Source organism: Streptomyces sp. NPDC088147 (assembly GCF_044741565.1).
In the GTDB taxonomy this organism is placed as follows: domain Bacteria; phylum Actinomycetota; class Actinomycetes; order Streptomycetales; family Streptomycetaceae; genus Streptomyces.
This window is the reverse complement of the sequence record NZ_JBIUSY010000007.1, coordinates 55,196-112,236: the sequence shown is the minus strand read 5'-3', so window position 1 is coordinate 112,236 and position 57,041 is coordinate 55,196. Positions and strand designations below refer to the sequence as shown.

Below are 57,041 nucleotides of genomic sequence, written 5' to 3'. Positions count from 1 at the left end.
AGAGCGCGGTCACCGCGCTGACCAGCAGGAACAGCACGCCGTAGACCACGGGCGCGCCGTCGAGGAGCAGCCGGTCCAGAAAGGCGAAGGCCAGCATCGTCGCGGTGGCGAACAGTCCCGCGCCGAGCCCGGTGAACCGCGGATTGGGCAGCCTGCGCAGCCGTGCGGCCAGGGGCGACACCCGCGGACGGGGCGTCACCGGTACCCGGTAGCCACCGGTCGTCCCGGGTCTGGTCCCGGCGAAGGTGCTCGGGGGGCGCTGCCGACGCTGCTGCGGTTGACGTGTCCTGTGCTGCTCCACCGGACCAACGTAGGTGGCCCGGGGCGACGAGGCGGGCGTTGGACACGCCCTTTGGTCGAGCTTGGCGTTGAGTTCGACGTTCGGTGGCCGGAACGAGGTGCCCGGCGCGGGCCGGCAACGGCTTCGGCCCGCACCGGCGCGCGTCGGTGACGGCTTCGGCCCGCCCGTAAACTGGGAGATCGGCCCGCCCGGGTCACACAGGCCATCCGCCAGTCCTCACTTCAGGAAGTCGCCAACGTGTCGCTCACGATCGGAATCGTCGGCCTGCCGAATGTCGGCAAGTCGACCCTGTTCAACGCCCTGACCAAGAACGACGTGCTGGCGGCCAACTACCCGTTCGCCACCATCGAGCCCAACGTCGGCGTGGTCGGCGTGCCGGACCCGCGTCTGGACAAGCTCGCGGAGATCTTCGGCTCGCAGAAGATCCTCCCGGCCACGGTCGACTTCGTCGACATCGCCGGCATCGTGCGCGGCGCCTCCGAGGGTGAGGGCCTGGGCAACAAGTTCCTCGCGAACATCCGTGAATCGGACGCGATCTGCCAGGTCATCCGGGCCTTCAAGGACGAGAACGTCGTCCACGTCGACGGCAAGGTCTCGCCCAAGGACGACATCGAGACGATCAACACCGAGCTGATCCTCGCCGACCTCCAGACGATCGAGAAGGTCCTCCCGCGCCTCCAGCGCGAGTCGCGCATCAAGAAGGAGGTCGTGGCCCAGGTCAAGGCCATCGAGGAGGCCCAGGCCATCCTGGAGACCGGCGAGACCCTCTTCTCGGCCGGCATCCTCCAGGGCACGGAGAAGGCCGAGCCCCTGCGTGAGCTGCACCTGCTCACCACGAAGCCCTTCCTCTACGTCTTCAACGTCGACGAGGACGAGTTGACGGACGACACCTTCAAGGACGAACAGCGCGCCCTGGTCGCCCCCGCCGAGGCGATCTTCCTCAACGCCAAGCTGGAGTCCGACCTCGCCGAACTGGACGACGACGAGGCCCTCGAACTCCTCCAGTCGGTGGGCCAGGAAGAACCGGGCCTCGCCACCCTCGCCCACGTCGGCTTCCGCACCCTGGGCCTCCAGACGTACCTCACGGCAGGCCCCAAGGAGTCCCGCGCCTGGACGATCAAGAAGGGCGCGACGGCCCCCGAGGCGGCCGGTGTGATCCACACCGACTTCCAGAAGGGCTTCATCAAGGCCGAGGTCATCTCCTTCGCCGACCTGGTCGAAACGGGCTCGGTGGCGGACGCCCGCGCGGCGGGCAAGGCGCGCATGGAGGGCAAGGAATACGTCATGCAGGACGGCGACGTAGTCGAATTCCGCTTCAACGTGTAGCGGCTGAGTTATCATCACGTCACTGATCTCGCAAACGTGCAGGTCAGAGGGGGTCCGACTCTTCGGGGTCGGGCCCTTTGTGTTTTCCCGTGCTGGGATTGAACCTATGTACAGCTCACCCATTCTGTGTCTACAGCCACCTGGGCGGGGGCCTTCCCGGCAACTGTGGAGTGGTCGTCATCCGGCGCTGAGCACGTGGAATTCTTGCTCATCTGAACAGGAGTGAAGGGGGCCGCACATGCTCGAAGAGACGAACGAGCCGTTGTGCGGAGCGGATGAGGAGATGTGCATCCCCGCACACGCTGAGGAGTACTTACGACGAGGCTGAAGGCGTAGCGTCTGACTTCAAATGGCCACTCAAATGCCGATGGACTCGACCGTGATTCGGTACGGCACCTGTGAGGCGGCGCTTGGCGAACTCACATGGGCAGCGCGTGTATGTCACCTCGGGCGTCAGTCGCGTAAACGACACCATTGAAGATCGCGAGCGATCCTTGACGGTCTGGACTCACGAGGAGGTCATGTGCTCGGACCTTTCGACCTGTCAGCAGATTCCATCTAACAAGTTTCGCGGCGCGGTCGGCCGTGAAGAGAGCGTCACCGGAAATAGATGGTCGAGTGAGAAGGCGGCCTTCGGTCTTCTTTTCTTGATTCCAGCGAAAATTTCCGGTCTTAGCGTCCAGAGCCACAAGCCGGTTGTCTGTGTCGCCGAAGAGCAATGCTTCGTCCGTTGCGACAGGAGCCGCAGTGAGGTGCGCCTTTGTGTCGAATGACCAGAGCATTTGTCCGTTCTCAGGGTTCACTGCCACGATTCGCTGACCTGAGGACGGTTCTTTCGGCTGCAAGGTCATGTAGATGCCGTGATCTGTCACTGCCCAATCGTGAGACAGAGGGGCCTCGGCCTTGTAGGACCAGACCATCTTTGCCTCAGAGATAGCCACGATGTGATCCGCGATGACGGTTTCTGCGTCGCCAGGCATCCGGGATTCTGCAGCTGTGAATAGCGTGTATCCGGCGGCTGCTTGGGGTGCGGAGGCGACAGTGAGTCCGTTTGAGGGAAGTGACCAGAGGAGGTCAAGTGTCGAGGGGGCAAAGGCGTGCAGGGTACCGTCTTGAGTAGTTGCGTACAGTACATCCTTTGAAATACCCAGCAAATCGTCGCGGATTGCCACCGGGTGCGATGCTCGGCGCTTTCCGGTCCGCAGGTCAGTCATTTGCAAGTGGCCGCCCTTACCGGGGAAGTAAGCGGCGCCCCCATGCAGGGCAGGGCTGCTGGGGTACCACATCTTGATCAGGGGAGACCGTTGCCGAGAGTCAAGGTCGATCGCATGCAGCCTGTAAGGCTCATGCACCACAAGCATGCTGTCCGACAGGATGGGCTGTCGAGCAGGGCCGAAGGCTGCGCGGGTTTGCCAGGGCTCAGGCTTGCGTCGTGCCGGGGGCCCCGAAGAACTACGATTCCGTCTTCCCGTACGGTCTGTTCTCGAGGACCGCGGCTTCCGCACCTTGGCGAGCGCAATGTCGTACTGCATCTCGCCACCCATACGAGGTGTTTGTATGACCCCCTCTTGGTGGAGACGCTCGCAGGCAAATCGGTAGAGCTCCTGGAGCGTGACAACACCGTCGCCATTGAGGTCGGCAGCGCCGCTGGATATTCCTTCGATCAGCATCCCTGTGAAGAGGGATGGCGCGGGGGTCTCGGCGTCGAGATGCTGCCCTTCCCAGGCTCTCTGTGATCTTGTACCTGCAGTGATGACAACGCGGCCGTGCCCGGCAAGCGCCTCCTCGAATCTTGCCGATTCGTTGCCCTTGGCCCCTGGAAGGAAGAGGCCGCTGTAGCAGCAGTCGAGGATCACGACGATGCTCCGAGCGCGGCATTCATCCATGACCTCGTGGATGAATGCCGCCGAGATCGTTGTGTAGGCGGGTCGGGCAGGATCCGTCTGACGGATAGCGAAGTGAAGCTTGTCGCCACGACTCACGATCCCGTGACCGGAGAGGTACAGGAGACGTACGTCGTTGCCCCAAGCACCATCGAAGAACTCGCCGATTGCTCGCTCCAGCGTGGCGCGGTCGGCATCGATGAGTGTCTGCACCTCGAAGGCGCCGATCTTTGGATCACGCAGCAGTGCGCCCAGGCGAGTGCAGTCCACCTCGGGTGAACGGAGTTCCGGCAGTTCCGGGTGATCGTATGTCCCTGTACCGATGAGCAGAGCCCCACGGTTTCCGTCACCGAACGGCTGGGCGGTCATACCGTCAGGACCGGTCGGTGGAGCGCTCTTCGGGGTGGTCCTCGGCCGGAACCTCGCGGTGGGCGAGGAACTCGTCGATCAGACGAGCCCGCTCGGTAGTCGTGGCATCACTCAACTCGATCACGCGGTCTTCCATCTCTACCTTGATGCCACGCACGGGTCGGTTCTGCAACCAGGTGTCGGCGAGTAGAAGAACCTGACGCAGAGCAAGAGACGCGGCCGTAACGACAACCGACCCAGTGGCGATCAGCTCGCTGCTCTTTGCTCCCTCCGGGATATGACCTGCTGAACGCCCGGACCGTACGTCTAGTACGTCCAACTCCTGGAGTGAGCGTCGCAGCCGGCCTCCAAGGTGCAGCAACTCGTCATCGTCTGTGTCAGCAAGTCCCAGAAGTGTCAGCCGCACGGTCTGGTGCATAGATCGTTCCACCCCACTGTCTGCGCTCTCTACGCGCGACAGTCTAGAGAGAGGACTGGTTAGGCTGAGGCGAACGCCAGGTACTGGGGCGGTCAGGCTGCGATCTTCCGGGTCCTCATCGCTCACTCCGCTGAGTGAGGACCCGGTGACATGGGTTGCCCCACGATTCCAGGCTGCCGCAGCAACGGATGTGGCCCTTCGGCGCCTCCTGCCCTGTCAGGTAGCCGATGGGGGCCGGCGGGCAACGTCTTCGCTCTGACCTTTACGTACGCCCGCTGCTTCGCGAGGCGGATACAGGACTGTTCTGTCCGGAGCGACTCGGTCCGTACGCCTTCGGGGTCCGACTGGGGCGCTCAAACTGGAAGCTGAAACTCCGGGGTGCTGATCGGTATCCCGCGCTGTGCTCCAGCCCCTGATCTGGGTGCTCTCGGGGCATCCAAGCATGTCGATGTCATTTCTAGCTCAGAATTGATATCATTGTTGGGTCGTTGGGCTGTGGAGGGATGACTGATGGCCAGGACTGTGATCGATCTGGACGAGGAGATCGTCGAGCAGGCGATGCGGGTGTACGGGGTGAAGACGAAGGCCGCCGCAGTGCGGGCGGCCATGGAGGAGGGGGTGAGGCTGCGGCTGCGCCGGGAGCTGTTCGATGCCATTGACGAGGGTGAGTTCGAGGACGCATTCGCGGAAATCCGGGCGCAGACGGGGCCGCGGAATCCGGACGGCTCGTTGAAGCGCGAAGGCGGGGCTTCAGCGGCGTGAAGGGGCGCTACCTCATCGACAAGTCCGCCTTGGCCCGCCGGGGCAAAACGACGGTGCGGGCCCGGCTGGATGCGCTGGACCGTGACGGGCTTCTAGCGGTGTGCGCCCCGACCGAGTACGAGGTTCTGTACTCGGCACGCGGAAAGCCCGAGGCGCTGCGAATGCGCACCCTGCTCCGCGGGTTCGACTACCTGCCTTGCAATGATGACGAGTTCGAACGGGCGCTCGAGATCCAGGCACTGGCCCTGAACGCTGGATTTCACCGGGCGTTGTCGCTTGCTGACGTCCTCATCGCGGCAACAGCCGAGCGGCATCGGGCCACGGTCCTGCACTACGACGGCGACTTCGACATGATTGCCTCGGTGAGCAGGCTGCAAGCCGAGTGGGTCGTGGAGCCCGGCACCGCCGACTGAGCCAGGAGCGAGCATGCCGTGCCAAACCATGCCCCGACTGACGAGGCAGGGCGGCTGCTCGTCGCCAGCCGGATGTTGCGGACCTGCTCAACGGCGTGGTTCGGGGACTGCGGCTGACACTCAGGCCAGGGCTTCGATTATCCGCGCATCGCCACCCGCAGATGGTGGGTAGCGTTCTCGGCGTCGAATCCTCATGTACTTTGCCGAGAATCCCGTGCTGGGACGCGCCTACATGCTCGCAGGTCAACAGGTTGTGTGGAGTTCCGGTTCAGCGATGAGCTGGGTTCCGGTCTAACTTCTAGTGGGAAGAATTTAGGGGGCACCGAATGGCTAATGTCACCTTTCTGAGTCAGGCTGAACCGGTCGATGAGTACGGTCGTGCTCTTTACGCAGTGTCGCGATCGATTCTCAGGGCTCACTTCGATGAGTTGTCGCAAGCGGACCTGGAAGACCTCAATTGCGACCGGGTGGATGTCACGTTTCGGCAGCTCGCCAAGCTCGCTCGCCTCCACCGTGACAAGGGATCGCGCGGAGATGGATTTGAGTGGGCCGTTCACGAGGCGATTGTCGGCGGTGAACCACGCGTTGTCGATCTGGTCAGCGAAGCACTCAGGAAGGTAAGTCCCAGATCATTTGCCGACTTGGATAGGCCGACGTCCTTGATGTTTGGGCACGAGCGTGCACGCCACCTCGGATTCACTGATGCTGTTGTCAACAATGCGAGTGGTGACGCAGTGTTGCTGCCTGATGGCTCAGGTCGGCCATTCGCGTTTGGATCCTGGGTGCCGATCGCTGCTCGCGGCATCGCCGGCGAGTCTCAGCTGCGGGAACGGATCAAGAAGGTGTGGAAGACTGACCTATTCCTGAGTAGTGTCGAGAAGGCTCGGTTTGCCGCCGCGACTATCAAGAGCAATTGGCATCAACTCGAAGACGGCAATGGGCTCCGAGTAGCGATTGTTCCGCAAGCGATAGATCTTCCGGCGGGATATCGGAGGTGGCAGAGTCTCCACCTGGTCGCGCTACCAGACCCGGATGGCTTCATGGGATTGTTCAACGATGCGTATGAGGCGGTTGCCGAAGCGATTCTGACGGTTGGCAGGCACGATCGTGCACCCTATTACTACAAGCCGAGCGCTAAGGCACAGAAAATCCAGTCGCAACTGGAGAAGTACGGGAAGGTGAAGGTGGTCGACATTCTTGACGCCCTAAACGAAGCGGCGCAGCAGAACCTAATTTCTATTGACCGAAAGCTGATGTCGGTGGAAGCGCCCAGTTGGCTGAATATCAACGAAAATCGTACGCCCGTCATTGCACCGAGACCGTCGTTCGAGAAGCTCGACTGATTGGGCAGGTGGCAACATCATCTTCGATTGATGCCCTCTAAGTCGTTTCCGCTTGGCAGCCCCGCGGCACTTATTTTCCGACCGACCTGGCCAACGACGTGCCGATTTGAATGTGTAGCGGCTGACTTGACGAGCTCGCGTCCACACTTCTTCACGGCTCCGCCGGGCTCCTGTGGAAAGCGGCAGTAGCACTCGTGACCGCGAGCGACGCGAGAATGCTCTACTCACGTCCTGGGAAGCGCGTCCCTGATCAACCGGCCGATGGCGTTGCTTCCCGAACCTCCCGCGCGTCATGGGCGTCGATCAAGCCTTGGATGTCGATCTTGGTCATGGTGTGCAGGGCGGTGAGGACGCGTTCGGCGGTCGCCGGGGCGGCATTGCGGAGGAGTTCCCGCAGATTCGTGGGCAAGACCTGCCAGGTCACTCCGAAACGATCGGTCAGCGAGCCGCCCGGCCCTTCCTCGCCGCCATCGGTGAGGCTCGCCCAGAGGGCGTCCAGTGCCGGCTGGGTGTCGCACTCCGCATGCATGGAGATGGCGCGGGTGAAGGGATATCGCGGTGCGCCGTTGAAGGCTATGTATCGCTGTCCGCCCAGAGTGAAGTCGACTGTGGTGACGCGACCGTCCGGGTTCCGGTGGATGTCACCGATCCCGGAATCGGCGAACAGCGCCGTGTAGTGGGTCGCGACTGCTTCCGCCTGGCCGTCGAGCCACAGAAAGGTGCTGACGCGCATGGTGTTGTCTCCTACGGCTCGATTGTTCGGTGAGGTGCCGGGCCGGCGTAGCTGTCGAGCGCGACGGTGTCGGCCACCTTCTCCAGGCCCCGACCGACGATGCGTCGGGGCAGGTACGGCAGGGCCCGCACCGACTGGTTCCGCAGCCACATCCGGGCGGGCGAGTCGGGCATCAGGCCGCCGTCGCCGGATGTGCGGGCGAAGTCCTGGGCGCGGTCGACGAACTCGCGCATCCCCGATCCGTACGCGGCGTGGGCCACACGGTGATCGCCCCCGGCCTTGAAGAGTTCGCCGGCCAGGATGTAGGCGCCGACCAGGGCGAGGCTGGTGCCGATGCCGGACATGGGAGAGGCGCAGAAAGCGGAGTCGCCGACCAGCACGGTCCGGTCGATCGACCAGGTGTCGACGTGCACTTGCTCGACCCGGTCGAAGTAGAAGTCGGGCGCGTCCCAGATCTTCGACAAGAGATCCGGAACCTCCCACCCGGCGTCCTCGAAATGGCGGGCGACGATGCGCTTCTGCGCGGCAACGTCACGCCGGTCGAACTCGAGTCCGGGGGCGCGGAAGAAGAACCCCGCGAGCGCCCTGCCCGGTTCGGCCAACGGGCGCAGACCCGCTGTTCTGCCGGGCCGGCCCGCGCCACCGGGCATGGTGTACATCAACTGCCAGCCGTCCAGGTCGACATCCGTCGCGAGGGAGAAGAGCGCGATGAAGGAGTCGAGGTCACGTATGTAGCGGTCCTCGGGGCCGAACGTCAGCCGGCGCACGGCGGAATGCACGCCATCCGCTCCCACGAGCAGGTCGAACCGTCTGGGCCGGCCCTTCTCGAACGCGACAGTGACGCCGTCCTCGTCCTGCCGCACGGCGGTGATCGCATTGCCGAAGACATACTCGACGTCATCGCGGATCGGGTCGTGGAGGATCCGGGCCAAGTCGGTACGGAGAAGCGCCCACTCGGCAACCGGTCCGCCGGACGGCCCGAACACGTCGGTGCCCAGCCTCGCCATCGGTTTGCCCTGCTCATTGACGAAGGCCATGCCGCGGGCGCCGATCCGGGCGTTCCGGACCTGCGCGACGAGACCCATGCGTTCGATCACCTGTCGCGCGGTGCCGCGGATGTCGACAGCGTGGCCACCCGTGCGAGGGGCCGGGGCACGTTCCACCACGGTCGGCCGGAACCCGTACTGGGTCAGCCAGTACGCCAGGGCCGTCCCGGCGATGCCACCCCCTGACACGAGGATGTCCCGATTCTCCATACGTCCTTCTCCTCCGTCTTTCCCTACGCCGTTCCGCGTGGTGCTGTGCGTACAACGTATTGGCCCTGCTTGGTGAGAAAGAAGGGGCAGAATGTATCTGGTGAACTAGTGCGTCGAAGCAAGCGAACTAGTTCACCATGCTCTGACATCCTGGATGCGGCCCACGTCAGCGGAGGATCACGTGCCGTCAGCGCAGTACAACGAACCGCCCTACCGCGTGATCGCCGCGGAGATTCGCTCACGGATCGTCAGCGGTGATCTCCGTCCCGGTGACCGAGTGCCGTCCATCCGGGCCATCGCGCGGCGCTGGGGCGTCGCGATCGCGACCGCGACCAAGGTGACAGCCGCCCTGCGCGACGAGGGGCTCGTCGAGACGAACGTCGGTTCCGGCACGGTGGTCAGCCCACAGGCCGGCCGTCAACGGGCCCCCTCGGCTCACGGCGCCGCTCCGACCGTACGGGGAGCCGAGACGCCCGATCAGGAGTTGCTGCGGCTGCGCGTTCTCAGGACCGCCATCGAACTCGCCGATGCCGACGGGCTTCCGGCGCTGACCATGCGCCGGCTCGCGGCGGAGCTCGACCTCGGGCCGATGTCCCTGTATCGCCATGTCACAGGCAAGGACGAGCTGCTGACGCAGATGGCCGACCTCGTGTTCGGTGATCTCCGTCTGCCCGAAGACGGTCCGCCGGGGTGGCGCGCCAAACTCGAACTCGTCGCCCGTGAGCAATGGCGGCTGTGCCGACGGCATCTGTGGCTGCCTCATGTCGTCTCGTTCACCCGCCCCGTCCTGGTCCCCCACATGCTGGCCCATACCGAATGGACGCTGCGGGCCCTCGACGGACTCGATCTCCCCATGGACATCCGGCTTCAAGAAGCGCTCACCCTGCACGCGCTCGTCGTGACCATCGGACTGTCCAGGGCCGACGAGGCCCAGGCGGAGAGGAACAGCGGCATGACATTGAATCGCTGGTCCGAAACGCAGCGATCGCACCGCCGTGAACTCCTCACCAGCGGAAGATTTCCCCTCCTGGCAACCATCTCGGACGACACGGCACCCGACCTGGACGTCCTGTTCGAATACGGGCTGGAACGCCATCTCGACGGCTTCGCCGCACTGGTCGGCAGGCGCAGGGGCAGTTCCGCTGCGCCTGCGTAGCCGAACACTGGCCGATGTGACTCCCGTCGAATCCGAGGCAGGGGGCGGAGCCCGGTCCCTACGTTTTGACAGTGGCTCGTACCGGGCGAGAATTGATGTGGTGTGCGACGACGAGGTCCGAGGTCTGGCCCATCGAACAGGTCACGGAATCGCCCGCCGTATGTAAGTGGAGGGCGCGCGCTCAGACCTCGGATGGGACGGGTGAGCGATGGCCAAGGCCAGGACACCACAGGACCTGAACAGGCCTATCCGGCAGGACGCCCCTCTGCTCAGGCGCGGGAAGCTGGTGGAGCCGGGCGAAGGCGTTTCCATTTGGTGGATGGGCGATGATCTGATCACCTTCTCCGCTGTCAGTGAGGACACCGGAAGTGAATACGCTTTCTGGCTCGACTGCCCACCGCCCGGAACCGGCCCGCCCCGGCACGTTCATTCGCGCGAGGAGGAGGGCTTTTTCCTGCTCCGCGGGAAACTTGAGCTGAAGGCGGGGGGAATACACACCACCGTCGAGGACGGTACGTTCTTCGCGGCGCCCCGTGGTATCGCTCATGAATGGCGCAATGTCGGAGAGGACAGCGCGCAACTCCTCACCTTCACCACCCCCGGCGGTAATGAGGGCTTCTTTCTGGAACTGGGCGAACCGGGCGACGGGCCTCCGGGGAAACGCGGGACGATGCCGGTCCAGGAGATCAACGCCCGGACCCCGCGTTATGGCGTCACGTACTTGGAGAACGGCGCCGATGGGTCGGCGAGGCCCCTTCCGATCGGTGAGGGGCGCGGCCCCACGCTGGTGCTCCCGGGCGAAGGCGACCGCCGGTACGCCGCGGGAGCGACGTACACCATCAAAGCGGCGGGGCTCGCGACCGCGGGCGCCTATACGGTCACCGAGATCACGCTTGAGCCGGGCGGCAGCATGCCCGCCCACCGCCATGCCCGCTATGAGGAAGCCTTCTACGTCCTGGAGGGAACCGCCACCGCGCTGGTCGACGGAGAGGAATACGAGGCCTCCGCCGGAGCGGTGGTGCTCGTGCCCTGGGGCGTTCATCATTCGGTGCGCAACCGCACCGACCGGACGGTAAGGCTGTTCGATCTGACGGTGCCCGGTGGAATCGAGGACTACTACCGCGGTGCGTGTCGTCCGGCTCCCGGGCCGGACAGCGATCCGGGAGGAGATCTGGACCGGCTGACGGCGGTCGGGAGGCAGTTCGGTATCGAAGTCGGCACTGGCTGAGGGGCGTCCGACGAGGGCGCCTCGGCAATGCGTGGGAACAGGAGGCGTCATGCCAGACGCGAATTTTCCGACAGGCAGCAAGGGGCTCGTGGCAATCGACAAGGTCGGGAATCATGTTCTCTTCCTCGATCCGGACACCTATGAGGTCGAGTTGACCCTCGAAGGCTTCGCGCCGAGGGTGCACGAGCTGCTGATCTCGCCCGATCACCGCTTCGCCTATGCCCCCATATACGGCGCCGGTATCCACGGGGACAACCCGCATCCGGGCCATTTGGTCGCGAAGTTCGACTTGCGGGAACGGAAGCACGTCGGGGATCTCAGTACGTTTCCGCATCTGGCCCCGCACGGTCTGCGCTGGGGCGCGGACGGAACGTTGTACTGCGTGTGCGAGAACAGCGGTGTGGTGCTCGAAATGGACCCCGAGAACGGTGAGATCGAGACCGTGATCGAGGTGGGTTCCAACAAGGCGCACCGCGTCGAGGTGCTGCCGGACAACAGCAAGCTCTACACCGAGAACGAGGAAGACCCCTTCGCGTCGGTCGTCGATCTCGCCACGAAGAGCGTGATCAAGAAAATTCCCACGCCGAACGGTTCCGCGGGAATCGGCATGTCTCCCGACGGGGAGACGCTCGTCCTGGTCGACGCGGAGCAGCCGCAGCTCTTCATCGTCGACACAGCGTCGGACGAGACCCGCGCGACGGTCACACTCGACGGGCACGAGAAAGCGGCCCAGATCGCTCGCTACAGCCCCGACGGCCGGTATCTCGTGGTCACGAACTTCGAGGAGCCACTGGCCACGGTCTTCTCCGAGGACCTCAAGTCGCAGTCGCTGCTGCACCTCGGCCAGGGCCCCATGAACATGGCCTTCCACGAGGACGGGGAAACGGTGCTCATCGCCAATCACAACGAGGGCTCGCTGGCCGTGTGCAATCTCGAACGCGGTGAGGTCCTGCGTACCGTGCAAGCAGGCGTCGGCATCGAGACCCTCTCGTTCTTCTAGAGAGGCCAAGCCATGACCGACTGGAAAAGCGAAGCCGAGCCGGGCCGGCACACGGTCGGCGACTTCCGCTTCGATGACGGACGCCGGCTCGATGTGACGCTGGCGTACCACACACTCGGGACCCTGGACGCGGACGCGGGCAACGCCGTGATGCTTCTGCACGGCACAACCGGCTCCGGACAGCAGTTCCTGGAGCCGTCGATCGCCGACTTCCTGTTCCGGAGCGGCCGGCCCCTCGATGTGGGCAGATTCTTCGTGATCATGCCGGACGCCATGGGGCACGGGGGATCGAGCCGCCCCCGCGACGGGCTGGGACCTGACTTCCCGCGCTACGGCTACGGCGACATCGTCACGGGGCAACACCGGTTGCTGGTCGAGGGGTTGGGCATCGAGCGGTTGCGGCTGCTGCTCGGCACCTCGATGGGCGGGATGCAGACATGGATGTGGGGTGAGCGGTATCCCGACGTTCCGCGGGCCCTGATGACGATCGCCAGCCTTCCCGAACGCATCACCGGGCGGAACCTGCTCTGGCGACGGATGCTCATCCATCTGATCGAGTCCGATCCCGGATACGCCGAGGGCCGCTACAACAAGCAGCCGGCCGGACTCGGCCACGCGATGGCGCTGTTCCAGCTCATGGCCGGAAGCGCGGGGCGCATGGCCTCCGATCTGCCCTCCATCGACGCCGCCGACACGCAGATCGACCGCACCGAGACGCAGGCGCTGGACGGTGAAGACGCCAACGACGTCATCTGGGAGTTCGACGCGTCCCGTGACTACGATCCGGCGCCGGACCTCGCGGCCATACGGGCGCCGCTGCTGGCTCTCAACTTCGAGGACGACGGGCTCAACCCCGTCGAACTCGGAGGTCTTGAGAGAGCCGTCGCGAAGGTTCCGAACGGACGGGGCATGACGCTTCCGGCCGGCCCGAAATCGCGCGGGCACCAGACGCTCCACGTCGCCGAGATCTGGGGCGACCACCTCGGGGAGCTGCTGGCGCGGACCCAGGGCTGACCAGGAGCTGCCCCAGGGCTGACGGGCTGACCAGGGGCTGCCCCAGGGCCGAAGCGCCTGTCATCAGAGGGTGCTTTCAGGGGCCGCTCGTCGCTTCCGGCTCCCCGTACCGCGGGCTCGCCCGCCACAGCGCACGCCGCGTGGCCAGGCCCCCCAGCACTCCTGCCGCACACCCGACGATGCCCGCGTACGCGGGCCACTTGACGCCCGCCAGCCGGTCGAGCGACCAGTCGCCCGGCCCCGCGAGCCCGGTGACGGCCGCGGTCAGGATCAGGACCAGCGGGTACTCGTATCCGTCGTTCTGGACCCACGGCCCGTGCGGGACCTTCACCGTGACCGCGACGGTCATGACGCCGGCGACGGCCGCCACCCCGAGCGGTGTCAGCAGCCCGGCCCCGAGCAGCACGCCCCCGCCGGTCTGGCCGAGTCCCGCCGCCACCGCGGTGAGCCGCCCGCCGCGGAAGCCGTCGTGCCGGAACTCCTCGGCACCGCCCGCCAGACCTTCTCCGCCGAGCCAGTGCGTCGTCTTCTGGAGTCCGTGGGCGGTCATCAGCCCTCCCACGACGACGCGGAGGGCGAGCAGCCCGGCGTTGGTGCGGGCGGTGCCCGCGTCCGCCGTGCGCCCTGCCGCACGCGGAGAACGCTGTCCGATCGTGGGACGTGGAGGTGGATACCGCATGGTCACTCTTCTTTCTCGCGCCGCGGCAATGACCGGTACCCGGAGAAGTGTGATTTATCGCCTTCAGTACAACGTCCGCATGTCCAGCACGCAAGCTGTGGCGGCGACATGACCGGGAGCGCGACTTCCGCGTGGGCCGGCCTGAGCGACATCCCTGAGCGATGTCACCGTCAGCGCCCTCCGTCACCCGTACGGACCGTGAGTTCGCCGATCCCCGGTCGTCGTTCGCCCTCCGGCCCGTGCACGGTCACCCGGACATGCCGCGCCCGCGCCCCCGGCCGCAGCGGCTGCCAGCTCGTCCCGTCCGCCGAGGTCTCCACCGTGTACGACGCCGGGCGCGGGTCCGTCCAGCTCGGGGTGACCGACGCGACCGGGACGGTACGGCCCAGATCGACCGAGAGCGCGGCCGTCGCGTCCGTGGGCACCCACGCGGTGGCCCGGCTGCCGTCGACGGCGGCCGCCGCGTACAGGCCGCGCTCCTCCGAGGTGGCCGTCGCCGGGCGGCAGCGGGCCGCGTTCCCCGTGGGGGAGAGATCAGGGCGCCGGGTGGGCAGCGTGAGGACCGAGCGCAGCCGCCGGTCGCCGGCCGGGGTGTGCACGGTGAACGGGGCGCCGGAGGTCAGCCGGACCGTCGTCTCGCGGGGGCCGATCGCGATGTCGTACGTACGCCCCTGCCAGCGCAGCCCGCGCAGGCGCACCCCGTTCGCCAGCTGCGGCGGCAGCGTGGGGTCCAGCCGTACACCGTCGGCGCGCAGCCGCAGCCCCGTCAGCCCGTGCGTGAACACCTGGAGGAAACCACCCTTTCCGGTGAGGAAGTCCTGCGCGGGCGAGCCGGAGTGCGGATCGTCCGCCCCCGATTTGTCGCCGCGCGCCTCCGAGAAGAGGGCGAACGGTCCCCGGACGAATGGCCGGACCGACCGCTGGAGGTAGGTGTACGCCGCGCAGCCCGGCTCCCCGATGGCGGCGGCGTCGATCGCGTGGACCGAGTCCGTCATCGCGGGCCCGTCCGGGTCGGTGCGCTCCGCGTAGTAGTCGAGGGTGGCGGCAGCGGCCCCGGCGGGCATGGGCCATTCCAGCGGATAGGTCAGCAGGACCGTGTCCGCCTGTTTGATCCGCGAGCCGTCGTACCCCGCGTACTGGAGATAGACACCGCGCCGCGCGTCGTACGGGATCCTGATCCGGCCGGCGATGTCCGTCCATGACGCGGGGGCCCGCTCACCGACGAGCGCGGCGGCGCGGGTGGCGTCGCGCAGTACGGTGACCGCGCCCGCGTTCGTGAAGACGCCGTCCGTGACGCCGTTGCTGTACTCGTCGGGGCCCGCCACCTCCTTGACCGAGTAACTGCCGTCGTCGTTGGCCGTGACCCGCGAGGCCCAGAACTCCGCGATCCCCTTCAGCAGCGGCCAGCCGCGCTCGCGCAGCCAGGCCCGGTCGCCGGTCGCCTCGTAGTACTGCCGGACGGCGAGCGCGATATCGCTCTGGAGATGGTTCTGCGTGACGCAGTGGGGCGGGTTCCAGCTGTGGCATTCGCTCCAGATCTCGCCCCGCCCGCCGCTGGTCCAGGGGTAGAACAGCCCCTTGAAGCCGAGCTTCCCGGCGTTCTCGGCCGCCGCGGCGCGGGTGCGGTAGCGGTACTCGACGACGGAGCGGGCCAGTTCGGGGCGGGTGACCAGGAGGCCCGGATACATCCAGGTCTCGGCGTCCCAGAAAACCAGGCCCGCGTAGTTGTCGCTGCTCAGTCCGGTCGGCGCGAGGCTGTCCGCGGCTCCCTCGCGGGTGCCGGTCAGCAGTCCGTACTGCGCCGCGCGCAGCCACGCCTGGAGGTCCGGCCGCCCCGGTACGTCGACATCGGCGGCCCACAGGGGCGACCAGGCGGCCTCGTTGGCGGCGAACAGCGCGGGCCAGCCGCGCCGGGCCACCCGCCGGGACGCGTCCACGGCGGCGGCGCGCGGGTCCTGCGCGGTGAGGGCCGTGTCGACGCCGACGTACTTGACGAAGTCGTACGTACGGTCCGCGCGGACGGCGACCGGCCCCCGGACGGTGGGCCGCAGCGCCCAGGCGACGGCGCCCGCCGTCCCCGTACCGTTCGCCCGGAACGTGTCGACGCTCCCGCCCGTCCCGTCCCGCGCCCCGTCCTCCGAGCCGGTACGGGTGAGGCGTCGCGCGCCGCGCCAGTCGAGACCCCCGTCGACGCCGACCGCGCCGGTCCAGCGCGGGGTCAGGCGCAGCCGTACGGCGCCGGTGTGCGGGTCGGAGCGGTCGGTGAGGATCTCGTAGGTCAGATCGGTGGCACGGCCGTCGGCCGTCGTCCAGCGCAGGCTGGTGCGGATCACCCCGCAGCGCAGCAACACGCTCTGGCGGTAGCGCGAGATCCGGCTGCCGGTCCCGAACGTCTCGTCGCCCGCCCGTACGTTCAGGGTCGTCCAGGTGGGAAGGGCGGCGATCACCTGCCGGTCCGCGGTGACGGACGGTTCGTGGGCGTACAGCCCGGCGACGAACGCGCCGTCGTAGCGCGGGGTGTAGAGCGGCCAGCCGGTCGGGGTGCCGGTCTCGGCGTAACCGGCGCCGGTGGGCGGTACGCGCGTCCCGAGATAGCCGTTGCCGGTGTACGCGTGGTGGCTGTCGGCGGAGTCGGTCCGGGTGGCGGCGGGGGACCAGCCGCGGTCGGCCTCCTCCCCGCAGCGCGGGGCGCCCGCCGTGCCGTCGGCGTACGAGACCGGGGGGACGGCGGCCACGAGCGCGCCCGCGAGAAGGGGCGTGAGGAGGCGCGCGAGGACGTCGGTACGCGAGAGGCTCACGGTACGACCGTAGGAACGTCGGCGCGGTGGGGGTGCGCAGGGCGCGCGTGGTGAACGGCTGAACGGCCCTCTGCGCCCCGCACGGCACCTACGGGGCGGACGGACCGCCCGCCCCGGCCGTACCGTTCGTCCCGCCCGTCCCGGCCGCCGGCGCGAGCCCGGTCTTCGCGCCCGCGCCGCACAGCGGTACGACGGCGCGGAGGCCCGTGTGACCGGCCCCGTCGGCCCGGCCGGCCCGGTCCGTCGCGTCGGTCCCGTCCGTCCCGTCGGCACCGTGGGTCCCGTCAGCATCGTCGGTCCCGTCGCGTACCGCCGCCCAGCAGGCGACCGCCGTGGACTCCACGAACAGCCCCCGCGAGGCCAGATCGAGCTGGGCGGCGCGCAGTTGATCCTCGGTCACGGTGCGGAAGGTGCCGCCGGAGGCCCGGACCGCCCGCAGGATCTGCCGGGCGCGCGGCGGGTTCGGGATGGCGATGCCCTCGGCCAGGGTCGGGGCGCTCCCGGCCGGTGCGAGCAGTTCCTCGGCGCCCGCGCGGAAGGCGGTCGCCAGCGGCGAGACCGCCTCGGCCTGGACGGCGATCAGCGCGGGACGTGCGCCGATGAGCCCGTGCGCGGACAGTTCGGCGATCGCGAGCGCCGCGCCCAGGAGCAGGGTGCCGTTGCCGACGGGGACGACGAGCGTCTCCGGGAGGCGTCCGCCGAGGTCCTCCCACAGCTCGTAGACATAGGTCTTGGTGCCGTGCAGGAAGTACGGGTTGTGGACATGGCTCGCGTAGAACGTGCCCGGCTCGTCGGCGGCGGCGCGGGCGGCCCGCGCGGTGGCCTCACGGTCGCCGGGGACGCGTTCGAGACGCGCGCCGTGGGCCCGGATCTGTTCCGTCTTCTTGGGCGAGGTGGCCTCGGGCACGTACACCGTGCAGGGCAGCCCGGCCCGCGCGCAGTACGCGGCGATCGCCGTGCCCGCGTTGCCGCTGCTGTCGGCTGTCACCCGCTCGGGACCGAGCCGTCGTGCCAGCTCGGCGAGCATCACGGCGCCGCGGTCCTTGAAGGAGAGCGTCGGCATCAGGAAGTCGAGCTTGGCGGCGACGGACGGGGTCAGCGCTACGAGCGGGGTACGGCCCTCGCCGAGCGTCGTGACGGGCGCCGCGAGCGGCAGTGCCTCCTCGTACCGCCAGAGCGAATCGACCCGGGAGGAAAGGGACTTCAGGGGTACGGCCGACGCCTCGAAGTCCAGATCCCAGGGACCACGGCAGACGGGGCAGCACCAGGCGAGCGACGCGACGGGTGAGCGGGTGCCGTCCGCCGGGCAGACGTACATCGTGGTCATGATCGTCAGCATCCCAGTTTCACGGCCCGCAGGGGGCCGGCACGGGCCGGTCGCGCGGTGGTGCGCCCGGCGTGACAGCAGGGCGCGATGGGGCGCACCTGCGGTAAAGACCTGCTTAAACGCGAGTAATCACTTCGGGTGAAACTCTGGCCCATGCTTGCGGTGATCAACCGACGGTTGCCACGCTGTTGCTGTCTGTCAACCTGATGGGAGTGGCCCGTGGCCTTCGGTGAGCAGCCCGCCTATCTCCGCGTCGCGAGCGATCTTCGGGAGAAGATCACCAATGGCGCTCTGCCGCCGCATACCCGACTGCCCTCGCAGGCCCGTATCCGCGAGGAGTACGGCGTCTCCGACACGGTCGCGCTGGAGGCGCGCAAGGTGCTGATGGCCGAGGGGCTGGTCGAGGGCCGCTCCGGATCCGGTACGTACGTCCGTGAGCGCCCCGTCCCCCGCCGGATCGCCCGGTCCGGGTACCGGCCGCCGGCCGGCTCCAGTCCGTTCCGTCAGGAGCAGGCGGCGACGGGCGCGCGGGGCACCTGGGAGTCCCGGAGCGAGCAGGACGAGGCCGGGCCGGAGATCGCGGCCCGGCTGGGGATCGAGCCGGGCGACCGCGTGATGCGTACGCGCTACGTCTTCCGCGAGGCGGGCGAGCCGATGATGCTCTCCACCTCCTGGGAGCCCCTCGCGGTCACGGGGCGTACGCCGGTGATGCTGCCCGAGGAGGGGCCGCTCGGCGGGTGCGGGGTGGTCGAGCGGATGGCGGCCATCGACATCGTCGTGGACAACGTGCTGGAGGAGGTCGGCGCACGCCCCGGGCTGGCGGAGGAGCTCATGGCGCTCGGCGGCGTGCCCGGCCATGTCGTGATGGTCCTGGAGCGGACGTACTACGCGTCGGGGAGGGCCGTGGAGACCGCTGAGGTCGTCGTCCCCGCGGACCGGTACCGGATCGCGTACCACCTCTCCGTGAAGTGACCGGCGGGTCCGGCCGTCCGGCCGGACCGACCGACGGCCCGGCGCGCGCGGGGAGTTGACGGCGCGTACGGGCCGGCCGGACTTGCCCGCGTCCGGCCGTACGGGCATGATTCGGGGCCCGATCGGGCGTGCGGGGGCGGCAGGGGGCGCGCGCGGTCGGCTGCCGCCTCCGTTTTTCGGCGTTTTCTTGGCCGGATGCGTATCTCTTTGTACAAACCTGTATCCGCTCCGTGAAGGTCAGGCGTAGGCTCCGGCATATGCGGAATGCGGTTTCCCGGGGATGCTCGGAGAGATGCAGGTCGGTGCGGGGAGGAGCGCGATGAACGACGGCGGAGCCATGCTCCCGTGGCTTGTCATACGGGAGGACGACAACGGCAACCGCTATCGCGTCGGCAGATATGCCACCCAGGACGAGGCGCAGAAGATAGTGGAGAGCCTCGACGGCCGCGGACAGCAGCGGATCTACTGGGTGGAGCGCGTCAGCCAGACCGCCGGGTAGGCCGTTCCTGTGCGCCGTACGCCACGCCCTCGGCCGAGTGCGCGTTACGCTCCGGCGCATGACTGATCGTGTGGTGGTGGCGGGCGCCGTGTACGACCGCGGACGGCTGCTGGCCGCCCGGCGCAGCGCGCCCCCCGAGCTGGCCGGCCGCTGGGAGCTGCCGGGCGGCAAGCTGGAGCCGGGGGAGGGGCCCGAACAGGCGCTGGTGCGTGAGCTGCGGGAAGAACTCGGCGTGGAGAGCGAGCCGGTGGAGCGGATCCCCGGCGAATGGCCGCTCAAGCCCGGCTATGTGCTCCAGGTGTGGATGGCCCGGCTGCTCTCCGGCGAGCCCCGGCCGCTGGAGGACCACGACGAACTCCGCTGGCTGGGCCCTGACGAGATCCATACGGTCGACTGGCTCGACCAGGACCGTCCGGCCGTGGCCGAAGCGGCCCGACGGCTGCGCGCCGCCCCCGCGCCGACCCGCCGGATCCCCTGAACTCGGCACCGGGCGGGGCATGGAGAACGCAGGAAGAACGCGCGGCGAAGCGTACGGGACGTGCGTGAGGAGTGCGCGGCGGTGTGACGAGCGGTACGTCATGTGCGGAAAGGGCGTAGTCCGTTTGTGCCGATGCGGCCTCCCCTGTGACGGCGGCTGTGACGGTAGCCGCGACGGATATCGGGTATGTGCTGATTAACCCCCCTAAACGGGACGCGGGTCTGCCGTCGGTCTGGGGAAGTGATCGGCTTGATCGACACAGAGGGTGACGCATGCGCCGAATGGACCTTCCCTGCCGAACTCGATGCCGTACGCGCCGCCCGCCATGCCGTCCGTGACACGCTCCACGCCTGGCGCCTGCCGCCGTCGGTCGGCGATATGGCGGTCCTGCTGGTGAGCGAGCTGGTGACCAATTCCCTGCGCTACACCTCCGGGCCGATCGGGGTCCGGCTCGCCGTCCGCCCCGTCGAGCCGGGACCTCCCGGGGACCCCGGCGGTCCCGACGGAGCCGGTGGCGCCGCCGTCACGGAGCGTGCCGCGCTGCTGGTGGAGGTCTCCGATCCGCTGCCCGATCCACCGACCGAACGCCCCGCCGGTCCCGACGACGAAGGGGGCCGGGGACTCCAGCTTCTGGCGGTTACCGCGCGACGTTGGGGTACACGCCGTGGGAAGACCGGCAAGACCGTGTGGTTCGAGCTGCCCCTCCCTGGTTAGAAGTCTGGGAGGGAGAACGATCACGACGGGCTCGGCTCAAAAAGAACGAGACCGTGCTGTGATCGTGAACGCCGTGTCGGCTGGGGCCGTAGTGCTGAATACTGCGGGCATGGCCGGTCCGGTGCGTGAGCTGGAGGGGACGGTCGCGTGAGCGAGATATCTGGGGCGGCGGGCGACGTCGTATGGCAGAGCAGTCCGCCCGGCTCGATCTATGACTACATCAAGGTCGCTTCGTTCTCGATCGGTCCGGACGGGCTGGTCGATCAGTGGAGCGAGCGGGCCGCCGAGCTGTTCGGAGTGGATGCCGACAAGGTCAGGGGCCGGGACCCGGTCGAGGTGTTCATGCCGGCCGATCAGCGGTCGCGAGGCCATCGCAAGATCAAGGAGATCCTCGACGGCAAGGAATGGACCGGCCTCGTTCCGTTCCGTACGGACGGCGGCGCCGAGCCGCACGGGATCGCCGAGATCTATGTGATGCCGAGCGAGACGGAGCGTGGCGAACGCGCCGCGCTCTGTATCGTCGTCGACGTCAGGGCGCTGCGCCGGATCGAGACCGACCTCGCCTCCTCGCAGGCTATTTTCGGCCAATCTCCTTTTGGCTTCCTGCTGTTCGACACCCACCTCAAGGTGCAGCGCGCCAACCAGCGCTTCGCCACCGTCTTCGGCGGCCAGGCCAACGACCACCGCGGCCGTACGGTCCACGACTATCTCTCGCGCCCCGAGGCCGAGCGGATGACCGCCGCCCTGGAACGCGTCCTGAAGACCGGGGAGTCCGTCACCGACCTCCAGATCGTGGGCACCCGGCCGGGCGACGCGGAACGCCGGCACTGGTCGATCAACCTCTACCGCGTACACAGCGGCTCCGGCCGCTCCATCGGGGTCGCCGGGGTCGCCACCGATGTCACACGCCGTCACATAGCCGCCAGGGAAGCCGCGAGCGCCCGCCGCAACCTCGCCCTCCTCAACGAGGCCAGCGCCCGCATCGGCAACTCCCTGGACCTGGAGACCACCGCACGCGAGCTGCTCGGCGTGGCCGTCCCCGGCTTCTGCGACCTCGCCTCCGTCGACCTCTACCAGAGCCTGCTCACCGGTGAGGAGGCGCCGCCCGGACGCTGGGGCTCCTCGGGGGCCGATTCCGGCGGCGGCAGTGCCCGGCTGCGCCGGGTCGCCTTCGCCAGCGCCGTCTCCGACGTACCGCTGACCGGGCCGGGCGGCGAGGGCGACGGGTACGTCCCGCCCGAGGTCGGCGCCGTCCACCGCTTCCCGTTCAGCTCGCTCAGCGCGGGCGCGCTGCGCACCGGCCGCGTCCAGACCATCCCCGGCGAGGCGGGCAGCCTCGTCCAGTCCACGTTCGCCGTCCCGATGGTCGCTCACGACAGCGTCATCGGGCTCGTCCAGTTCTCCCGTACGAAGGGCAGCGAGCCGTTCGGGGAACGGGACCGGGCCCTCGCCGTGGAACTCGCCGCGCGCGCCGCGGTCTGTATCGACAACGCCCGCCTCTACCGCCGGGAGCACGAACGCGCCCTGATCCTCCAGCGCAGCCTGCTCCCGCCCGGCGACCCGGAGGCCGCGGGGCTGGACATCGCCTGCCGCTATCTGCCCGGCAACACGGCCACCGAAGTGGGCGGCGACTGGTTCGACGTCATCGAACTGCCGGGCCACCGCACCGCGCTGGTCGTCGGCGACGTCATGGGGCGCGGCCTGCGGGCCGCCGTCGCCATGGGCGAGCTGCGCACCGCCGTACGCACGCTGGCGCTGCTCGATCTGGAGCCCGCGGAAGTGCTCTCCGCGCTGGACGAGATCGCCCGTGGACTGGGCTCGCCCAGCGGCGCCCAGCAGGCCTCGCGCGTCGCCCACAAGTCGCGCGACGCGGACCTCGCCGAGGTCTATCTCGCCACCTGCGTGTATGCCGTCTACGACCCGGTCACCCGGCGCTGCACGTTCGCCAACGCCGGCCATCTGCCGCCCGTCCTCGTCGAACCGGGCGAGGAGGCGCTGCTGCTCGACGTGCCGCCCGGGATGCCCCTCGGCGTGGGCGGCGAGCCGTTCGAGCAGGTGGAGGTCGATGTGACGGAGGGCGCGCTGCTCGCGCTGTATACGGACGGGCTGGTCGAATCCAGGGACCAGCCGCTGGACGAGGGCCTGGACGCCTTCCGTGCGGCTCTCGCCCATCCGTCCCGTCCGCTGGAGGACGTCTGCGACCACGTGCTGAACACGCTCGACACCCGGCACGGCGAGGACGACATCGCCCTCCTGATGGCCCGTATCCAGGGGCTGCCGGCCGAGGCGGTCGGCGACTGGCTGCTGCCCCGCGAGCCGCGCTCGGTGGGCCGGGCCAGGGAACTCGCCCGTACGCAGCTGCTCGCCTGGGACCTCGAACCGCTGGTGGACACCGTGGAGCTGCTCGTCAGCGAACTGGTCACCAACGCCATGCGCTACGGCGAGGGGGAGATCCGGCTGCGGCTGCTGCGCGACCGCACTCTCGTCTGCGAGGTGTGGGACGCGGGACTGGTGCAGCCGAGGCGGCGGCGGGCCCGTGACACCGACGAGGGCGGCCGGGGTCTCCAGCTGGTCGGGCTGCTGAGCGCGGCGTGGGGCTCGCGCCGGACGCCGCGCGGCAAGACGGTCTGGTTCGAGCTGGCCCTGCCCGACGGTGACTCGTCGGCCGAGCCGACCGTCGAGCAGCTGCTGAGCATGTTCTGACGCCGGGCCCGGGGGCTGTCTGCCTGGGGCTGTCGGTCCGTGACGATCGGGCCCGGCGCCTGCCGTCAGCGCTCTTTCCCGACAGAGGGCCCTGTCAGCCGCTCTTCAGCGCTGCCAGCCGCGCCTCGACCTCCGCGCTGTCGCCCACACTGTCCAACCGCTCGAACTGGGCGTCCAGCGACGAGGCGGCGAGTTCCTGCTTGCCCATCGCCCTCGCCTCCTCGCGCCGCACCTTGTCCTCGAACCGGCCGAGGTCGCTGGTCGGGTCCATGACGTTGATGTTCTTGACCGCGTCCATCATCCGGTTCTGCGCCTGGGCGGACTTGGACCGGGCCACCAGCTCGTCGCGCTTCGCCTTCAGCTCGTTCAGCTTCGCCTTCATCCGCTCCAGACCGCTCTTGAGCTTGTCCACGACCTCCGTCTGGGAGGCGATGGTCGGCTCCGCGGTCTTCGCCTCCTTCTCGGACTGGAGCTGGCGTTCCAGCGCGACCTTGGCGAGGTTGTCGAACGTGTCCGCGTCCGCGGTATGCCCGGCCGCGCGCAGCTCGTCCGCCTTCCTGCTGGCCGCGAGCGCCTTCTCGCCCCACTCACGGCCCGCGGCCACATCCTCCGTGTGGTCCTGCTCCAGCAGGCGCAGATTGCCGATGGTGCCGGCGACCGCCTCCTCCGCCTCGGCGATGTTGTTGGTGTAGTCGCGGATCAGCTGGTCCAGCAGCTTCTGCGGATCCTCCGCCTGGTCCAGCAGGGCGTTGATATTGGCCTTCGCCAGCTGGCTGACCCGGCCGAGGATGGTCTGCTTGGTCATGGCTCTTCTCCTTATGGCCCTGTTGTCGTGTTGCCTCGAGGCCCTGTGGGGTCCGTGCGTTATGAGGCCCTGAGGCCCTGAGGCCCTGAGGCCCTGAGGCCCTGAGGCCCTGAGGCCCTGAGGCCCTGAGGCCCTGAGGCCCTGAGGCCCCGAGGCCCTGAGGCCCTGAGGCCCTGAGGCCCTGAGGCCCCGAGGCCCTGAGGTCCAGTGGTCCTGTGGCCTCGTGGTCTTGTGGGGAAAGCGATGGGGAAGCGGACGACGTCAGAACCGGCCGCCGCCGCCCATCCGGCCGCGCGTCCCCCCGCCGCCGAAGCTGCCGGGTCCGCCACCGCCCCCGTAGCCCCCGCCGAACCCCCCGCCCCCTCCTATGCCCCCTCCACCGAGGCCGCCCCCGCCGCCGAACAGGCCGCCGAGGAGGATCCCGCCGAGCACGGCGCCACCGAGCCCGCCCCCCGTTCCCTGGACACCGCCGCCCCCGTACCGGCTCCCGAACGACCGCACATCCTGCTCGGCGAGGTCCTGCGCCGTCCTGGCCAGCGCGTCCGCCCGCTGCGCCTCGGCCAGCGCGCCCTGCGTGTCGCCCGACACCGATGTGGCGTGCGCCAGCTCCAGCCGCCGCTGAGCCTCCGTCAGACGGGTACGGGCCTGGCTGCCGACCGCCCCGCGATGCGTGCCGATGTAGTCGGCGGCGGCGCCGATCGCCGAGCGTGCGGTGAGCATCGCCTGATCGAGGAGCGTGCCCGCCCGGCGGCTGCCCTCCTCGCGCTCCCGCGCCCCGGTCAGCGCCTCGTCGAGGACCGCGTCCGCCTCCTCGACCCGGCGCAGCGCGTCGATCGGGTCGTACCGTCCCGAGTCCAGCTCGCGCCGTACCCCCGAGACCACCGCCTCGGCGCGGCCGATCCGGCCCTGGAGGTCGGCCGTCGGCACCCCCGGCGTCGTGCCCTTCAACAGCCCGCGCGCGTCGGCGAGATCCGTCTCCGTCTCGGTCAGCGCGCCGGGAAGCTTCCCGGCCGCGTCCGTCAGCTCCTGCGCGCGCCGTTCGACCGTCTCGACGAGCGTGGCCGCCTGCCCGACGGCCGCCTCCGCCGCCCGTACGTGCACGGCCGCCCTGCCGTTGTCGCCCGCGCCGGTGAAGCCGCGTGCCTCGTCCAGAGCGGTGGACGCGAAGACGAGCCTGTCCTCGGCCTGCGTGACGCTGTCCGCGACGGGCGCGGAGGCCGAGTCGGCGTACCGCTCGCGCATCGCGGCGAGCGTGTCCCGAGCCGTCGCGACCCGCCCGTTCAGCTCGCGGAAGGTGCCCCCGACCGTCTCGACGGCCTGCGGCGCGTTCCGCTCCAGGGCCCGGAGCCGGTCGAAACCCTCGGACTCGGCGTCGAGCCGGCTGTTCGCCTCCGCGCAACGGGCGATGATCTCGTCCAGCATCCGGCGGCGGGTCGGGTCGTCCTCCGGGAAGGCGTCGTCCAGCTGCTGGCGCAGCCGGAAGGCGAGGGTCAGCTGGCCCTTCGCGAAGGCCACGGCGTCGGTGAACGGTGCCGCCGCCTCCTCGCCGAACTGCGCCGTGGCGAAGCCCAGTTCCTCCTGACTGGTGCGCAGCGCGTCGTCCGTCTCGACGAGGACCTGCTTCGCCCGGCTGTCCAGCTCGGGCAGCGGAGTCGGCGCCGGCGGCTCCGTACCGCCGGGGGAGCCCCAGCCGTGCCGCTCGCCCCGCGGCGTCGTACGGACCGCCATCCGCCGCTTCCGTTTGGCGAAGCTGTACGCGCCGATGGCCGCCGCCCCGACCACCACGACGACGGGCAGCACCAGATTGGTCGCCGCGCCTCCGTCGGCCGCCGGGCCCCCCGGGTCCGCCACCCCGGGCGTGATGGCGGGCGTGGGCACCGGCCGGCCCGCGAGCACCGCGTCGAATCCGTTCGCGGCGCCGATCGCCGCCGCCGACCAGTCGTTCTGCCGCAGCGCGGGTTCGACGGCCGTGCCGGCGACCGTGGCGAGCTGGTCGGCGGTGAGCGGTGAGTCGATGTCCGCGGAGTAGGCGTACTGCCGGTCGTGGGTGGCGACCGCGAGCAGGAGGTCGTCACGGCCGAGGCCGTTGCGGGTGGCCGTCGCGTCGGCCCAGCTCTGCGGCGAGTGCCCGGAGAAGTCGCGTACGTACACGACGAAGAGCTGCACCCGCCGGTCGTTGTAGAGGCGGTCGAGCGCCTGGCTCACCGCGGTCCGCCGATTGCCGAGCGCTCCGACCTTGTCGGTGATCTGGCCCTGCCGGTCGAGCGGGATCGGCTGCTCGGCGCCCGCCTGCTGAGCGGCGGGGACGACAAGCCACCACGCCGTCACCAGCACGGCGACGAGAGCCCTGATGGCTATACGGGTCCCGGGGCGACAGGGCGTGGGGCGACGGGGCCCGGAGCGACCAGGCCCGGGGCGACCAGGCCCGGGGCGGCTTACGAGTGACGTCACATTTGGGAGGTTATGTCCCGTCAAGGGAGGGCGCGACCGGACGTAGCGCCTGCTGGAACGGGGTGCTGTGGCGTCATCAGGTGGCCCCCGGCGCATAGCCTGAGCGTCTCCATGACCGGCCGGTCATGGGCATACGGGGGAGGTAACGGCTTTGCGTGCACAGCTGCGCGGATTCGGACGGACACTGATACGGGCCTGGCGCGCGCCCCGCGCGCGGTGGCCCAAGCGGGTCGCGCTGGCGCTCGCCGTCCTGCTCCTCGTACCGGCGCTCACCGGCGCCGCCGCCCTGCGCCTCACCTACGCGGGCGACCTCCAGGACGGCACCCGCACCCGCGGCAAGGACGCCATCTGGCTGGGCCACGCCTGGGTGGACGGCCGGAAGAAGGACGCCGATCTCGACGCCTTCGCCGCGCGGATCCGCGGGACCGGCATACGCGACCTGTACGTCCACACCGGGCCGCTGGAGCACGACGGCACTCTCCCCACGGCCCGCTACCCCCGGGCACGGTGGCTGATCGACGCCGTCCACCGCGAGATCCCGGGCGTACGCGTCCACGCCTGGCTGGGCGACAAGCTGGCGACCGAGACGCCCGACGGGCTACGTCTGGAGCGGGCCGCGTCCCGCGCCGCCGTGGTGGGCTCCGCCCGGCAGATCCTGGACGCGGGCTTCGACGGCGTCCACTTCGATCTGGAGCCGCTGCACTCCGGCGACCGCGACTATCTCTCGCTCCTCGACGACCTGCGCGCGCTCACCCGGGCCCGTCAGGTGCCGCTCTCCATCGCCGCCCACCAGATCGATCCGCTGCCCGCGCTGCACTCCGTCGCCGACACGCTCACCGGGCACCCCAAGTGGTGGTCGCAGGCGTTCTTCGCGCAGGTCGCCCGGCGGGTCGACCAGATCGCCGTCATGTCGTACGACACGGCGATGCCGCTGGAGAGCCTGTACGGCGGCTATGTCGCGCAGCAGACCACGCTCGCCCTCGAAGTCACGCCGGAGGGCACCGATCTGCTGATGGGGCTGCCCTTCTACTACGAGGACGACATGAGCCACCACGGCCACGCGGAGACCGTCGCGGCCGCGGTCCGCGGCGTCAGGCTGGGCCTGGGGCGCACGGACCGCGACCGGGACCGCTTCGGCGTGGCGATCTATGTCGACTTCGCGGCGACCGAGAAGGACTGGACGTCGTACCGGGACGGCTGGGGACGTCTCGACAGGACCGGCGGGTAGGACCGGCGGGTAGGGGCCGGCGGGCAGGTCCGGCGAGCAGGACCGGCGGGCAGGACCGATGAATAGGTCCGGTGAGCAGGTCCGGCGAGCGGGTCCGGGCTCAGATGCTGAAGCGCTCCTTCGCCAGCAGCGGCCGTACCCGCGAGGCGAATCCGCCCGTACGGAACGGCCGCTGGAGCAGTCCGGGACGCAGTTCCTGGGCGAGCGCGGCGGCGATCATGCCCTGGTCGAGGGCGAGGACGAAGTCGCTCACCCGGCCCGTCCCCACATTGACGGAGTCACGGAAGCCGTAGCGCTCGTCGTACGCGCCGAAGTCGGCCGCGATCGCCTTCAGATTGGCGATGGCCTCCCCCCTCGCCTGCGGCAGCGCGAGGAACGACGCGTGCGGGGTGACGACCCCGTTGGTGTACGCGGACGCCGGCGGCAGCGGCTCGCCGTGGGTGACGAAGGTGCGGTCGGTGTTGGAGGCGTACCCGTCGGTCTGCATCCCGATCGCGTCGACGCCGTACTCCTGATAGCCGTCCTCGGGCACATTGGACGGGGAGAAGCCCCAGTAGCCGTACCCGGCCTCCTCCAGACCGTGCTCGATCTGGGAGCGGACGTAGCGGCGGTGGGTGGTGCCCCAGGAGCGCGGCGACCACTCGGTCTCGGGCACGAAGAGCGGCACCATCAGCGCCTCGAACATCGAGCCGCCCCAGGTGGGGACGAGCTTGCGGCCCCGGTAGGTGTAGTGGCCCTGCCAGAGGCGGACACCGTCGATGGTCTCGTACGCGCCGCCCGGCGGCTGCTCCTGGCCGTGCTCGGGGAGCATCGTGCGCAGCATGTGCCAGTAGTGGTCGCCGGGGAGCGTGCCGTCGGCGATGCCCAGGTAACTGGCCATGCGGGGCTCGGTGTTGAGAGCGCCGTAGTGGTGCGCGGTGGGTTCACCGGTGTCGGTCCAGAAGCCGCCGCGGAGCTGGCCGGGGCCCTTCACCGGGTCGGCCGGGTCGTACGGCGTGTAGTAGTACGACCAGTCCGCGGTCGCGAGGATCGCGGCGACCCGGCCGCGCAGCCGCGGCTCCGCGTCGGCGGCGATCCGCAGGCCGGTGACGAGCCAGGCGTTGTCGACGGAGGAGAGGAAGGGGCGGACCGGGTCGCCGGTGCCGGGCCAGCTGGTGAGGACGGAACCGTCGTACGCGTCGTACCAGTTGAGCCAGAAGCCGTGGTGGCGTTCGAGCCGCTCGACCGCCGAGACGGTGTGCGCCAGCCTGCGGTACATGGTGTCCCGGCCGATGACGCCGAGGCCCGCGGCGGCGACGGTGGACCACAGGCCGCAGCCGATATTGGTCGGTGAGGTGTTCCGCGAGGGGACGGGCGTACCGGGCCCGGAGACGTCGATCTTGTCGGCGGTGAGACCGTGGTCGGTCGTCATCGCCTCGATCGAGCGGTACGTGTCCTGGAACCAGCGGTGCAGCAGGGGGAGATCGGAGGAGGGCGCGGTGACGGCCCGTCCGGAGGGGGCGGATGCGGCGAGGGCGGGCGCGGATACGGCTCCGAGGGACAGAGCGGCGGCCCCGGTTCCCGCTGCGGCGAGAAACGTGCGACGGTCCATGAGAGTCCAGCTCCTGTTGGCGGGTGTGGAGTTGTGGAGTGTGGAGTTGTTGGGTTGTGGGGTTGTTGGGTTGTGGGAGTGCGGTGGTGCTACGACGGGGGCCGACGACGGTCAGGTGCCGTCGGCCCCCGGGTCTGTGGCGGCGGGTGGCTCAGCCGCGGGTTTCGGCCGCGGTCTCGTCGCGGTCTCGGCTGCGGTCTCAGCCGCGGTCTCAGCCGCGGGCGAGCCGCAGGAAGCGGATGCCGGGGTTGGGCAGCTCGACGGTCAGCACCGCGGTGCCCTCGGCGTCCGCGGTGACGGGCGCGAGCGTCTCGACCGGCAGTTCGTCGGCGGCGCGCAGCTTGCGCCACTGCTGGTCGTCGGGCCAGTCACCGCCGTCGAGGTCCTTCCAGACGGCCTGGATATTGGCATGGTGCTCGTCGACCCTGCGCGACTCGACGGTGTGGACCGCGCCCGGTTCGAGCCCGGTGACACGGACGGTCGCGGCGCGGTCGAGCACGGCAGCGCCGTCGATCTTGGACTGGTCGAGCGTGCCGTTCCAGAGCAGGACGTCCACGGTCGAACCGTCCTCCGCGCGGGTGGCGAGGGACTCGACGAGCGCGCCCGCGCCGTCGCCGCCCACCGCCGCGGGGATCCGGCCGCCGGTGAGCTGGGAGAGGAGATACAGCGCCCAGAAGCGCGGCTTGCGCAGATTGCCCACCGTCAGCAGCCCGAAACCGCCGTGGAACAGCCGGGGCGGCCAGCCCAGCTCCTCGAACTGGTCGGAGGCCACCCAGTAGGAGAGGCAGTCGGTGGACGACAGCGCGCTCTTCATGCCGCGCAGCACGAACGGCGCGGCGAAGACGGAGTCGCTGACGCGGTGGAAGTGCGTGGGCGTGACGCCCCACTCCGTCCACAGGATCTCCGGCTCGGGCCTGCCCGTCGCCTCGGCGAAGGCGCGTGTCATCGGGCGGAAGTCCAGCGGGGCGTTGCCGTAGGTGTGGGTGGAGACGAAGTCGACCGGAACGTCGTGCTCCTGGCAGTACTCCAGCAGTGCGCCGACCCAGCCGGCCGCGGCGGAGGAGGGCCCGCCCACCTTGATCCGGTCGTCCACGCCCTTCACGGCGCGTACGGCGACCTCGTACAGCCGGTGGTAGTCGTCCTGGGTGCCGTTCCAGAACACCTCCAGATTGGCCTCGTTCCAGACCTCGAACTCCCAGCCGGCGACGGTGTCGCGGCCGTACCGCTCCTGGAGGTGGACGGTCAGCTCGCGGCAGAGATCGCCCCAGCGCTCCCACCGCGCGGGGGTGGAGACCAGGGCCTTGTAGTCGAAGACCGTGTAGTGCGGGTCGGAGGCGAGTTCCTTCGGCATGAAGGAGAGCTCGACGACGGGCTTGAGGCCGGTGGCCAGGAAGCGGTCGTAGACGGCGTCGAGACCGGAGAAGTCGAACGAGCCGTCGGCCCGTACGGTCACGGTCTCGGGCAGGAAGGTGCCGTGCGCGCGGACCGAGCGTACGCCGATCTCGTCGCGGACGATGGCCAGCGCCTCGCCGTACTCCTTCGCGACATCGGAGCCGCCCGCGCCCGGCTTGTCCCAGGTCAGCAGCGAGAAGTGCTCGGCGCCGATCATCCGGTTCCAGACACCGGGGAGTTCGGTGGCCGGGGCCGCCGCGTCCACGGCCACGGTGACCTCGGCCGGGCGCGAGCCGGCGGCCCTGGCGGAGCCGGGCACGGCCTCGGACAGCGCGCCGGCACCGGTGTCCGACCAGGTGGCGACCTTGTAGAAGTAGCCGCGGCCCGGCTGGGCGAGGGTGTCCGCGTACGGCGGGTGCGGTACGGCGAGCACGTCGCCGCCGAGGTGGTCGAGCGGCTCGAAGGGGCCCTCGGCGGAGTCGGCGCGGTGCACCAGATATCCGAGCGCGCCCGGCACCGGACGCCAGGTCAGCAGCACATGGCCGGTGCCGTCGTCGGCGGACAGACCGGCGGGAGCGGGAAGCTCCCCGATGCCGAGGAGCCGCCCGTCACTGGGCTTCCCGATGCGCGACTCCCAGTCGGCGCGAGCGGCGGACTTTTCGGTCATGACTGTACAAACCTTTTCTCGGAGGGGGGTGTGGAGCCGGAGAAGCGTGGAGTTGCGGAAGGGCACGGTGTGGTGGAAACACGCGAGAGCTGTGGAAACGCGCGGGACCTGTGGAAACAGGCGGGACCTGTGGAAACGGGCGGGGACGCGTCGGGGGTCCGGCGCCTACGTGACGGCGGCCGTGGCGATCATTTGATGCCGGCCGTGGCGATGCCCTGGGTGAAGTACCGCTGGAGCACCATGAAGACGAGCAGCACCGGCAGCACGACCAGCAAGGAGCCGGCCATCAGCATTCCGTTCGAGCCCTCCGACTGGTTGGGATCGGTGGCGAAGGTCGCCAGCGCCACCGGAAGCGTGTATTTGCCCGGGTCGTTGGTGGCGATCAGCGGCCACACGAAGTTGTTCCAGGAGCCCAGGAAGGTGAGGATCGCGAGCGTCGCCAGGGCGGGTTTGACCAGCGGCATCACGATCCGCCAGAAGATGTACCACTCACCGGCGCCGTCCATCCTGGCCGCTTCCAGCAGCTCGTCCGGGATCGACTGCATGAACTGCCGCATCAGGAAGACCCCGAAGGCCCCCGCCGCGAACGGCAGCACCAGACCCGCGTACGAGTCGATCAGCCGCAACTTGCTCATCAGGACGAAGAGCGGCAGCAGCATCAGGTTGCCGGGCACCATGAGCGCGCCGAGCACCAGCGCGAACAGCTTGTTCCGGCCGGCGAACCGCAGCTTGGCCAGGGCGTATCCCAGCATCGAGCAGAACACCAGATTGGAGACCGTCACCAGCACGGCGACGAGCACGGAGTTGAAGAAGTAGAGCGGCAGGTCGAGCCGGTCGAGCAGGCGCGAGAAGTGCGCCAGGGTCCAGTCGGTGGGGAGCCACACCGGCGGGCTGGCCGCCAGTTCGCGGTCGGTCTTGAAGGCGGACAGCGCCATCCAGAGGAACGGCGCCGACATGACCAGCACGCCGAGCGACAGCAGGACGTACACGCCGGTTTTCCCGCGCCGGCCGGTGCGCCCGTTCCGGCGCGGCGCGGTCTGCTGGGCCGACGTCTTCTGGGGCGACGTCCGCCGGGTCGAGGTCTGCTGGGTCGAAGTCTCCGCGGCACTCATTTCGTGTTGTCCTTCAGCAGACGGAGCTGGAGCACCGTAATGCCCATGATGACGATGAAGAGCACATACGCCATGGCGCTCGCGTAGCCCATGTGGAAGAAGTTGAAGCCTTCGCGGTACATGTTCAGCGAGACGGTGAGGGTGCTGTTCGAAGGGCCGCCCTCGGTCATCACGAACGGCTCCTCGAAGACGTTGAGATAGCCGATCGTGGTGATGACCGTGGCGTACAGCATCGTCGGCCGCAGCAGCGGCACGGTGATCCGGCGGAACTCCTGCCAGGGACCGGCGCCGTCCAGCCGCGCGGCTTCCCGTACGTCGGTGGGAATGGCCTGGAGTCCCGCGATGAACAGCACCATGACCGTGCCGAGGTTGCGCCAGACCGCCATCAGGATCAGGGACGGCATGGCGAGCGCTTCGGAGCCGAGGAAGTCGGGGGTGGTGAGGCCGACTTCGGAGGCCAGGCCCGCGATCAGCCCTTCGGACGGATCGAGGACGAAGGTCCAGACGACGGCGACGGCGACGATGCTGGTCACCACCGGGGCGTAGAAGCCGACCCGGAAGAAGGTCCGCGCCCGGTCGATCCCGCTGTTCAGCAGGACGGCGGCGGCGAGTCCCGCGCCGATGGTGAGCGGTACGCCGACGACCACGAAGTACGCCGTGTTGAACAGCGCCTTCAGGAACTTCTCGTCGCCGAAGAGCTTCGTGTAGTTCTCGAAACCGATGAACTCCGCGGAGAGCGGGTCGGTCACATTGCGCAGCCCGAAGTCGGTGAAGCTCATGGCGAGCGTGGCGACGATCGGGAAGGCCATGAAGACCGTGAACAGCACCAGGAACGGGGTGGAGAACAGCCACCCGGCCAGATTCTGCACCCCCAGGGAGCGCGGCTCACGGCCCTTCGCACCGCTCGTCGGCGGACTGGCCCCGGCCTGCGCCGGGGCGGCGTCCGCGGCGGATTCGGTCGTGGTGGTCATGGCGGCTACTCCACGAGCCCTTCGATCTCGGACTGCGCCTTGTCGGCGGCGTCCTTGGCCGAGGACTTGTTCTGGGTCACCGCGCCGAGGGCCTCGTCGACCTTCGAGGTGATCTCGCTCCACTTGGCCAGGACCGGCGTGCCCTTGGCGGACTCCATCTGCTCACGGAAGATCTGGAGCCCCGGGTCGTCGGAGAGCTTGCCGGAGTCCCAGGCGCTGGTGTTGGCGGGCAGGTCGCTGGTGCGGGTGAACCAGTCCTTCTGGCCCTCGGTGTCCGTGAGGTACTTGATGAAGTCCGTGGCCGCGGCCTTGTGCGTACTGTCCTTGGAGACGACCAGGCTGGAGCCGCCCGCCATCGAGACGGACGCCTTGTCACCGGGGACCTTCGCGACGCCCCACTTGCCCTTGAGGTCGGGGTAGTCGTCATTGATCAGGGTCATGATCCAGGGGCCGGAGAAGAACATCGGCACATCACCGGAGTTGAAGTCCTTCAGCACCTCGTAGCCGGGCGGGGTGCTCTTCTTGGTGAGCCCCTTGTCGAAGTACGAGGCGTACTCCGTCATGGCCCTGATGGATTCGGGGCTGTTGAAGACCGCCTTGCCGTCCTCGGACACGATCTCGCCGCCGGCCGAGTACAGGAAGGGGTACCAGCTCTGTACGGTGTCCAGGCCGCTGGGCTGGAGGTAGAGGCCCCACTTCGTACGCGCCTTGTCCTGGTAGGCGGTGGCGAGCCGCGCCAGCTCCTGCCAGTTGGCCGGGGCCTTGCCGACGCCGGCCTTCTCGGCGAGGTCGGTGCGGTAGTAGAGGACGCGGGTGTCGACGTACCAGGGGACGCCGTACGCCTCGCCGTCCACCTCTCCCTGCTTCCAGGCGGCGGGGAAGAAGTCGTCCTTCTTGAAGGTCTTCGTGTCGACCGGCTCCAGAACGCCCAGCTCGGAGAACTCGCCGATGTACGTGCCGCCCATCTGCGCCACGTCGGGCAGGGTGCCGGCGGCGGCCGCGGAGACCAGCTTCTGATGCGCGACATCCCAGCTGATGGGGGTGACCTTGACGGTGATGTGCGGGTTGGCCTTCTCATACACCTTGGCGACGTCCGTGAGCTTCTCGCCCTCGGCGCCCATGGCCCAGACGGTGAGCGTCTGCTCCTTGTCGGCGGCGACTCCCTCACCCCCCGAGCTTCCGCACGCGGTGAGTCCGAATGCCACCGCGAGCGCGGTGGCGGCAGAGGCGGTTCTGGCGGTGCGGTGCATGGACGGCTCCTCCTTGAGCTCCCCGATGTATGCGCTGCCTGTAAGCGCATACATCACTCTGCCGTCGCGCTTCGGGAATCCGCAAGAGGTGCCTTGGTCACACTCGTGCAACATGTGCGACATCTGTGCGTGCGACAGCTGTTCAGGTGTGTGTGCGTGCGGGGGGAGAGGCGTGCGTGCGGTGTGCGTGCGGTGCGTGTTCGGGCAACTTCCGCCGGTGTCCGGCCGGGTACGGCCGAGTCCTGCCGAGTGTGTCTGGTGATGTCCGGTGGGCTACTGTCGCGATCATGTCCGCGTTCGTGCACGGCTTTCCCTTTGATCCGGCGTACGGCCGGACCCTTGATGAGCTGCTCGTCATCGCGGCGCCTGCCCCGCCTGACGGATTCGACACGTTCTGGCGGGATCGTTACGAGGCGGCGCTACGGGTGGGGACGGCACCGGCGGTGGGCCCCCAGGAGGACGAGCGCGACGGATTCCGGATCTTCGGGGTGTCGTTCACCTCGGTCGGCGGGCTGCGCCTCGGCGGCTGGCTCGTCCTGCCCGCCGAAGGGCCGGTGCGGTACGGGTGCGTCATCGGCCACGGCTACGGCGGACGCCAGGAGGCCGGCCGGGACGTGCCGCTTCCGCTGCCGGGCGGCGCGGCGATCCTGCCGTGCGTACGGGGGATGGGGTCCCGCAGCCGCAGACCGGGCATCCCGGGGGACGCCGACCGCCATGTCCTGCACGGCGTCGACTCCCGTGACACGTATGTCATCGGCGATTGCGTGGCCGACCTGTGGTGCGCCGCGTCCGCGCTGCTCGATCTGGTACCGGAGCTGGTGACGGCGCGAGGTCCCCGGCTCGCCTACGCGGGCGAGAGCCTCGGCGGTGGCCTCGGCGCGCTGGCGCTTCCCTGGGACGACCGCTTCGCCTGCGGCCGGCTGACCGTACCGACCTTCGGCGACCATCCGCTGCGGCTGACGCTGCCCTGCGCCGGGAGCGGCGAGGCGGTACGGGCCCACTACCGCGATCACCCCGGGATCATGGACGTGCTCCCGTACTTCGACGCCGCCACGGCGGCGAGCCGGATCAGGATCCCGATGCTGGTCGCCCCGGCCCTGTTCGACCCATCGGTCCCGCCGCCGGGCCAGTTCGCCGTCTACAACGCGCTCGCGGGCCCGCGTGAACTGCACGTACTGACGGCCGGCCACTTCGAGCACGAGGGGAGCGAGCGGGAGGAACGGGAGCTGCGGGCGGCGGATGGGCGCTTTTTCGGGGAGAGGCTGGGGCTGGGCTTCGGCTGAGGGTGGATCGGGAGCGCCGAAAGGGGTTGTCAGCGCGTGCGGTTCCCACCGGGGTGGGCGCGGGAACCGCACATCCATGACGGCGGCGCTGGTTCGATCGTTCGCCGGCGCTGCTGGGGCGTGTCTTCGAAGTCCCGCCCGAAGGGCAGGCGGGACTTCGAAGACACGCCCTAGGACGGGTCGATCACGTTGCCGGTGGAACACCTGTCGCCGTGATCCTCTGCGTAGCCCACACCGCCCGCGAGGATCGGGACGATGGCGACTTCCTGTTCGCAGACAACGCCGGCACCGAAGTTCCAGTTGTCGGCCGCGCTGACGGGCCCGGTGAAGGCCGAGTCGTCGTCGGCATGGGCGGGGGGAGCGAAGGCGACGCCGGCGAGGACCAGCGCGGCAGCAGAAATGATCTTCTTCATGCCTGAGGAACGATCGCCGTGCACTGAGGAAACGGTAGGGCGCTGCGCTGTATCGACCGCACCGAGCCCGCCGCACAGCCCGCTCCCGACGAGCACGGGCCGGACGACGGGTGACCAGGTCATCTCAACGGCGATCCCGTCACGCTCGGTTCACCAGCCAGCCAAAGACAAATGCCTCGTTCTGTTCCCGATTCTCGGCCAACTCGATGTATCGCGCCCCCTGGAGGCTGGTGAGCGCTTTGAGGAACGCCACTCCGCCTTGCTGCTTACGCTTCTCCATGAAGGCGATGAACGCTGTGACTGTTTTCGGGCCGATCGCGCCGTCCACGGTCATGTCCGGAACTGGTGAAAGAGAGGGTGTTCGGCTTTTTCGAGGGTGCGGGAAACCCTGCCTCGGTGTGTGTGATCGGGCGGAGCATCTGCGTGCTCCTTCCGGGTGATCAGCGCTGTGCCGCCGCATCAAATACGGAGCACACGGAAAGTCACGGGGCGTAATTCCCAACGGAGACAGGCAGGGGTACGCATGAAGATCGTCGGTAGGGCACTGAGTGCGGTTGGTGTCGCTGTGGCGCTCGGTGTCGGGTTCCCGCTCAACGCTCAGGCGGCGCAAGGGTCATTCAGCTATCACACGAAGCCCGGAAACCTTCAGTTGGTCTTGGACCACCCTCGGGACAATCAGTGCTATTCGGTGGGGAGAGCGGGCGGGCTGACGGAGAACAACACCAACCGTGAGGCCGAGCTGTACTCCGGCCGGACCTGCTCCGGGAGTGTCGAGTCGATGCACAGCGGTGAATCTCGCACGGTCGGTCAGTTCGCCTCGGTCAAGTTTGTGCGCTGAACGCGCCCCGCAGGTCAACAGCCCCGTCCGGTCATATGCCGGGCGGGGCTTGTTTGTGCTCCGACTTGGTGATTCCCCGCTCCCAGGGTGTCCGGTCTGCTCCCGGGGCGAGCCCGACCACCCCTCGGTCGTGCCCCCAACCCCGCTATCCGCAGCCGCAGCTCGCCCTGCGGGCCACCGAGACCGGGAGCATCAGGGAGACCGGTTCGCGGGTCGGTTCCGCGAGTCGCTGGACGAGCAGTTCCACCGCCTCCTCGCCGAGCCGGCGGATCGGCTGGCGTACGGTCGTCAGCGCCGGGCGCACCATGCGGCTCAGCGGGATTCCGTCGAACCCCGCGACCGCGATGTCCTCGGGTACCCGTACCCCGCGCCGCTCCAGCGCGTGGAGCGCGCCGATCGCCATCTGGTCGTTGGCGAAGAGCATCGCCTGCGGGCGGCCCCCGTCCCGGTCGGCGCGGTCGAGCAGCGTTTCCGCGGCCCGTTCTCCCTCGGCCTGGGTCATCATCACGGTGCGCAGATCGGGTTCGTCCGGGACCGGCAGCCCGGCCTCGGCGCAGGCGTCCCTGAATCCCCGGAACCGTGCCTCCGCGTCCGGTGAGTCCTTCTCGCCCCCGACGAAGACCAGCCCGCGCAGGCCGTGGTCGCGGATCAGATGGCGGGTCAGTTCCCGTTCGCCGTCGGAGTTGGCCACCTCGATGTGGTCGAGATGGTCGATCTCGCGCGGCCCCGCCAGCATCACCACCGGCAGTCGGCGCGAGATCACCTCAAGGTCCTCGGTGGGGACGGTCCGCGCCAGTACGGCGAATCCGTCGACCCGCCCCGCGACCTTCGCCACCAGCGACTCCGGCCCGCCCTTCAGGGACGCGGCGATCAGCAGCGCGTAGCCGTGCCGCCGCGCGGCCCGCTCCATGCCCCGGATGATCTGGTCCGAGTAGAGCATCACCGCGGAGTCGTCGTATGTGTCGTCCGCCTCGGCGTCCGTCTCGGCGTCCGGATCGGAGTAGTCGGGGAAGCAGAGCCCGAGCACGCCGGTGGTCCTGCTGGCCAGACCGCGCGCGTTGCCGCTCGGTACGTAACCGAGCGCGCGCGCCGCTTCCAGTACCCGGTCGCGGGTCTGGGCGCGTACGGAGTCGGGGTTCCGGTAGACCCGCGAGACCGTCGCAATGGAGACGCCCGACCGCTCGGCGACGTCGTACACCGTGGGGGCACTCACCCGACCGACCCGTCCCCTTCTCTCTCTTCCGCACCGTTGTCCGCGTGTTTTAGGGAAGCGCATTTCATGAAAGCGCATTCACCCTAGGCGCCGCGCTGTCCGGGGAGCAAGGCGGGCTCTCCCGGCCAGGGCCGGGATCCAGCCAAGAATGACAGGGTAACTTGCAAGGTTACCTGTCTATCTCTACGGTGGGCGTATGCCCGAGGAGTTCGAGAGGCCCGCAGACCCGACCGCCGAGGAGGTCGCCGCCGATGTCACCGCGGTGGTCCGCAGGCTGGTGCGACGCCTGCGTACGGCAACGCCGGACAGCAGGCTCACGCCGTCCCAGCAATCGGTCCTGGCGCGGCTGGACGGCGAAGGGCCGTCGACCACGGCCGCGCTGGCCCGCGCGGAGTACGTACGTCCGCAGTCCATGCGGCTGACCCTCGGCGTCCTGGAGGAACAGGGCCTGGTCGAGCGGACGCCGGACCCCGATGACGGACGGCAGTCCGTCGTCTCGGTCACGGGCGCGGGCCACGACACGCTCGCCGCGGCCCGCGCGGCCAAGCAGGGCTGGCTCTCCGAGGCGATCGCGGGCGAACTGAACGGCGCGGAACGCCGCGCGCTGGCCGAGGCGGCGGCCCTGCTGGGGCGGCTGGTGGAGAGGAGTGAGTGACACGGAGGCCCGCGGGACGGAAGAAGGCGCACGCGACGTACAGCGGATACAGGCACAACCGCATACGGACCTGACGGCGCCCGGCGAGCCCGGCGGCGGCGGCCCCAGGACCCCCGGTTTCCGAGGCCGTCTCACCGCCCCGCTGCTCCTGGGCTCGCTGCTCAACCCGCTCAACACCACCATGATCTCCACCGCGCTGGTGGCGATCGGAGACAGCTTCGGGATCGGCGCGGCCGACACCGCCTGGCTGATTTCCGTCCTCTATCTCGCCAGCGCCGTCGCGCAGCCCGTACTCGGCAAGCTCGCCGACTCGCTCGGCCCGCGCCGGATCTTCCTCGCGGGCCTGGTCGTCGTCTTCGCCTCCGGCCTGGTCGGCGCGGTGGCACCGTCCTTCGGCTGGCTCATCGTCTCCCGGCTGCTGCTCGGCATCGGTACCTCCGCCGCCTATCCGGCGGCCATGTCCGTCCTGCGCGACGAGGGCCGGCGGGTCGGACATCCCGCCCCGCGTACCGTGCTGGCCCGGCTCTCCTTCGCCTCGCTCGGCAGCGCGGCCGTCGGTCCCACGCTCGGCGGACTCCTCGTCGCCCTGGTCGGGTGGCGCGGCATCTTCGCCGTCAATCTGCCCATCGCGCTGATCGCCTTCGTCGCCGGGCTCATCTGGATCCCCGCCGACCCGCCGCGCGAGCCCGCCGCCGGAGCCCCCGGCCGTTCACCGCGTCTCACGCTCGACCCGCTCGGCATCGGACTGTTCGCCACGGCCCTGACGCTCCTCGTCTTCTTCCTGCTCGATCTGGCTCATCCGATGTGGTGGCTGCTCGCGCCCTTCGGTGTCCTGACGGCCGTGCTCGTGTGGTGGCAGCTGCGCAGGCCACTGCCGTTCATAGATCTGCGGATGATCGTGCGCAACGGCCCGCTCGCGCGCACCTATCTGCGGCACGGCGTCAGCTATCTGGTCATCTACTGCGTGATGTACGGCTTCACCCAGTGGCTGGAGGAGGGCCGTGGCCTCTCCGCCGGTGAGAGCGGACTGCTCATGCTCCCGATGTCGGTGACGGCACTGGTCTGCTCGCTGCTCGGTGCCCGTACCAAGGGCATCCGCGGCCCGCTCGTCCTCGGCTGCCTGCTGCTCACCGGCGGCGCGGGCCTGCTGCTCTTCGTCGACGACAGCACCCCGATCGCCGTCCTGCTGCTCGCGGGGGCGTGCTTCGGCGTTCCGCAGGGGCTGATCGGTACGAGCAACCAGGCCGCGGTCCAGGCGCATGCCCCGCCCGAGAGCATCGGGTCCGCGGCCGGGCTCCAGCGCACCGCGCAGTACATCGGTGCCATATCGGCATCGAGCCTGATCGCCCTCGCCTATGGACAGGCGGCGAGCGACAGCGGACTGCATCTGATGGCAGGCGCCTCCGCCGTCCTCGGCGTGCTGCTGATCATCCTGACCGTCACAGACCGGGCGCTCCGCGCCCACCACCGATAACCGCCCCCTCCAGGACACACCCCTACCGCATTCCGTACCGCAAGGAGCACCACCATGACCGTCACCACCCTCGACCCCAAGACCGCCCTGGTCGTCGTCGACCTCCAGAAGGCCGTCGTCGCCATCTCCACCGCGCCCTACCCGGCCGCCGAGGTCGTGGCGCGCTCCGCCGAGCTCGCCGCCGCCTTCCGCGCCAAGGGGCTGCCCGTCGTGTTCGTCCGCGTCACGGGCGGCGCGCCCGGCCGTACCGAGGCTCCGATGCGCGGTGGGCAGCCGGCCGCCGACTGGGCCGACCTCGTGCCCGAACTGGGCGTCCAGGACGGCGACATCGTGGTCACCAAGCAGCAGTGGGGCGCGTTCCACGGCACCGATCTCGACCTCCAGCTGCGCCGCAGGGGCGTCACCCAGGTCGTGGTGACGGGCATCGCCACCAGCATCGGAGCCGAGTCCACCGCCCGCGCCGCGTACGAGCACGGCTACCACGTCACCGTCGCCGTCGACGCGGTCGCCGACATGGACGAGGGCGCGCACCGGAACAGCGTCGAGAAGATCTTCCCGAGGCTCGGCGAGACCGGCACCACCGAGGCCATCATCAAGCTCCTCGGCTGACGCACCACAAGCGCGGACCCATAGACGGAGACGGGAGGGGCCCGGAATCACGGGCCCCTCCCGTCTCCACGGCTACGTCATTCGCCGCGCCGCCGGATCTTGTTGCCGAGCCACACCAGTGGGTCGTACTTCCGGTCCACGGCCCGTTCCTTGAGCGGGATCAGCGCGTTGTCGGTGATCTTGATGTGCTCCGGGCATACCTCGGTGCAGCATTTGGTGATGTTGCAGTAGCCGAGGCCGTGCTCGTCCTGGGCGGTCTTCTTGCGGTCGAGCCCCGATTCCTCCGCCGCGTCCAGCGGATGCATATCCAGCTCGGCCACCCGCATCAGGAAGCGCGGACCGGCGAACGCGGTCTTGTTCTCCTCGTGGTCCCGCACCACATGGCAGGTGTCCTGGCACAGGAAGCACTCGATGCACTTACGGAACTCCTGTGAGCGGTCCACATCCACCTGCCGCATCCGGTACTCACCGGCGGCCACCCCCGGCGGCGGTACGAACGACGGCACTTCCCGCGCCTTCGCGTAATTGAAGGAGACGTCCGTCACCAGATCGCGGATCACCGGGAAGGCACGCAGCGGGGTGACCGTGATCGTCTCCTCGCGCGAGAAGACCGACATCCGGGTCATGCACATCAGCCGCGGCCGGCCGTTGATCTCCGCGCTGCACGAACCGCACTTGCCCGCCTTGCAGTTCCAGCGGACGGCCAGATCCGCCGCCTGGGTCGCCTGGAGCCGGTGGATGATGTCGAGGACCACCTCCCCGTCGTTCACCTCGACGGCGAAGTCCTTCAGCTCCCCGCCGTCGGCGTCGCCCCGCCAGACCCGGAACTTCGCCTCGTATGTCGTCGACGCGTTCGCGCTCGTACCCGTACTCGCACTCACTCGTGAAGCTCCTCTTCGGCGAGGTACTTGACCAGCTCTTCCTTGTCGAACAGGGCCAGCAGGTCGGGACGTATGGGCTCGGTCGTCCGGCGCGTGAGCGCGATCCGGCCGGCCGCGGGGCCGGCCGCCGTGCCCTCCTCCGTGCCGGAGAGCCGGCAGTACAGATTGATCCGGCGCCAGTCGGCGTCCATGCCGGGCCAGTCCTCCCGGGTGTGCCCGCCCCGGCTCTCGGTACGTTCCAGGGCGGCCCGTGCGACGCACTCGCTGACCAGCAGCATGTTCCGCAGGTCGAGCGCCAGGTGCCAGCCGGGATTGAACTGGCGATGCCCCTCGACCACGGCCCGGCCCGCCCGTACGCGCAGCTCGGCCAGCCTCTCCAGCGCCTGCTCCATCTCCTGCTCCCGGCGGATGATGCCGACCAGGTCGTTCATCGTCTGCTGGAGTTCCTGATGGAGGGTGTACGGATTCTCCGCGGGCCGGCCGTCAGGACCGCTCCCGTCGCCCCGCGCCGCGCCGTCCGCGCCGAACGGGCGCAGCGCCTCGGCCGCCGCCGCGTCGATCTGTCCCTCGTCCAGGGCCGGGCGCGCGCCGAGCCCGGCCGCGTACGCGGCGGCGTGCAGCCCCGCCCGGCGGCCGAAGACCAGCAGATCGGAGAGGGAGTTCCCGCCGAGCCGGTTGGAGCCGTGCATGCCGCCCGCGACCTCGCCCGCCGCGTACAGCCCGGCGACCCCGGGCGCGGCGGCGGTCTCCGAGTCGACGGCGATCCCGCCCATCACGTAATGGCAGGTCGGGCCGACCTCCATCGCCTCCGCCGTGATGTCGACATCCGCCAGCTCCTTGAACTGGTGGTACATCGACGGCAGCCGGCGCCGGACCACCTCGGCGGGCATCCGCGTCGAGACGTCGAGGAAGACGCCGCCGTGCGGAGAACCGCGGCCCGCCTTGACCTCGGAGTTGATGGCGCGGGCCACTTCGTCGCGGGGGAGCAGTTCGGGGGGACGCCGGTTGTGGTCCGGGTCGTCGTACCAGCGGTCGCCCTCGTCCTCCGACTCCGCGTACTTCTCCTTGAAGACGTCCGGGATGTAGTCGAACATGAACCGCTTGCCCTCGGAATTGCGCAGGACCCCGCCGTCACCGCGCACCGATTCGGTGACCAGGATGCCCTTGACCGACGGCGGCCAGACCATGCCCGTCGGATGGAACTGCACGAACTCCATGTTGAGGAGGGGAGCGCCCGCGAGCAGCGCCAGCGCGTGGCCGTCGCCCGTGTACTCCCAGGAGTTCGAGGTCACCTTGAAGGACTTGCCGATCCCGCCCGTGGCGAGCACGACGGACGGGGCCTCCAGCACGAAGAAGCGGCCGGACTCGCGCTCGTAACAGAAGGCCCCCGCGACCCGGCCGCCGTCCCCGGCACCCTCCTCCTTGAGGATCCGGGTGACCGTGCACTCCTGGTACACCTTGAGCCGCGCCTCGTAGTCCCCGTACTCGCGGAAGTCCTCCTGCTGCAACGCGACGATCTTCTGCTGGAGGGTGCGGATCAGCTCCAGGCCCGTACGGTCGCCGACATGGGCGAGCCGCGGGTACTCGTGCCCGCCGAAGTTGCGCTGGGAGATCTTTCCGTCGGGCGTACGGTCGAACAGCGCGCCCCAGGTCTCCAGCTCCCAGACGCGGTCCGGCGCCTCCTGGGCGTGCAGCTCCGCCATCCGCCACTGGTTGAGGAACTTCCCGCCGCGCAGGGTGTCGCGGAAGTGCACCCGCCAGTTGTCGCCGGAGTTCACATTGCCCATGGAGGCGGCGATCCCGCCCTCGGCCATCACCGTATGGGCCTTGCCGAAGAGGGACTTGCAGATGACGGCGGTACGAGCGCCCCGCTCGCGCGCCTCGATGGCGGCGCGCAGGCCCGCTCCTCCCGCACCCACCACCACGACGTCCCACTGCCGGCGTTCGAGTTGCGTCATTTCGGAAGGCTCTCCCTACAAGAGGCGCGGATCGTCAGAAGAGGCGCGGGTCGGCGAAGGTTCCGGTGGCGAGCAGGTACACGTAGAAGTCGCAGGCGGCGACGCTGATCAACGAGGCCCACGCGAGCTGCATATGGCGGTTGTTGAGCCTTCCGGCCCAGCCCCACAGCCGGTAGCGCACCGGATGCTTCGAGAAGTGCCGCAGCCGGCCGCCGATGATGTGCCGGCAGGAGTGGCAGGAGAGCGTGTACGCCCAGATCAGTACGGTGTTGACGAGGAAGATCAGCGAGCCGAGCCCCATATGGCCCCAGGCGTACTCCTCGTCCCGGAAGGTGAGCACGGTGTCGTACGTGAGGATGCCCGCGACCGGTACGGCCGCGTAGAAGAAGTACCGGTGGATGTTCTGGAGGATCAGCGGGAAGCGGGTCTCACCGGTGTACTTCGCGTGGGGCTCGGCGACGGCGCAGGCAGGCGGCGAGGCCCAGAAGCCGCGGTAATACGCCTTGCGGTAGTAGTAGCAGGTCAGCCGGAAGCCCAGCGGGAAGATGAGGATCAGCAGCGCGGGGGACAGGCCCCACCAGCTGCCGAAGATCTCCCAGTTCGGACCGTTCCGCATCGGCGCGCAGCTCTCCGCCAGACAGGGCGAGTAGAACGGCGAGACATACGGCGCCGCGTAGTAGTCGCTGTTCGCGAACGCTCGCCAGGTCGAGTACACGATGAAGGCGAACAGTCCGGCGGCGGTCAGGGCGGGCGCCAGCCACCAGCGGTCCGTCCGCAGGTGGCGGGGCGCGATGGCGGCGCGCGAGGCGCCGCGCACGCCCGTACCGCCGGATGAGCCCGTACTGACGGCTGGGGGTTCGGTACCGGTGGCCAACGAGGACTCCTGACGGAAGGGGTACTAGGGAGCCCGCCGGTCGCGTACGCCCAGGCCCTCGTCGTCCGAGTCCGTCCACAGCGCGCTGTTGTACGGGGTGTCGGGGATGGTCACCAGGTCTTCGACGCGGCCGGCCGGCTGGGGCCGGGGCTCGTTCTCACGCAGGAGCGCGAGATTCCGCTCCAGCCGGTCGACCGTGCGGACCAGGTCGTCGAGGCATCGCCTGATCGCTGTCACATCGTCCTGCAGGGACATGAGTTGCCCTCACTTCCAGGGGCTCGGGTGGCATGCGGGGTCGCGGGAATCCCCTCTGACGGATCCCCTCAGACGGCTCTCTCTCGGCTCTCTCGGTTCTCTCGCTCTCTGTGTGCGCCTGAGAGTGTTCCGCGTCACATCCCAGTTGTGAAGCCGTAGGTCACGTGTTTTCCGGCGAGGGGGCCCGTCCCTGGAGCGGTTTGAGCCAAGCGTCGTGACCGGGCGCATTGGGCCGCTCGGGTGGGTTTGATCGCACGTCACGCCGTGTCTGCGCCGCCGCTGACTCGCGGTCCCCTTCAGTGAGTGGGCAAATAGGTGTGATCATCTCTAAATTCCACAAACAGGACGAAGAGGTACAAGCCATGTCCCACGTCGGCGCCCCACGCGGGAGGACATGCTCCCGAACGCTCCGCTCCCGAACGCTCCGCTCCGTCGCGCTTCTCACCACCGGTGTGCTGGCCCTGGGGGCCCTGTCCGCGTGCACCTCGGAGGAGGACGGAAGCGAGCCCTCGGCCGCCGCCGCCCCGGACATCTCGGCCGTAAAACGTGAAGGCGTCGCCCAGGGCGGCACCATGCGCTGGGCGGTCGACACCATGCCCGCGACACTGAACGCCTACCAGGCCGACGCGGACGCGGCCACGAGCCGGATCGCCGGGGCCGTACTGCCGGCCCTCTTCACGCTCGACAAGAGTGGCCGGCCCCAGCGGAACCCCGACTATCTGGAGTCCGCCAAGATCGTCGAGCGCGAGCCCAAGCAGGTCGTGCTCTACAAGCTCAACCAGCAGGCGGTGTGGAGCAACGGCCGGGAGATCGGGGCACCGGACTTCGTGGCGCAGTGGCGTGCGCTGCGCGGCAAGGACTCCGCGTACTGGACGGCACGCAACGCCGGGTACGAGCGGATCGAGAAGATCGAGCGCGGTGCCAACAACCTCGAGGTCAGAGTCACCTTCAACAAGCCGTACGCCGACTGGGAGTCGCTGTTCAGCCCGCTCTACCCCAAGGACGTGACGGGGACGCCCAACGCGTTCAACGACGGCGCCAGGAAGAACCTGAAGGTGACGGCGGGACCCTTCACCGTCAAGAAGGTGGACGGAAAGGCCAAGGAGACCACGCTCGCGCGCAACCCCCACTGGTGGGGAGAGCCCGCCAAGCTCGACCAGCTGATCATGCGCACGGTCCCCAGGAAGGAGAGCGCGGGGGCGCTCGCGGCCCGCAAGGTCGACATCGTCGAGATCGACACCACCGTGGTCAAGCGCATGGCCCTGGCGGAGAAGGACGCCGAGAGGGAAGCGGAGAGGGAAGCCGAGAAGGAAGCGGACAAGGGCACCGAGAAGCGCGCCGATTCCGGTGGCGGGCAGGCGCTCACCCACGGTCCTGGCGCCGCGATCACCCCGGGCTCCGCGCTCCGGTCCTGGGCGCTGGCCAACGGCTCCGACGAGGAGAAGGCCGAGGAGGCGGCGGAGGCGCGCAAGCGCACCGCCGAGTCCATCGCGCGGTACGCGCGCGAGCAGAAGGGCCTGCGCGGCTACGAGATCCGCAGGTCGCTGGAGCCCGCGTTCACGCAGCTCGCGCTGAACGGCGAGTCCGGCCCGCTCGCCGATGAGCGGGTACGGCGGGCGGTGGCCCGCGCGATCAACCGTCAGGAACTGGCCGACACGGTGCTCCAGCCGCTCGGACTACAGGCGAAGCCGCCCGGCAGTCATCTGGCGCTGATGGGACAGAAGGCGTACGCGGACAGCAGCGAGGCGCTCGGCAAGCAGGACACGCTTGAGGCGCAGGCGCTGCTGGCCGACGCGGGCTGGACGCCGGACGGGGCCAAGAAGAAGGTGACCGCCAAGGCGGGCAGCAAGGCCCAGAAGAAGCGCCCGGAGGGTGAGGAGGGCGAGGACGGCGACGAGGAGCTGAGCGAGGAGGAAGCGGAGGCCGCGGCCCAGGCGAAGCGCCCCGACGCGAAGACGGAAGAGGCCGAGAAGAAGAAGGCCGAGGAGCAGAAGCGGAAGTACGAGGAGAAGGTCGCGGCCGAGGAGAAGAAGAAGGGCGACAAGGGCGACAAGGACGACGACAAGGACGCGGCCGCGGCGAAGAAGAAGGCCGACGACACGGACGCGGGCGGCGACGTCCCCTCGGACGAGGGCCTGTACATCGTCGGTGACGACAACAAGCCGGGCAGGACGGCCCCCCGCCCCCAGTCCGCGCATGTCCTCTCTCCCGCCTCCCTCGCCCGCCTCCAGGAGGACGCGCTGCTCCGGCAGGCCGCCGCCGTGGACGACGCCGACAAGAAGCCGGGCGGTGTGGCGGGCGCCTACGCCCCGCGCGGCACGGCCGCTCCCTCTTCCTCCACGTCGCCCTCCGCCTCCGCCGCGACCCTGCCCAGCGGCCCGCTCGGCAAGGACGGGAAGCCGCTCAGCCTCCGCTTCGTCCTGCCCAAGGGCGAGGGCGCGGAGTCGCTGCGCGCCGTCGGGGAGCGGATCTCGCGGATGCTCGACCGCATCGGTGTCGGTACGGAGATCACCAAGGTCTCGGACGACGAGTACTTCAAGGACCACATCGCCTCCGGCCACTACGACCTGGCCCTCTACTCCTGGCCGGCCAGCGCCTTCCCGGCGACCGACGGACGGCCGATCTACGCGAAGCCCGTGCCCGCCAGCGACGGTTCGCTGCTGGTGGAGCAGAACTACACCCGCGTCGGTACGGACCACATCGACCAGCTCTTCGCCAGCGCCGCCGCCGAGCTGAACGAGAAGAAGTCCCGCGATCTGGTCCGGCAGGCCGATGCCCGTATCTGGGCCGCGGCCGGGTCCATCCCCCTCTACCAGCGTCCGCAGCTGGTCGCGGTGAAGCCGACGGTGGTGAACGCGGGCGCCTTCGGCTTCCAGACCCCTCGCTACCAGGACATCGGGTTCAGGGAGGGCGGGGCCGCGGGCCCGGACTCCAAGAAGAAGAAGTAGCGAAGAATCGGCGACGGAACCGGCGGCGGAAGCGTACGTTCGGCGAAGATCGCGAGAAGAAAAAACGGACTGGTTTCCGAAAGCGCAGGTCAGGGCGTTTTCGGAAGCTCAGAACCCCATCAATTGGCTTGCCCGCCGGCCTCCCCGGCGGGCAAGCTCGTTCCTGTCCCCGACCCGGGCAGCTCCACCCCTCCCGCGCGTCCCCGGCGCAGCCTCCCGCGCGGTCCCCCTCGCCACCCCGCGGCCCCGCACTCCGTGATTTCGGCCTCTCCAATCGGGCTGGGAAGCCCCCGACGCCCCGGCCCCGTACCATGGGACGAGCCGTGGCGTGTCCGCCCGGCGGGCGTACGAGGAAACAACGCCGCATCCCACGATCGAGAGAAGCGCCAGCCAGCATGCCCACGCGCCACGACATCCGTAACGTCGCCATCGTCGCCCACGTCGACCATGGCAAGACCACTCTGGTCGACGCCATGCTGAAGCAGGCCGGCGCCTTCGCCGCGCACGCCGCCGAGCAACTCGACGACCGGATGATGGACTCGAACGACCTGGAGCGTGAGAAGGGCATCACGATCCTGGCCAAGAACACGGCCGTGAAGTACCACCCGAAGACGGGTGGCGACCCCATCACGATCAACATCATCGACACCCCCGGCCACGCCGACTTCGGCGGCGAGGTCGAGCGCGGTCTGTCGATGGTCGACGCCGTCGTGCTCCTCGTCGACGCGTCGGAGGGCCCGCTTCCGCAGACCCGCTTCGTGCTCCGCAAGGCGCTCCAGGCGAAGATGCCGGTCATCCTCTGTATCAACAAGACGGACCGCCCCGACTCCCGGATCGCCGAGGTCGTCGACGAGACGTACGACCTCTTCCTGGACCTGGACGCGACCGAGGAGCAGATCGAGTTCCCGATCGTCTACGCGTGCGCGCGGGACGGCGTCGCCTCGCTGACCAAGCCCGAGGACGGTACGGTCCCGGCCGACAGCGACAGCCTGGAGCCGTTCTTCCACACGATCCTGGCGCATGTCCCGGCGCCCGAGTTCGACGAGGCCGCTCCGCTCCAGGCCCATGTCACCAACCTGGACGCCGACAACTTCCTCGGCCGTATCGCGCTGTGCCGCGTCGAGCAGGGCGAGCTGAAGAAGGGCCAGACCGTCACCTGGATCAAGCGTGACGGCACGATGTCCAACGTCCGCATCACCGAGCTGCTGATGACCGAGGCGCTCACCCGCAAGCCGGCCGAGAAGGCCGGCCCCGGCGACATCTGCGCCATCGCCGGTATCCCGGACATCATGATCGGCGAGACCCTGGCCGACCCGGAGAACCCGATCGCGCTGCCGCTGATCACGGTCGACGAGCCCGCGATCTCGATGACCATCGGCGCCAACACCTCGCCGCTGGTCGGCAAGGGCGGCAAGGGCCACAAGGTCACCGCCCGCCAGGTCAAGGACCGTCTCGACCGCGAGCTGATCGGTAACGTCTCGCTGCGCGTCCTGGACACCGAGCGCCCCGACGCCTGGGAGGTGCAGGGCCGCGGCGAGCTGGCGCTGGCCATCCTCGTCGAGACCATGCGCCGGGAGGGCTTCGAGCTGACCGTCGGCAAGCCCGAGGTGGTCACGAAGCAGGTCGACGGCAAGACGTACGAGCCGATCGAGCGCATGACGATCGACTCCCCCGAGGAGCACCTCGGCCCGATCACCCAGCTGATGGCGACCCGCAAGGGCCGTATGGAGACGATGACCAACCACGGGTCGGGCTGGATCCGCATGGAGTGGATCGTTCCGTCACGCGGTCTCATCGGCTTCCGTACGGAGTTCCTGACCCAGACGCGCGGTACGGGCATCGCCCACTCCATCTTCGAGGGCCACGAGCCGTGGTTCGGCGAGCTGCGCACCCGTCACAACGGCTCGCTGGTGGCGGACCGCGCGGGTTCGGTGACCCCGTTCGCGATGGTCAACCTCCAGGAGCGCGGGGTCATCTTCACCGAGGCCGGCACCGAGGTCTACGAGGGCATGATCATCGGCGAGAACTCGCGCGCCGACGACATGGACGTGAACATCACCAAGGAGAAGAAGCTCACCAACATGCGGGCCGCCTCCGCGGACACCACGGAGAACGTGGTGCCGGCGCGGAAGCTCTCGCTGGAGCAGTCCCTGGAGTTCTGCCGCGACGACGAGTGCATCGAGGTCACGCCGGAGACGGTCCGGATCCGCAAGGTCGTCCTGGACCAGAAGCAGCGCGGCCGTACCGCCTCGCGCGCCAAGCACAGCTGACACGACCGGGCTCGCGGCGTACAGCGCCTGAGCCCGGACGGTACGACGGACGGCCCGGTCACCGCGGACGCGCGGTGACCGGGCCGACGTTCGTCAACCGCTTTCCCCGGCGATCTGTCCGGATATCGGACATCGCTCTCCGGAACATGTGTTAACAGTCCGTTTCGCGTGTGTCTGTCTGCGCTAATTTTGTCCGGATTTCGGGCGTGCAGGGCGCTTCGATGTTGTCAAAACGAGACCCTTTAAGTGTGGTTTACAGGTCTGCCGTACTTAATAGTTGCTTCCATTGAGCTCGGGTCAATGGGTCATGCGCCATGGGGGGCGCCGACTCACGAGCACACTCAGGGCATTTGAGGAGCCCGCTGTCAGGGGTGTCAGCGCGCGTAGATAATGCCCTTCTCGTTTGTGACTAGTGGACTCATGAGGAGGAACCCATGCGTGGTGCCAAGAGCGCCAAGTGGGTAGTCGGCGCGATAGTCGTGGCCCTGTCGGCGACGGCCTGTGGCGGCGGAGACGACAGCAGTGATTCGGCGTCGAAGGAGAAGGGGAAGCCCGCGGGCTATGTCTCCATCGATGTCGGTGAGCCGCAGAAGCCGCTGATCCCGGCCGACACGAACGAGTCGCTCGGCAGCTACGTGATCCAGTCGCTCTTCACCCAGCTGCTGGACTTCGACGCGCAGGGCAAGATCGTTTACACGAACGCCGAGTCGGTGACATCGACCGACAACAAGACCTGGACCGTCAAGCTCAAGCCGGGCTGGAAGTTCCACGACGGCACCCCCGTCACGGCCGAGTCCTACGTCAAGGCGTGGAACTGGTACGCCAACATCAAGAACAACCAGCAGAACGCCTTCTGGTTCGAGGACATCGCCGGCTACGCCGACGTCCACCCGGAGAAGGGTGACCCGAAGGCCGACGCCATGTCGGGTCTGAAGGTCGTCGACGACACCACCTTCACCATCGGCCTCTCCGCGCCGGTGCCGTACTACGAGTACAAGCTCGGCTACGCGACCTTCGCGCCGCTGCCCGAGGTCTTCTACAAGGACACCAAGGCGTTCGGCCAGAAGCCGGTCGGCAACGGTCCCTACATCTTCGAGAAGTGGGACCACAAGAAGCTCATCCAGGTCAAGGCCAACCCTGACTACCAGGGCCCGAACAAGGCCAAGAACAAGGGTGTCCTCTTCAAGAACTACGCGACCGTCGAGGCCGCGTACCAGGACCTCCTCTCCGGCAACCTGGACATGATCCGCCAGGTCGGCCCGAAGGACCTGCCGAAGTACAAGCAGGACCTCGGCGACCGCGCGATCGACCAGCCGTACGCGGCTGTCCAGAGCATCGTGCCGGCGTTCTACTCGAAGACGTTCAAGGACATCAACCCGAAGGTCCTCCAGGGCCTCTCGATGGCGATCGACCGCGACACGATCACCAAGACCGTCCTGAACGGCACCCGCAAGCCCGCCACCAGCTTCACCCCGCCGGGCGTCGAGGGCAACCAGACCCTGGACACCGATGTCTTCACGTTCAACGCGGCGAAGGCGAAGCAGCTTGTCACCGAGGGCGGCGGCGTCCCCGGCAACAAGATCTCGATCCAGTACAACGCGGACGGCGGCCACAAGGAGTGGGTGACCGCGGTCTGCGAGTCGATCCGCAACGCCACCGGTGTGGACTGTGTCCCGGACGCCAAGCCGGACTTCCAGACCGACCTGGAGGCCCGCGACAACGACCAGGTCAAGGGGATGTACCGCGGTGGCTGGGTCGCCGACTACCCGCTGAACGTCAACTTCATGCGGGAGCTGTACGGCACCACCGCCGAGGCCAACAACGGCCGGTTCTCCGACAAGGAGGTCGACGCGGCCTTCAAGAAGGGCGACAACGCCAAGTCCCTGGAGGAGTCGATCAAGGCTTACCAGGACGCGGAGAGGCTCCTCGTCGACAAGATGCCGGCGATCCCGCTGTGGGAGTACAAGACCAACGGCGGCTACTCCAAGGCTGTGGACAACGTGACCGTCGACTTCCACGGTGACTACAACATCACCGACGTCACGGTCGTCAAGTAACCAGCCCGAGGGTCATCCCCCCACTCGGCCATCAGCCGTCGACGAAACGGCGGTAGGCCCCCGGGGCCGCTCCCATCGCAACGGGAGCGGCCCCCAGGGCTGCAGTTATCCATTCGGAGGCAAACATGGGGCGATATGTCGCGCGGCGACTGCTCCAGATGATCCCGGTCTTCATCGGGTCAACCTTGCTGGTCTTCTCCATGATGTACGCCCTGCCCGGCGACCCCGTGCGCGCGCTCGCCGGAGAGCAGACGGTCGACCCGGCGCAGATCGCGGCGATGAAGAGAGACCTCGGTCTCGATCTTCCGCTCTGGCACCAGTACTGGAACTATCTGGTCGGCCTGTTCCAGGGCGACTTCGGCACACAGATCGCCAGCGGAAGACCTGTCGCCGACATCATCTCGGAGGCATTCCCGATCACGGTCCGGCTGACCCTGTTCGCCTTCACCTTCACCGCGCTGGTCGGCATCACCATCGGCGTCTTCGCCGGACTCAAGGCCGACACGCTGCGCGACCGCGGCCTGCTGATCCTCACGCTTCTGCTGATCTCCGTTCCCTCGTTCGTCCTCGGCTTCCTCGGCCAGTACTTCTTCGCCTTCCAGCTCGGCTGGGTGGACCCGAACGTGAGCGCGGAAGCGAACTGGAACGAGCTGTTCCTACCAGCGGTCGTACTCGGCTCTCTCTCACTCGCCTATGTGGCACGTCTGACGCGTACCTCCATCGCGGAGAACCTGCGCTCCGACTACATGCGCACCGCCGTGGCCAAGGGGCTGCCGCGCCGCCGCATCATCGGCGTACACCTGATGCGCAACTCCATGATTCCGGTGGTGACCTTCCTCGGTACCGACCTCGGCGCCCTGCTGGGCGGCGCGGTCGTCACGGAAGGCATCTTCAACGTCAAGGGTGTCGGCTACAACATCTTCGACGCGCTCAGGCACCGCGAGGGCGCCACGGTCGTGGGAATCGTGACCCTGATCGTCGTCGTCTATCTCGTCGCCAGCCTGCTCGTCGACCTGCTCTACGCGGTCCTGGACCCGAGGATCCGTTATGCCTGAGGCACTCAAGGACACCGTCAAGGACCAGCCCGCCGAGGCTCCGGTCGCCCCGCGGGCCGACGGCAAGGTGGGCAAGCCCCGCAGCCTCTGGTCGGACGCCTGGCACGACCTGCGGCGCAACCCGCTGTTCGTCATCTCCGCCGTCCTGATCCTGTTCCTGCTGACGATGGCGGCCTTCCCGCAGCTGTTCACCAGCGCGGATCCCCGCTACGCGGATCTGGCCAAGCACTATCTCCAGAAGCCCAATTGGGGCCACTTCTTCGACGAGGACTGGTTCGGGTACGACATCCAGGGCCGGTCGATCTACGCCCGCGTCGTCTACGGCGCTCGGGCCTCGATCCTCGTCGCCGTCGTCGTCACCGCGCTCGTCACCATCCTCGGCACCCTGGTCGGCATGCTCGCCGGCTACTTCGGCGGCTGGATCGACTCGGTCCTGTCCCGGGTCACCGACATCTTCTTCGCCGTGCCCTTCATGCTCGGCGCGATGGTGGTGCTGACCTCCTTCACCGAGCGTTCGATCTGGGTCGTGATCCTGTCCCTGGCCTTCCTGGGCTGGACACAGATCGCCCGTGTCGCGCGCGGCTCGGTCCTCACCATCAAGCAGGCGGACTACGTGATGGCGGCCAAGGCGCTCGGCGCCTCGACCAGCCGCATCCTGCTCCGGCACATCATGCCCAACGCGATCGCCCCCGTGATCGTGGTCGCGACCATCGCGCTCGGCGGCTACATCTCGGCCGAGGCCACGCTGTCGTTCCTGGGCATCGGTCTCGCCGAGCCGGCGGTCTCCTGGGGTGTCGACATCTCCTCGGGCCAGGAGCAGCTGCGCAACGCCGCGTACGTCCTGATCATCCCGTCGGTCATGGTGTCGATCACTGTTCTGGCCTTCATCATGCTCGGCGATGCGGTACGCAACGCCCTCGACCCCAAGCTGCGCTGAGGGAGGCGTACATGACCATCATCGACGACACGACGGCGGACGTTCCTTCTCCGCACGGCTCGCCGGAGGACGGCGGACCGCTCCTCGAAGTCCGTGACCTGCACGTGGAGTTCCACACCCGCGACGGTGTGGCCAAAGCGGTCAACGGAGTCAACTACAGCGTCAGCGCGGGCGAGACGCTCGCCGTGCTGGGCGAGTCCGGTTCCGGCAAGTCCGTGACCGCGCAGGCGATCATGGGCATCCTCGACATGCCCCCAGGGCGCATTCCGCAGGGAGAGATCCTCTTCCGCGGCCGGGACATGCTCACGATGAGCAACGAGGAGCGCCGGCTCATCCGCGGCCAGAAGATCGCGATGATCTTCCAGGACGCGCTGTCCTCGCTCAACCCGGTGCTCTCCGTCGGCTACCAGCTCGGCGAGATGTTCCGCGTCCACCAGGGCCTGTCCAAGAAGGACGCCAAGGCCAAGGCCATCGAGCTGATGGACCGCGTACGGATCCCCGCCGCCAAGGACCGGGTCGACGACTACCCGCACCAGTTCTCCGGCGGTATGCGCCAGCGCATCATGATCGCCATGGCGCTGGCCCTGGAACCCGACCTGATCATCGCGGACGAGCCGACCACCGCGCTCGACGTGACCGTCCAGGCCCAGGTCATGGACCTGCTCGCGGAGTTGCAGCGCGAGTTCAACATGGGTCTGATCCTGATCACCCACGACCTCGGCGTCGTCGCCGACGTCGCGGACAAGATCGCGGTCATGTACGCGGGCCGGATCGTGGAGACCGCCCCCGTGCACGAGCTGTACAAGCGTCCCGCGCACCCGTACACCCGCGGTCTGCTCGACTCGATCCCGCGCCTGGACCAGAAGGGCCAGGAGCTGTACGCGATCAAGGGACTTCCGCCCAACCTCACGCGGATCCCGTCCGGTTGCGCCTTCAACCCCCGCTGCCCCTCGGCGCAGGACATCTGCCGTACGGACGTCCCGGTGCTGCATTCCGTCACCGAGCGGGACGGCGCGGCGCTGCCGGGCCGCGGCAGCGCGTGCCACTTCTGGAAGGAGACGATCCATGGCTGAGCCGAAGAAGAGTGACGACTCCATGGACGCCACCCCGAACGTCACCACGGTCGAGACGGCCGACGCCGTGACGGTCGACGACTCCGTCGCCGCCATCGAGGCGCCGGCGCAGCGGGGCGAGCCGATCCTCCAGGTGCGCAACCTGGTCAAGCACTTCCCGCTGACCCAGGGCATCCTGTTCAAGAAGCAGGTCGGCGCGGTCAAGGCCGTGGACGGTATCTCGTTCGACCTCTACCAGGGCGAGACGCTGGGCATCGTCGGGGAGTCCGGCTGCGGCAAGTCCACCGTGGCCAAGCTGCTGATGACGCTGGAGCAGGCGACCGCCGGCGAGGTCTTCTTCAAGGGCCAGGACATCACCAGGCTGTCCGGGCGCGCGCTGAAGGCCGTCCGCAGGAACATCCAGATGGTGTTCCAGGACCCGTACACCTCGCTCAACCCCCGGATGACCGTCGGTGACATCATCGGCGAGCCCTTCGACATCCACCCCGAGGTGGCGCCGAAGGGCGACCGGCGGCGCAAGGTCCAGGAACTGCTCGATGTCGTGGGTCTCAACCCGGAGTACATCAACCGCTATCCGCACCAGTTCTCCGGCGGCCAGCGCCAGCGCATCGGCATCGCCCGCGGTCTCGCGCTCAACCCCGAGATCATCATCTGCGACGAGCCGGTCTCGGCCCTGGACGTCTCGGTCCAGGCGCAGGTCATCAACCTGATGGAGAAGCTCCAGGACGAGTTCAACCTCTCCTACATCTTCATCGCGCACGACCTGTCGATCGTCCGGCACATCTCCGACCGGGTCGGCGTGATGTACCTCGGCAAGATGGCCGAGATCGGGACGGACACCCAGATCTACGACCACCCGACGCACCCCTACACCCAGGCGCTGCTGTCGGCGGTCCCGGTGCCCGACCCGGACGCCCGTGAGGGCCGTGACCGGATCATCCTCACCGGTGACGTCCCGTCACCGGCGAACCCGCCCTCCGGCTGCCGCTTCCGGACCCGCTGCTGGAAGGCGCAGGACAAGTGCGCCACGGAGGTCCCGCTGCTGGCCGTTCCCGAGCGCTTCAAGGGCACGGACGGGCACACCGCCCACGAGTCGGCGTGCCACTTCGCGGAGGAGAGGGACGTCGTCCACGCGGCGTGACCCGTAGCCGTACGGGAACGTACGCGTACGAGCGAGCGAGCGGCGCCCGGAACCGAAAGGTTCCGGGCGCCGCTTCGCGTGGTGGCGGCCCGTGGCGGCCGGGAGGCGTTGCCCCTCACCGATGCTGATGATTTTTCCGTTCTCCTTCGCCCATCTGGGTGGGCCGGGTGTGCGGACCGTCCCCGATGGTCCGATCTTTGGTCTGAGCGAGACCACATACTCCGAGGAGGCGCATCCATGCGAGGAGCCGTACACGCCGGACGGGCCG

At 68.8% G+C, this 57,041-nt stretch carries 49 protein-coding genes (2 of these 49 running past the window's edge); 27 read left to right on the top strand and 22 right to left on the bottom strand.

All coding sequences use genetic code 11. The features are described 5' to 3' along the window. Positions 1 to 199, bottom strand: partial view of a DUF6542 domain-containing protein gene (locus tag ACIOGX_RS24060; RefSeq protein ID WP_383972645.1) — the 5' portion only. 374 nt of this gene lie to the left of the window's left edge; the window shows 199 of its 573 coding nt (coding positions 1–199); its start codon is at positions 197 to 199; its stop codon lies off the left edge, out of view. A 339-nt stretch (positions 200 to 538) separates the two neighbouring features. Between ACIOGX_RS24060 and ychF the strand changes: the two genes are divergently transcribed. After that, entirely contained in the window at positions 539 to 1,627 is a 1,089-nt protein-coding gene (gene ychF, locus ACIOGX_RS24055) for a redox-regulated ATPase YchF (RefSeq protein ID WP_129770548.1), read from the top strand. Positions 1,628 to 2,046: 419 nt separating this feature from the next. On the opposite strand, the gene ACIOGX_RS24050 is transcribed toward ychF, so the two are convergent. Further along, on the bottom strand, positions 2,047 to 3,879 hold the full coding sequence (locus ACIOGX_RS24050; protein WP_401916053.1) for a PQQ-binding-like beta-propeller repeat protein: 1,833 nt from the start codon (positions 3,877 to 3,879) through the stop codon (positions 2,047 to 2,049). A 4-nt stretch (positions 3,880 to 3,883) separates the two neighbouring features. Continuing rightward, positions 3,884 to 4,297, bottom strand: a complete 414-nt coding sequence (locus tag ACIOGX_RS24045) for a hypothetical protein (RefSeq protein ID WP_401916051.1) — start codon at positions 4,295 to 4,297, stop codon at positions 3,884 to 3,886. 510 nt (positions 4,298 to 4,807) lie between these two features. Here ACIOGX_RS24045 and ACIOGX_RS24040 point away from each other — a divergent pair. The 3 genes from ACIOGX_RS24040 (at position 4,808) to ACIOGX_RS24030 (ending at position 6,815) form a co-directional block, all read left to right on the top strand. Continuing rightward, the gene (locus ACIOGX_RS24040) at positions 4,808 to 5,059 is read left to right on the top strand and encodes a type II toxin-antitoxin system VapB family antitoxin (RefSeq protein ID WP_073785562.1); all 252 of its coding nucleotides are present in this window, start codon (positions 4,808 to 4,810) and stop codon (positions 5,057 to 5,059) included. Beyond that, positions 5,056 to 5,472 carry a PIN domain nuclease gene (locus ACIOGX_RS24035; protein ID WP_356514539.1) on the top strand — a complete coding sequence of 139 codons (417 nt, stop codon included), beginning with the start codon at positions 5,056 to 5,058 and terminating at the stop codon, positions 5,470 to 5,472. The genes ACIOGX_RS24040 and ACIOGX_RS24035 overlap by 4 nt, the downstream gene beginning before the upstream one ends. 326 nt (positions 5,473 to 5,798) lie before the next feature. Continuing rightward, complete coding sequence (locus ACIOGX_RS24030) at positions 5,799 to 6,815, top strand: hypothetical protein (RefSeq protein WP_356514541.1); 1,017 nt, start codon at positions 5,799 to 5,801, stop codon at positions 6,813 to 6,815. Positions 6,816 to 7,065: 250 nt separating this feature from the next. Here the strand turns inward: ACIOGX_RS24030 and ACIOGX_RS24025 are convergent, their stop codons facing one another. Continuing rightward, positions 7,066 to 7,548: a VOC family protein gene (locus ACIOGX_RS24025; RefSeq protein WP_401916047.1), complete on the bottom strand. Its 483-nt coding sequence runs from the start codon at positions 7,546 to 7,548 to the stop codon at positions 7,066 to 7,068. Positions 7,549 to 7,559: 11 nt separating this feature from the next. After that, entirely contained in the window at positions 7,560 to 8,804 is a 1,245-nt protein-coding gene (locus tag ACIOGX_RS24020) for an FAD-dependent monooxygenase (RefSeq protein WP_401916044.1), read from the bottom strand. A gap of 181 nt (positions 8,805 to 8,985) precedes the next feature. Here ACIOGX_RS24020 and ACIOGX_RS24015 point away from each other — a divergent pair, with 181 nt between their 5' ends. The 4 genes from ACIOGX_RS24015 (at position 8,986) to ACIOGX_RS24000 (ending at position 13,202) form a co-directional block, all read left to right on the top strand. Beyond that, positions 8,986 to 9,960 carry a GntR family transcriptional regulator gene (locus tag ACIOGX_RS24015; protein ID WP_401916042.1) on the top strand — a complete coding sequence of 325 codons (975 nt, stop codon included), beginning with the start codon at positions 8,986 to 8,988 and terminating at the stop codon, positions 9,958 to 9,960. A gap of 208 nt (positions 9,961 to 10,168) precedes the next feature. Continuing rightward, on the top strand, positions 10,169 to 11,188 hold the full coding sequence (locus tag ACIOGX_RS24010; RefSeq protein WP_401916040.1) for a cupin domain-containing protein: 1,020 nt from the start codon (positions 10,169 to 10,171) through the stop codon (positions 11,186 to 11,188). Between the two features lie 49 nt (positions 11,189 to 11,237). Continuing rightward, positions 11,238 to 12,188 carry a hypothetical protein gene (locus tag ACIOGX_RS24005; RefSeq protein WP_383972604.1) on the top strand — a complete coding sequence of 317 codons (951 nt, stop codon included), beginning with the start codon at positions 11,238 to 11,240 and terminating at the stop codon, positions 12,186 to 12,188. A gap of 12 nt (positions 12,189 to 12,200) precedes the next feature. After that, positions 12,201 to 13,202, top strand: a complete 1,002-nt coding sequence (locus tag ACIOGX_RS24000) for an alpha/beta fold hydrolase (RefSeq protein ID WP_356514553.1) — start codon at positions 12,201 to 12,203, stop codon at positions 13,200 to 13,202. Between the two features lie 76 nt (positions 13,203 to 13,278). Here the strand turns inward: ACIOGX_RS24000 and ACIOGX_RS23995 are convergent, their stop codons facing one another. The 3 genes from ACIOGX_RS23995 to ACIOGX_RS23985 form a co-directional block, all read right to left on the bottom strand. Next, positions 13,279 to 13,881: a DoxX family protein gene (locus ACIOGX_RS23995; protein ID WP_356514555.1), complete on the bottom strand. Its 603-nt coding sequence runs from the start codon at positions 13,879 to 13,881 to the stop codon at positions 13,279 to 13,281. Between the two features lie 170 nt (positions 13,882 to 14,051). Then, positions 14,052 to 16,679 carry a discoidin domain-containing protein gene (locus ACIOGX_RS23990; protein WP_401916037.1) on the bottom strand — a complete coding sequence of 876 codons (2,628 nt, stop codon included), beginning with the start codon at positions 16,677 to 16,679 and terminating at the stop codon, positions 14,052 to 14,054. Positions 16,680 to 16,767: 88 nt separating this feature from the next. After that, positions 16,768 to 18,006 carry a pyridoxal-phosphate dependent enzyme gene (locus tag ACIOGX_RS23985; RefSeq protein ID WP_401916034.1) on the bottom strand — a complete coding sequence of 413 codons (1,239 nt, stop codon included), beginning with the start codon at positions 18,004 to 18,006 and terminating at the stop codon, positions 16,768 to 16,770. Between the two features lie 219 nt (positions 18,007 to 18,225). On the opposite strand from ACIOGX_RS23985, the gene ACIOGX_RS23980 reads away from it, so the two are divergent. The 5 genes from ACIOGX_RS23980 to ACIOGX_RS23960 all read left to right on the top strand — a co-directional run bounded on the left by ACIOGX_RS23980 (position 18,226) and on the right by ACIOGX_RS23960 (position 23,372). Then, positions 18,226 to 18,978, top strand: coding sequence for a GntR family transcriptional regulator (locus tag ACIOGX_RS23980; protein ID WP_356514561.1), 753 nt, complete (start codon positions 18,226 to 18,228; stop codon positions 18,976 to 18,978). A 319-nt stretch (positions 18,979 to 19,297) separates the two neighbouring features. Then, a complete protein-coding gene (locus tag ACIOGX_RS23975) occupies positions 19,298 to 19,477 on the top strand; it encodes an SPOR domain-containing protein (protein WP_401760815.1) in 180 nt (59 codons plus the stop codon). 58 nt (positions 19,478 to 19,535) lie between these two features. After that, positions 19,536 to 19,955 (top strand): (deoxy)nucleoside triphosphate pyrophosphohydrolase, encoded by a 420-nt coding sequence (locus tag ACIOGX_RS23970; protein WP_401760817.1) that lies wholly within the window; start codon positions 19,536 to 19,538, stop codon positions 19,953 to 19,955. 240 nt (positions 19,956 to 20,195) lie between these two features. Beyond that, a complete protein-coding gene (locus ACIOGX_RS23965; protein WP_383972594.1) occupies positions 20,196 to 20,669 on the top strand; it encodes an ATP-binding protein in 474 nt (157 codons plus the stop codon). 147 nt (positions 20,670 to 20,816) lie between these two features. Next, a complete protein-coding gene (locus tag ACIOGX_RS23960) occupies positions 20,817 to 23,372 on the top strand; it encodes a SpoIIE family protein phosphatase (protein ID WP_356514569.1) in 2,556 nt (851 codons plus the stop codon). A gap of 94 nt (positions 23,373 to 23,466) precedes the next feature. Here ACIOGX_RS23960 and ACIOGX_RS23955 read toward each other — a convergent pair whose 3' ends face one another. Together ACIOGX_RS23955 and ACIOGX_RS23950 are read right to left on the bottom strand one after the other, a co-directional pair. Further along, positions 23,467 to 24,177 carry a PspA/IM30 family protein gene (locus tag ACIOGX_RS23955; protein ID WP_383972590.1) on the bottom strand — a complete coding sequence of 237 codons (711 nt, stop codon included), beginning with the start codon at positions 24,175 to 24,177 and terminating at the stop codon, positions 23,467 to 23,469. A gap of 261 nt (positions 24,178 to 24,438) precedes the next feature. Then, positions 24,439 to 26,511: a TPM domain-containing protein gene (locus tag ACIOGX_RS23950; protein ID WP_401916029.1), complete on the bottom strand. Its 2,073-nt coding sequence runs from the start codon at positions 26,509 to 26,511 to the stop codon at positions 24,439 to 24,441. A gap of 268 nt (positions 26,512 to 26,779) precedes the next feature. Between ACIOGX_RS23950 and ACIOGX_RS23945 the strand changes: the two genes are divergently transcribed. Next, on the top strand, positions 26,780 to 27,856 hold the full coding sequence (locus ACIOGX_RS23945) for a hypothetical protein (protein WP_401916027.1): 1,077 nt from the start codon (positions 26,780 to 26,782) through the stop codon (positions 27,854 to 27,856). 100 nt (positions 27,857 to 27,956) lie between these two features. On the opposite strand, the gene ACIOGX_RS23940 is transcribed toward ACIOGX_RS23945, so the two are convergent. The 5 genes from ACIOGX_RS23940 to ACIOGX_RS23920 form a co-directional block, all read right to left on the bottom strand. Next, a complete protein-coding gene (locus tag ACIOGX_RS23940) occupies positions 27,957 to 29,447 on the bottom strand; it encodes a glucoamylase family protein (RefSeq protein ID WP_356514575.1) in 1,491 nt (496 codons plus the stop codon). Between the two features lie 211 nt (positions 29,448 to 29,658). Then, the gene (locus ACIOGX_RS23935; RefSeq protein WP_401916025.1) at positions 29,659 to 31,506 is read right to left on the bottom strand and encodes a glycoside hydrolase; all 1,848 of its coding nucleotides are present in this window, start codon (positions 31,504 to 31,506) and stop codon (positions 29,659 to 29,661) included. 188 nt (positions 31,507 to 31,694) lie between these two features. Beyond that, complete coding sequence (locus ACIOGX_RS23930; RefSeq protein WP_401916022.1) at positions 31,695 to 32,618, bottom strand: carbohydrate ABC transporter permease; 924 nt, start codon at positions 32,616 to 32,618, stop codon at positions 31,695 to 31,697. After that, the gene (locus tag ACIOGX_RS23925) at positions 32,615 to 33,589 is read right to left on the bottom strand and encodes a carbohydrate ABC transporter permease (protein WP_383972581.1); all 975 of its coding nucleotides are present in this window, start codon (positions 33,587 to 33,589) and stop codon (positions 32,615 to 32,617) included. Before ACIOGX_RS23925 ends, ACIOGX_RS23930 begins: the two co-directional genes overlap by 4 nt. 5 nt (positions 33,590 to 33,594) lie before the next feature. Further along, the gene (locus tag ACIOGX_RS23920) at positions 33,595 to 34,839 is read right to left on the bottom strand and encodes a sugar ABC transporter substrate-binding protein (RefSeq protein WP_401916019.1); all 1,245 of its coding nucleotides are present in this window, start codon (positions 34,837 to 34,839) and stop codon (positions 33,595 to 33,597) included. A gap of 287 nt (positions 34,840 to 35,126) precedes the next feature. Between ACIOGX_RS23920 and ACIOGX_RS23915 the strand changes: the two genes are divergently transcribed. After that, positions 35,127 to 36,122 carry an acetylxylan esterase gene (locus ACIOGX_RS23915; RefSeq protein ID WP_356514585.1) on the top strand — a complete coding sequence of 332 codons (996 nt, stop codon included), beginning with the start codon at positions 35,127 to 35,129 and terminating at the stop codon, positions 36,120 to 36,122. Positions 36,123 to 36,292: 170 nt separating this feature from the next. On the opposite strand, the gene ACIOGX_RS23910 is transcribed toward ACIOGX_RS23915, so the two are convergent. Then, positions 36,293 to 36,535, bottom strand: a complete 243-nt coding sequence (locus ACIOGX_RS23910) for a hypothetical protein (protein WP_356514589.1) — start codon at positions 36,533 to 36,535, stop codon at positions 36,293 to 36,295. 139 nt (positions 36,536 to 36,674) lie between these two features. Continuing rightward, a complete protein-coding gene (locus ACIOGX_RS23905) occupies positions 36,675 to 36,869 on the bottom strand; it encodes a putative peptidoglycan-binding domain-containing protein (RefSeq protein WP_401916016.1) in 195 nt (64 codons plus the stop codon). 189 nt (positions 36,870 to 37,058) lie between these two features. Here ACIOGX_RS23905 and ACIOGX_RS23900 point away from each other — a divergent pair, with 189 nt between their 5' ends. Beyond that, on the top strand, positions 37,059 to 37,373 hold the full coding sequence (locus tag ACIOGX_RS23900) for a hypothetical protein (protein ID WP_356514593.1): 315 nt from the start codon (positions 37,059 to 37,061) through the stop codon (positions 37,371 to 37,373). A gap of 145 nt (positions 37,374 to 37,518) precedes the next feature. Here the strand turns inward: ACIOGX_RS23900 and ACIOGX_RS23895 are convergent, their stop codons facing one another. After that, complete coding sequence (locus ACIOGX_RS23895) at positions 37,519 to 38,586, bottom strand: LacI family DNA-binding transcriptional regulator (RefSeq protein WP_356514595.1); 1,068 nt, start codon at positions 38,584 to 38,586, stop codon at positions 37,519 to 37,521. Between the two features lie 196 nt (positions 38,587 to 38,782). Here ACIOGX_RS23895 and ACIOGX_RS23890 point away from each other — a divergent pair, with 196 nt between their 5' ends. The 3 genes from ACIOGX_RS23890 (at position 38,783) to ACIOGX_RS23880 (ending at position 41,324) form a co-directional block, all read left to right on the top strand. Beyond that, entirely contained in the window at positions 38,783 to 39,241 is a 459-nt protein-coding gene (locus tag ACIOGX_RS23890) for a MarR family transcriptional regulator (RefSeq protein WP_356514597.1), read from the top strand. A 70-nt stretch (positions 39,242 to 39,311) separates the two neighbouring features. Then, positions 39,312 to 40,715: an MFS transporter gene (locus ACIOGX_RS23885; protein WP_401916657.1), complete on the top strand. Its 1,404-nt coding sequence runs from the start codon at positions 39,312 to 39,314 to the stop codon at positions 40,713 to 40,715. A gap of 54 nt (positions 40,716 to 40,769) precedes the next feature. Continuing rightward, a complete protein-coding gene (locus ACIOGX_RS23880; RefSeq protein WP_401916012.1) occupies positions 40,770 to 41,324 on the top strand; it encodes an isochorismatase family protein in 555 nt (184 codons plus the stop codon). A gap of 77 nt (positions 41,325 to 41,401) precedes the next feature. On the opposite strand, the gene ACIOGX_RS23875 is transcribed toward ACIOGX_RS23880, so the two are convergent. From ACIOGX_RS23875 to ACIOGX_RS23860, 4 genes are read right to left on the bottom strand one after another with little or no spacing between them, the layout of a single operon-like run. After that, positions 41,402 to 42,205, bottom strand: coding sequence for a succinate dehydrogenase/fumarate reductase iron-sulfur subunit (locus ACIOGX_RS23875; protein ID WP_356514601.1), 804 nt, complete (start codon positions 42,203 to 42,205; stop codon positions 41,402 to 41,404). Continuing rightward, positions 42,202 to 44,163 (bottom strand): fumarate reductase/succinate dehydrogenase flavoprotein subunit, encoded by a 1,962-nt coding sequence (locus ACIOGX_RS23870; RefSeq protein ID WP_401916010.1) that lies wholly within the window; start codon positions 44,161 to 44,163, stop codon positions 42,202 to 42,204. The genes ACIOGX_RS23875 and ACIOGX_RS23870 overlap by 4 nt, the downstream gene beginning before the upstream one ends. 34 nt (positions 44,164 to 44,197) lie before the next feature. After that, positions 44,198 to 45,037 (bottom strand): hypothetical protein, encoded by an 840-nt coding sequence (locus tag ACIOGX_RS23865; protein WP_356514605.1) that lies wholly within the window; start codon positions 45,035 to 45,037, stop codon positions 44,198 to 44,200. A 24-nt stretch (positions 45,038 to 45,061) separates the two neighbouring features. Continuing rightward, a complete protein-coding gene (locus ACIOGX_RS23860; protein WP_356514607.1) occupies positions 45,062 to 45,292 on the bottom strand; it encodes a hypothetical protein in 231 nt (76 codons plus the stop codon). 362 nt (positions 45,293 to 45,654) lie between these two features. Between ACIOGX_RS23860 and ACIOGX_RS23855 the strand changes: the two genes are divergently transcribed. From ACIOGX_RS23855 to ACIOGX_RS23820, 8 genes are all read left to right on the top strand, one after another. After that, positions 45,655 to 48,240 (top strand): ABC transporter family substrate-binding protein, encoded by a 2,586-nt coding sequence (locus ACIOGX_RS23855; protein ID WP_401916006.1) that lies wholly within the window; start codon positions 45,655 to 45,657, stop codon positions 48,238 to 48,240. 395 nt (positions 48,241 to 48,635) lie between these two features. Further along, on the top strand, positions 48,636 to 50,510 hold the full coding sequence (typA, locus tag ACIOGX_RS23850) for a translational GTPase TypA (protein WP_356514611.1): 1,875 nt from the start codon (positions 48,636 to 48,638) through the stop codon (positions 50,508 to 50,510). A gap of 434 nt (positions 50,511 to 50,944) precedes the next feature. After that, positions 50,945 to 52,567 carry an ABC transporter substrate-binding protein gene (locus tag ACIOGX_RS23845; RefSeq protein ID WP_401916003.1) on the top strand — a complete coding sequence of 541 codons (1,623 nt, stop codon included), beginning with the start codon at positions 50,945 to 50,947 and terminating at the stop codon, positions 52,565 to 52,567. 125 nt (positions 52,568 to 52,692) lie between these two features. After that, complete coding sequence (locus ACIOGX_RS23840; protein ID WP_129770515.1) at positions 52,693 to 53,622, top strand: ABC transporter permease; 930 nt, start codon at positions 52,693 to 52,695, stop codon at positions 53,620 to 53,622. After that, positions 53,615 to 54,559 (top strand): ABC transporter permease, encoded by a 945-nt coding sequence (locus ACIOGX_RS23835; RefSeq protein ID WP_401916000.1) that lies wholly within the window; start codon positions 53,615 to 53,617, stop codon positions 54,557 to 54,559. Before ACIOGX_RS23840 ends, ACIOGX_RS23835 begins: the two co-directional genes overlap by 8 nt. A gap of 11 nt (positions 54,560 to 54,570) precedes the next feature. Beyond that, positions 54,571 to 55,632, top strand: a complete 1,062-nt coding sequence (locus ACIOGX_RS23830) for an ABC transporter ATP-binding protein (RefSeq protein WP_129770513.1) — start codon at positions 54,571 to 54,573, stop codon at positions 55,630 to 55,632. Then, a complete protein-coding gene (locus tag ACIOGX_RS23825) occupies positions 55,625 to 56,773 on the top strand; it encodes a dipeptide ABC transporter ATP-binding protein (protein ID WP_356514616.1) in 1,149 nt (382 codons plus the stop codon). Before ACIOGX_RS23830 ends, ACIOGX_RS23825 begins: the two co-directional genes overlap by 8 nt. 237 nt (positions 56,774 to 57,010) lie before the next feature. Continuing rightward, positions 57,011 to 57,041, top strand: partial view of an ABC transporter substrate-binding protein gene (locus ACIOGX_RS23820; RefSeq protein ID WP_401915996.1) — the beginning only. The gene runs 1,595 nt beyond the window's last position; 31 of the gene's 1,626 nt are visible here — the first part of the coding sequence; the start codon lies at positions 57,011 to 57,013; the stop codon falls past the right edge of the window.

Excerpts from the sequence above, each read along its gene's own strand:
- ACIOGX_RS24050 (WP_401916053.1), bottom strand. The coding sequence starts at position 3,879 with ATGACCGCCCAGCCGTTCGGTGACGGAAACCGTGGGGCTCTGCTCATC.
- ACIOGX_RS24045 (WP_401916051.1), bottom strand. The coding sequence starts at position 4,297 with ATGCACCAGACCGTGCGGCTGACACTTCTGGGACTTGCTGACACAGAC.
- ACIOGX_RS24040 (WP_073785562.1), top strand. The coding sequence starts at position 4,808 with ATGGCCAGGACTGTGATCGATCTGGACGAGGAGATCGTCGAGCAGGCG.
- ACIOGX_RS24030 (WP_356514541.1), top strand. The coding sequence starts at position 5,799 with ATGGCTAATGTCACCTTTCTGAGTCAGGCTGAACCGGTCGATGAGTAC.
- ACIOGX_RS24025 (WP_401916047.1), bottom strand. The coding sequence starts at position 7,548 with ATGCGCGTCAGCACCTTTCTGTGGCTCGACGGCCAGGCGGAAGCAGTC.
- ACIOGX_RS24020 (WP_401916044.1), bottom strand. The coding sequence starts at position 8,804 with ATGGAGAATCGGGACATCCTCGTGTCAGGGGGTGGCATCGCCGGGACG.
- ACIOGX_RS24010 (WP_401916040.1), top strand. The coding sequence starts at position 10,169 with ATGGCCAAGGCCAGGACACCACAGGACCTGAACAGGCCTATCCGGCAG.
- ACIOGX_RS24005 (WP_383972604.1), top strand. The coding sequence starts at position 11,238 with ATGCCAGACGCGAATTTTCCGACAGGCAGCAAGGGGCTCGTGGCAATC.
- ACIOGX_RS24000 (WP_356514553.1), top strand. The coding sequence starts at position 12,201 with ATGACCGACTGGAAAAGCGAAGCCGAGCCGGGCCGGCACACGGTCGGC.
- ACIOGX_RS23995 (WP_356514555.1), bottom strand. The coding sequence starts at position 13,881 with ATGCGGTATCCACCTCCACGTCCCACGATCGGACAGCGTTCTCCGCGT.
- ACIOGX_RS23985 (WP_401916034.1), bottom strand. The coding sequence starts at position 18,006 with ATGACCACGATGTACGTCTGCCCGGCGGACGGCACCCGCTCACCCGTC.
- ACIOGX_RS23975 (WP_401760815.1), top strand. The coding sequence starts at position 19,298 with ATGAACGACGGCGGAGCCATGCTCCCGTGGCTTGTCATACGGGAGGAC.
- ACIOGX_RS23970 (WP_401760817.1), top strand. The coding sequence starts at position 19,536 with ATGACTGATCGTGTGGTGGTGGCGGGCGCCGTGTACGACCGCGGACGG.
- ACIOGX_RS23955 (WP_383972590.1), bottom strand. The coding sequence starts at position 24,177 with ATGACCAAGCAGACCATCCTCGGCCGGGTCAGCCAGCTGGCGAAGGCC.
- ACIOGX_RS23940 (WP_356514575.1), bottom strand. The coding sequence starts at position 29,447 with ATGGACCGTCGCACGTTTCTCGCCGCAGCGGGAACCGGGGCCGCCGCT.
- ACIOGX_RS23935 (WP_401916025.1), bottom strand. The coding sequence starts at position 31,506 with ATGACCGAAAAGTCCGCCGCTCGCGCCGACTGGGAGTCGCGCATCGGG.
- ACIOGX_RS23930 (WP_401916022.1), bottom strand. The coding sequence starts at position 32,618 with ATGAGTGCCGCGGAGACTTCGACCCAGCAGACCTCGACCCGGCGGACG.
- ACIOGX_RS23925 (WP_383972581.1), bottom strand. The coding sequence starts at position 33,589 with ATGACCACCACGACCGAATCCGCCGCGGACGCCGCCCCGGCGCAGGCC.
- ACIOGX_RS23920 (WP_401916019.1), bottom strand. The coding sequence starts at position 34,839 with ATGCACCGCACCGCCAGAACCGCCTCTGCCGCCACCGCGCTCGCGGTG.
- ACIOGX_RS23915 (WP_356514585.1), top strand. The coding sequence starts at position 35,127 with ATGTCCGCGTTCGTGCACGGCTTTCCCTTTGATCCGGCGTACGGCCGG.
- ACIOGX_RS23910 (WP_356514589.1), bottom strand. The coding sequence starts at position 36,535 with ATGAAGAAGATCATTTCTGCTGCCGCGCTGGTCCTCGCCGGCGTCGCC.
- ACIOGX_RS23905 (WP_401916016.1), bottom strand. The coding sequence starts at position 36,869 with ATGACCGTGGACGGCGCGATCGGCCCGAAAACAGTCACAGCGTTCATC.
- ACIOGX_RS23900 (WP_356514593.1), top strand. The coding sequence starts at position 37,059 with ATGAAGATCGTCGGTAGGGCACTGAGTGCGGTTGGTGTCGCTGTGGCG.
- ACIOGX_RS23890 (WP_356514597.1), top strand. The coding sequence starts at position 38,783 with ATGCCCGAGGAGTTCGAGAGGCCCGCAGACCCGACCGCCGAGGAGGTC.
- ACIOGX_RS23880 (WP_401916012.1), top strand. The coding sequence starts at position 40,770 with ATGACCGTCACCACCCTCGACCCCAAGACCGCCCTGGTCGTCGTCGAC.
- ACIOGX_RS23870 (WP_401916010.1), bottom strand. The coding sequence starts at position 44,163 with ATGACGCAACTCGAACGCCGGCAGTGGGACGTCGTGGTGGTGGGTGCG.
- ACIOGX_RS23860 (WP_356514607.1), bottom strand. The coding sequence starts at position 45,292 with ATGTCCCTGCAGGACGATGTGACAGCGATCAGGCGATGCCTCGACGAC.
- ACIOGX_RS23855 (WP_401916006.1), top strand. The coding sequence starts at position 45,655 with ATGTCCCACGTCGGCGCCCCACGCGGGAGGACATGCTCCCGAACGCTC.
- typA (WP_356514611.1), top strand. The coding sequence starts at position 48,636 with ATGCCCACGCGCCACGACATCCGTAACGTCGCCATCGTCGCCCACGTC.
- ACIOGX_RS23845 (WP_401916003.1), top strand. The coding sequence starts at position 50,945 with ATGCGTGGTGCCAAGAGCGCCAAGTGGGTAGTCGGCGCGATAGTCGTG.
- ACIOGX_RS23840 (WP_129770515.1), top strand. The coding sequence starts at position 52,693 with ATGGGGCGATATGTCGCGCGGCGACTGCTCCAGATGATCCCGGTCTTC.
- ACIOGX_RS23835 (WP_401916000.1), top strand. The coding sequence starts at position 53,615 with ATGCCTGAGGCACTCAAGGACACCGTCAAGGACCAGCCCGCCGAGGCT.
- ACIOGX_RS23830 (WP_129770513.1), top strand. The coding sequence starts at position 54,571 with ATGACCATCATCGACGACACGACGGCGGACGTTCCTTCTCCGCACGGC.
- ACIOGX_RS23825 (WP_356514616.1), top strand. The coding sequence starts at position 55,625 with ATGGCTGAGCCGAAGAAGAGTGACGACTCCATGGACGCCACCCCGAAC.